We start from the raw sequence: 57,671 nt of genomic DNA on the forward strand, positions 1-57,671 counted from the left end.
GGCTACGGCTATGCCGGGGCCACGTTTCATGCACCGCTGATCCGGGCGGTGCCGGGCCTCGATCCGACCCATTTCGCGAGCCGCCAGCCCGATGCGATCCGCGCGCATTTTCCCGATGCGGCGATCCATGACGATCCGGCCGCGGTGCTCGGCGATCCTTCGGTCGATCTCGTTGTTGTCGCCACGCCGAACGCCACGCATTTCCCGCTGGCGCAGGCAGCGCTTCGGGCCGGCAAGAGCGTGGTCGTCGACAAGCCCTTCACGCTGGACCTTGCCGAAGCCCGGGCGCTGATCGCGCTGGCGGAGGAAACCGGCGGGCAGCTCACGGTCTTTCACAATCGCCGCTGGGACAGCGATTTTCGCACTGTACGCAAGGCCGTAGATGCAGGGCTGGTCGGCATGCCGGCGCATCTTGAAATCCACTTCGACCGCTTCCGCCCGCAAGTCCGGGACCGCTGGCGGGAATCCGGCGGTCCGGGAGGCGGCGTGTGGTTCGACCTCGGGCCTCACCTTGCCGATCAGGCCCTGCTGCTGATGGGGCTGCCGCTGCAGGTGACCGCCTCTCTCGCCCTCCAGCGCGAGGGTGCGCGCAGTGACGACTGGGCCCATGTCGTGCTTGGCTTCGAGGGAGACCGGCGCGCCATTCTCCATGCCTCGATGCTGGTGGCGGGCGGGGTTCCGCGCTTCATCGTCCACGGCACTGCGGGCAGCGCGGTGAAGCAGGGGATGGACGTGCAGGAAGGCCAGCTCCTTGCCGGCATGGCGCCCGGAGCGCCCGGCTGGGGCATCGATCCCGATCCGCTGGTGATCTACAATGCCGAAGGACAGGCCAGCCGGGTTCCGGCCGAGCCGGGCGACCAGCGCGAATTCTACCGCCTCGTCGCCGAGGCCATGCGGGGCAGGGCGCCCAACCCGGTCCCGCCGATCCAGTCCCTGGCGGTCATGGCGGTGATCGAGGCGGCGCAGCAATCCGCTGCCGAAGGGCGCACCGTTGACCTGCCGCTGACCGAGGCGGAACGACAGGCCTGGGCCGCCAGCTTCCGGGACTGACGCGCGCCGGGGCTCCAGCCGAATTATCGACAGGCGACCAGACGGACGGACCGGCGTTTGGCGGACCGTTCGCTTCGCGGATGCTGGCGGCAGGGTCGCCGCGTCAGGGGGAGTGTCGATGATCGGGAACGTTCGAAGGCGGGTTGCACTGGGAATGATCGGCAGCGGCTCCATTGTCGGCACGCTGGGGCCGTTTTCGCACTCGGCCGGGGCTGCATCGCCCGCCGCCGTCACGCCGGGAGCCCCGCCACGGGAAAAGGCCGGCCCCGCCGCGATGAAGCAGTCCGCGGCGATGCGGCGCGCCTATGCCGACGGTCCATATGGCCAGATCCATTATCTCGATGCCGGAACCGGGCGGCCGCTGGTCATGCTCCATCAGGCGGTGATGACGGCCAACCAGTTCGATTATGTCTTCGCGCCGCTGATTGCGCGCGGACTGCGGCCGATCGCCATCGACATGCCGGGGTTCGGTCTTTCGGATCGCACGCCGTTCGAACCGGCAGTGAGCGATTATGCGCCCGTCGTTCCGGCGGTGCTCGATGCCCTGGGCATAAGCCGCGCTGCGTGGTGGGCCATCATACCGGGGCGCTTGTGACCAACGAAGTGGCGATTCGCTATCCCGAGCGGGTGAGCGCCAACATCCTTTGCGGCCCGCTTTTCATCAGCGACGAACAACGCGCCGCGCTGATCGCCGATATCGGCGGGCGGGAGCGGGCCTTTCGTGCCCTGCCTCACGCCGCGCACATGAACCAGCTTGCCGAAGCGCGGGAGCGCTATGCCAATGGCTCGATCAGCGCGGAGCGGATCAGCGACTATGTCGTCCAGGCCATGCTGGCGGTGCAGCGCGGCGCTTACTGGTACGGCCACAATGCGGGGCTGAACTACCGGCAGGAAGAGGCGCTGATGAAGATCACCCAGCCGACCCTGCTGCTCACCAATACCGGGGACATGCTCTATGCGTCCGCGCTGCAGGCGAGGAAAATGCGGCCGGATTTCGCATTCACCGAACTGGAGGGCGGCGGGATCGACATCGTGGACCAGCAGCCCGGGCCATGGTCCGCCGCGATCGCCGATTTCCTCGCCGCCGCCGCTATCGACTGACCGGCGCGGGCGGGCCTAACCCTCTACCAGCTCGGCCAGTTCCAGCCAGCGCTCTTCAGCCGCTTCCTTTTCCCTGTTCGCCTTTTCGATGGCGGTGGTGAGGGCCGCGAATTTCGCCGGGTCGCGGGTGTAGAGCGCGGGGTCGGCCATGGCGTTCTCGTCGCGGGCGATGGCCGCTTCCAGTTCCTCGATCCGCTTGGGCAGCAGTTCGTAGTCGCGCTGGTCCTTGTAGGAGAGCTTGCCCTTCTTCGGCGGCATCGGCGGCGGGGGGGCGGCATTCTCGCCCTTCGTCTTGGCTTTCCCTGCGCTCGTGCGTTCGCGGCGCTTGGCCTCCCAGTCGGCATAGCCGCCCGCGATCACGTCGATATGCCCCGAACCGTCGAGGCCGAGAGTGACGTTGACGGTGCGGTCGAGGAAGTCACGGTCATGGCTGACGATCAGCACGGTGCCGTCGTAATCGGCGATCACTTCCTGGAGCAGGTCCAGCGTTTCGAGGTCGAGGTCGTTGGTCGGTTCGTCGAGCACCAGCAGGTTGGAGGTGCGGGCGAATTCGCGGGCGAACAGCAGGCGCGAGCGTTCGCCGCCCGACAGCGTGCCGACTTTCGCCTCGACCAGGCCCGGATCGAACAGGAAGTCCTTGAGGTAGCCCTGGATGTGCTTGCGCACGCCGACCACGTCGATCCAGTCACCCCCTTCGGCCAGCACGTCGCGGATGCGCATTTCGGGGCTCATCCGGCTGCGCTGCTGGTCGATCACGGTGGCATCGAGCGTGGCTGCGCGCGTCACCTTGCCATCGTCGGGCTGAAGTTCGCCCATCAGGATCTTGAGCAGCGTGGTCTTGCCCGAACCGTTCGCGCCGACCACGCCGATGCGGTCGCCGCGCTGGATGCGCAAGTTGAAGTCCTTGATGACCGTGCGCTGGCTATCGCCTTCGCCGAACCGCTTGGTGACGTGTTCGGCGACGATGACCGACTTGGTCTTGCTGTCGTCCGCCACCACGGCGAGCTTGGCCGCGCCTTGCGGGCCCATCATCGAGGCCCGCTGGGCGCGCATTTCCCAAAGCTTGGCAAGGCGGCCCTGGTTGCGCTTGCGCCGCGCGGTGACGCCGCGCTCCAGCCAGTGGGCCTCGATCTTGAGCTTGGCGTCGAGCTTCTGGGCGGCGCGCGCTTCCTCGGCGTAGACTTCGTCTTCCCAGGCCTCGTAGCCGCCGAAGCCGATCTCGCGGCGGCGCAGGCCGCCCCGGTCCAGCCAGAGCGTGGCGTTAGTCAGGCGGGTCAGGAAAGTACGGTCGTGGCTGATGACCACGAACGCGCCGTTGTAGCGCTGGAGCCAGGATTCCAGCCAGTCGATCGCGGCAAGGTCGAGGTGGTTGGTCGGCTCGTCCAGCAGCAGCAGGTCGGGTTCGGAGGCGAGGGCGCGGCACAGCGCGGCGCGGCGGCGCTCACCGCCCGATGCGCTCTTCGCTTCGCGTGAAAGGTCGATGCCGAGCTGGTCGGCAATGGCTTCCACTTCGTGCTGCTGGGGCGCATCGTCGCCGTGGATGGCGAAATCGAGCAGGGTGTCGAAGCCGGTGAAGAACGGGTCCTGCTCCAGCGTCACCACGCGCGTGCCCGGCTGGACGGAGCGCGTGCCCTTGTCCGCATCCACCGTGCCGGCGATCAGCTTGAGCAGCGTGGTCTTGCCCGCGCCGTTGCGGCCGATCAGGGCCAGCCGGTCGCGCGGGGCGATGTTGATGTCGAGATCCTGGAAGAGCCAGCCGGAGCCCTGGATGAGGCCGAGGTTTTCCCAGCTGAGAATTGGTGCAAGTGCCATGGCTGCGCGCCCTACAGGGCAGAGCGGGGGGCTGGCAAGCTGGCGCGCAGGAAAGCGTGGATGTGGGATTTGGGCAACAGGCGCTTGCTCCTGCCGCCTTCCGGCCACATTCAGGACTTGTTCAAGGCGATGGGGTTAGGCAGCAAGTCGATATGAACAAGTCCCTTTCCCTTCTCTTGGTCCCGGTCACGCTGGCACTCGGCGCGTTCGGCATGGTTGCGCCTTCGCTGACCGCGCATGCCGCCGATCCCGGCGGCGAGCAGGGCGAGGTGCGCCGCGAACGCAAGGCCGGCAACGTCCGCCCCTTGCGCGAAATCGAACGTGAAGTGCTGCCGCGCATGTCCGGAATGCAGTACCTCGGCCCGGAATACGATCCCGCCGCCATGGCTTACCGCCTGAAGTTCATCCAGAACGGCAAGGTCTATTTCGTCGATGTCGATGCCCGCACCGGGCGGGTGATCGGGCAATCGCGATAGAGGTGCAGCGCTGAAATGTGGATGAACCGATCTTGTTCATCTTTACGTTCAGGTTGAAGCGCCTACAGATGAATTTGCAAGCGACGCCGGGGAACCTTGGAGTTTTCCGTCGCTTGACGCTTCCGGGCATCCGCCCCATCTCAAGCTCGCTCATCTTAGGGAGAGACCGAATTGCGCATCCTGATCGTCGAGGATGAACCCACGCTCGGCAACCAGCTCAAGACCACGCTCGAACAGACCGGCTATGCCGTGGATCTGTCCGTTGATGGCGAGGATGGCCATTTCCTGGGGTCGACCGAAGACTATGACGCCGTGATCCTCATCTCGGCCTGCCCGAGATCGATGGACTGACGGTGCTCGGCATGTGGCGCCGGGAAGGGCGGAACTTCCCCGTCCTCGTGCTGACCGCGCGCGATTCCTGGTCGGACAAGGTGGCGGGCCTCGATGCGGGGGCCGACGATTACCTCGCCAAGCCCTTCCAGACCGAGGAACTGATCGCCCGCCTGCGCGCGCTGATCCGCCGCGCCTCGGGCAATACCTCCAGCGAACTGACGGCCGGCGACGTGCGGCTGGATACGCGCTCGGGCCGCGTCACGCTGGCCGGCGAACCGGTGAAGCTCACCGCGCAGGAATACAAGCTGCTGTCCTACCTCATGCACCACAAGGGCAAGGTGGTCAGCCGTACCGAACTGATCGAACATATCTACGATCAGGATTTCGACCGCGATTCGAACACCATCGAAGTCTTCGTGACCCGCATCCGCAAGAAGCTGGGCGCCGATGTCATCACCACGATCCGCGGCCTCGGCTACAGCCTCGACGATCCTGCGGAACCCGGCCGCGCTGAATCGTCCGCCACGGCGACCGAGCATATGCAAGACGGGCAGAATCAGACAGGAGAAGCCCAGGCCGGGCCGCACGTGAAGGCGGCCAACACGGGCTCTCTCGCGCGGCGCATGATGCTGATCGCGGCTGGATGGATCTTCATCCTGCTGCTGGTCGGCGGGCTCGCGCTCGACCGCACGCTGACCGGTCTCATCACCCGCAACTTCGACGAACAGCTCGGCTACATGCTCACCGGCATGATCGGCTCGGCGGAAATCGGGCCGGACGGGGAGGTCTTCTTCATCCGCCCGCTCGGGGACCAGCGTTTCCTGGAGCCGGGGTCGGGCCTTTACTGGCAGATTCGCGCCAAGGGGCATGAGGATTTCCCCTCGCGCTCGCTGTGGGACCGCAGCCTCAACGTGCCCGAGGACCATTTCGACGCCCAGCCGCACGTCTATGACAGCACCCAGTTCGCAGGCGAACCGCTGCGCGTGATGGAACGCTCGATCATCCTGCCCGGCAGCGATACGAAGTGGATGTTCACGGTGGCGGCGAGCCGCGTGGACCTCAATGACCAGATCAAGATGGTGCGCGGCATTCTCGTCTACAGCTTCGTGGCGCTCGGCTTCGGGTTGCTGCTGATGGCGGGGATGCAGACATGGTACGGCCTGTTCCCGCTGCGCCACGTCCGCCGCGCCATCCAGAAACTGCGCACCACCGGCGCCAGCCGCGTCACCCAGCCGCTGCCACAGGAAGTGGAGCCGCTGGTGGAGGAACTCAACGCGCTGCTCGCCCATACCGAGCGGCAGGCAGAGGAAGCGCGCATGCATGCGGCAATCTCGCCCATGCGCTCAAGACCCCGCTGACGGTGGTGATGAACGCGGCGACGGCCAAGGCGCCGGACCTGTCGGACACGGTGATTCGCGAGGCCGCGGTGATGCGCCGGCAGGTCGATCATCACCTCGCGCGGGCAAGGGCCGTGGGCCGCCGCGCCGTGGGGCAGTCCCGCGCCGAAGTCTGGCCCAGCCTTGAGGCGGTGCTGCGCGCGGTGGAGCGGCTCTACGACCAGGCCCGCCTCGATCTCGACGGCAATCACGAGGCCGTGGTGGCCCTGGAAAAGCAGGATCTCGAGGAAATTCTGGGCAATCTCATAGAGAACGCCGCGAAATACGGCGGCGGCAGCGTCTTCGTGACCGTCGATCCCGATCGCGCCGCCCCGCTTTGCGAGGTCTGGATCGAGGATGACGGAATGGGCATTCCCGAAGCGGAACGCATCCGCATCTTCGATCGCGGCGCCCGCCTCGACACCGGAAAGCCCGGCACCGGCCTTGGCCTTGCCATCGTGCGCGATGTCGTGGAAATCTATGGCGGCACGGTCGAACTGGACGAGAGTGAGGATCTGGGCGGCTTGCTGGTCAAGCTCAAGCTGCCTCGCGTTCTCGCCTAGTTTTCAAGACCGATCGGCTTCCGGCGGGATTTTTGGGGGAACCGGCGCAGAGGCGGTTGCGGCTCCCGTCATTCGTCCCCATTGGCGCGGTTTACCAGATCAAGGACACCCTCATGACCGATTCCATCAATCTTTCGCTGTCGTCGGACGAGATCGAAATCATCGTCGATGCCCTGGAAGTCGATCTCGAAGGCTATGTGGAAGCCGCCAAGGAAGCGCGCGGCAACAACAACCGCGAAGACGTGACGACCTTCACCGAAGCTGCCACGCGCATCCAGACGCTGATGTCGAAGCTTCAGGATCTGGTCGAGGAATAAGGTTCAGGCAGCCTCGTCCCGGGATCGGCCCGGGACGGCTGCTTCAGGCGCTGCGGGACGCAGCGCGGCCCTTTCCCGGCCGGAGCCGGGAAAGCGGCAACTTTGCGGCTTCGATTTTACGAAACGCCGGTTCCGGCCTCGAATCAGGCTTCGTTCTTGGCGCGTTCGTGGTGGCGGATCACTTCGTCGATGATGAAGCGGATGAATTTCTCGCCGAAATCGGGGTCGAGATTGGCCTCTTCCGCCAGGTTGCGCAGGCGCGCGATCTGGCGCTCCTCGCGGCCGAGGTCGGAGGCGGGCAGGTCGTTCTGCGCCTTGTAGGCGCCAACGGCCTGCGTGATCCGAAATCGTTCGGCCAGCATGTGGATCAGGGCGGCATCGATATTGTCGATACTCGACCGGAAGCTGGCGAGAACGGGGTCGGCTGCGGGAGTGTCCTGAGTCATCGGCAGGTCCGCTAGCACGGCTTGGCGGCCTCTTCCAGTCGGCCCGTTCCACCATTCCATGGCATTCGCTCTTGCGTTACGGACGCCGAACGCGCAATGCGCGGGTCGATGAGTGCCGATGTCATTCCCCTGCGCGCACGCGGGTCGCAGCCCACCCTCGCTCCCATGCTGGCGCTTACCGCCCCCGGCATGAACAGCGTCAACGCCGTCATTCTTGACCGGATGCAGAGCGAAATTCCGCTCATCCCGGCGCTAGCCGGGCATCTGATCTCGGGTGGTGGCAAGCGAATGCGCCCGATGCTGATGGTCGCCGCCGCGGAACTGTGCGGCTACCAGGGCGCGCGCCATCACAAGCTGGCCGCCGCCGTGGAATTCCTCCACACCGCCACGCTGCTGCATGACGACGTCGTTGACGGTTCCGACATGCGCCGGGGCAAGGCCGCCGCCAATATCGTGTTCGGCAACCCGGCGACGGTGCTGGTGGGTGACTTCCTGTTCACCCGCGCCTTCGAGCTGATGGTCGAGGACGGCAGCCTCAAGGTCCTCAAGATCTTCTCCAAGGCCAGCTCGATCATCGCCGAGGGTGAGGTCGACCAGTTGACCGCCCAGCGCCGGATCGAGACGAGCGAGGAACACTACCTCCAGATCATCGGCTCCAAGACCGCAGCCCTGTTCGCTGCCGCCACGCGCATTCCGGCTATCGTGGCCGAAAAGAGCGAGGCGGAGGAGCAGGCACTCGATTCCTACGGCCGCAATCTCGGGATCGCCTTCCAACTGGTCGACGATGCGATCGACTACGATTCGGAAAGCACCGAATCCGGCAAGGACAAGGGCGACGATTTCCGCGAGGGCAAGATGACGCTTCCGGTCATCCTGGCCTATGCGCGCGGCAGTGCCGAGGAGCGCAAGTTCTGGGAGGATGCCATCGCCGGCTTCCGCACTGAGGACGAAGACCTGGCTTACGCCGTCGAACTCATCAACCGCCATGCCTGCGTCGAAGCCACGCGCGAGCGGGCACGCCTCTATGCGCAGCGCGCGATCGATGCACTGTCGATCTTCCCCGCCGGCGCGGCTCGCGATGCGATGTGCGAAGCGGTCGAGTTCGCAGTGGCGCGTCGCTACTAGGTCGCTATCGCCAGAGCTATCGGGAAAGCGCCGGGCAGGTTCTGTCCGGCGTTTTTCGTTTGCGCCGACAAGGTTTCCGATCCGATAACGATAGTGCAGCATCGATATCCGGCCGCCTTATGGTCATGTACGTCATGAAAATCTCCCGGATATGGCGATTTTCGTTCCGCTCTATTTGGTTGATACTACCAACATCTACCTATAGCCTGATGCATTACGAATTCCTGCTCCAGGGGGTCGTGAATGGTTCGGCTGTGTCGATCATTATCGCGCGTGATGGAGGTGCAGGTCATTGCGATCGGCAGCCTTTTGATCGTGCCTGCGGCCGGAGGGCAGGTAAGGGAATTCGCCTTCGATGTCGGGAGCTTGCCGAAGGGCGCGCCGGATCAGGAGCGACTTCCGGACGATCAGGAACCGGGAGAGCCGATTTCTGCGCATCCGCTGCCGGCCGATCCGGGGCGAGTCGATCCGGGCGTTCCGCCCGCTGGTAGTCCGGGGGCGGGCTGGACCCTGATCGTCAGTCCTTACGCATGGGGCGCCTCGCTCGGCGGCGATCTTGGCCTCGCCGGGCTCCAGCATAATCTGCATCTTCCGTTCAGGGATATCTTCAAGCACGTCGATCTGGCGGCCATGGGCACGATCGAGGCAGTGAACGACCGGTGGGGAGGCTATCTCGACGCGCAGCGCGTGAAGACCTCGCAAGCCGAGGCGGTGCGATCGTTGCCGGTCGATCTCGACATTCGCACCAGACGACTGGCGGGCGGCTTCTACTACAAGGCGTGGCAGATACCGCTTCCCGGCAAGAGCGCCTTCGGTGCCGGGCGCGATATCTCGATAGAGCCGACCGCGGGCCTGCGCTGGACCCACTTGCGGGCGAGGGCGGGCATCGCGCCGCTGGCCGTGCAGACAACCGGAAGCGCGGGATGGGTCGATCCTTTCGCGGGACTGCGTGTGAACGCGGACCTGTCCCGTCACTGGAACCTGTTCACGCAGGCCGATCTGGGCGGCTTCGGCGCCGGTTCCGATCTCAGCGTCAATGCGGTTGCCATGCTGGGCTATCGCACCCGGCTCATGGGCCGGCGAACGATCCTGCGCGGCGGCTATCGCTTCCTCTACGAGAAATACGACCAGTCCGACTTCACCAATCGCGGCCGGTTCATCTGGGACATGCAGCAGCGCGGGCCCCTGCTGGGCATGTCCGTGCTGTTCTGATCCGGGCCCTTTCCAGCAAGTGGAGAAGACCATGCGGGTAATGACCAGAATCGGCGGTGCGCTGGCTACGCTGGCGCTGACGGCCGCGCTCGGCGCAGGTGTTCCGGCAGAAGCCTGCACGCGGGCCGTCTATCTGGGGCCCGAAAGGAATATCATCACCGCGCGCTCGATGGACTGGAAGAGCGATATCGTCAGCAATCTCTGGATATTGCCGCGCGGAATTGCACGCAGCGGCGAAGCGGGGCCGAATTCCATCAAGTGGACCTCGAAGTACGGCAGCGTGATCGTCAGCGGCTATGACGTGTCCAGCACCGACGGGGTGAACGAGAAGGGGCTCAACGCCAACATGCTCTGGCTGGTCGAATCGGAATATCCGCACTTCGACGGCAAAGGAAAGCCGGGGCTGACGATCGCGGCATGGGCGCAATATGCGCTCGACAATTTCGCGACGGTTGCGGAGGCGGTGGCCGCGCTGGAAAAGGAGCCGTTCATCGTCGTGACGGACAATGTGCCGGGAGAGAACCGGCTTACCGCCGTTCACCTTTCCCTGTCCGATGCCGGCGGGGACAGCGCCATCTTCGAATATATCGGCGGCAAGCTGGTGATCCACCACGGCCGCGAATACCAGGTGATGACCAACTCGCCGACGTTCGACGAGCAACTGGCGCTCAACAGCTACTGGAAGGGGATCGGCGGCACGACCATGCTGCCGGGCACCAACCGGGCTGCCGACCGCTTCGCGCGGGCTTCCTTCTACATCAACGCGATCCCGAAGGAGCCTGACCCGAACAAGGCACTGGCCGCCGTATTCAGCGTGATCCGCAATGCCTCGGTTCCCTATGGGATCAACACGCCGGATCAGCCGAACATCTCTTCCACCCGCTGGCGCACGGTGTTCGATCACAAGCGCGGGCTCTATTTCTTCGAATCCGCGCTGACGCCGAACACGTTCTGGATCGACGTGCGCAAGATCGATTTTTCCAGGGAGACCGGCAAAGTGAAAATGTTGGATTTGGGACCGAACCAGGATCACACGTTTTCCGGCGAGGCGAACGGCCAATTCGTGGACCATGCGCCGTTCCGGTTCCTGGGGCTGGACGGCTGAGGGAGCGGGCACTGGGCTTTTCCGGCAACACTTTCACCTGCAATGAAATCGCAACAAGGCTGCAATTGCGGTGACGTGGGAAGCGCCCTATTCAAGCCGCGCCATGTCCTCCGAATCCGAGCTGGCGCCCGCAGGCTATCAGCCCGGGTCGCCGCGCCAACGCTTCGTCTCCTCGGTCCTCTCAGCGGGGCTGATTCTGGCTGCGTTGCTGCTGGCGATCTACCAGACCGGGCTGGTCCCCGCGCTGGAGAAGAAGAGCGCGGCGCTCACCACGTTCGATGTCATCGATCACGATCGCGACAAGGGCGGCGACCAGCCGGAAAAGCCCAAGCAGCGTGAGGAAAAGAAGGTCGAGCAGAAGCAGCACGCCGCCGTGGTGCAGGAAACCGTGCCGACGCCGCCGGTCGAAAAGCCGGTCGAGAAAAAGCCCGCCTTCACGTTTCTCAAGCTTTCCACCCAGGATTTCGCCGCTGCCGATATCGGGAAGATGAAGGGGCCTTCGTCGGCCTCCGGCGCGCCGGCGGCGGGCGGGGCCGGCGGGACGTATGGCCCCGGCGAAGGGCCGGGCGGCGCGGTGCTCTACAATGCGGACTGGTTCCGTCCACCCACCGATGCGCAGCTTGGCGGTTATCTTCCGGCAACCCGGCCGGACAGCGGCTGGGGCATGATCGCCTGCCAGATCATGGAGCACTACAAGGTCGACAATTGCCAGATCCTGGGCGAATCGCCGCGCGGTTCGGGCTTTGGGCGGGCGGTGCTCAATGCGGCCTGGCAGTTCCAGGTCCTGCCGCCGCGGATCAATGGCAAGTCGCAGCTCGGCACCTGGGTGCGTATCCGGATCGATTACGGAACGAAGCGCGAAAGCTGAGGCAGGATCAGCCTGCTGCCGATGCTTCGGCTGCCGGGCACGAGATCAGGTCCAGCACGTCCGGCAGCGACATGGGCCTGGCGATGTGGAAGCCCTGCGCCAGCGCGAAGCCGGCGACGCGCGCGCTGAGCAGCTGGTCTTCAGTCTCGATACCCTCGATCACGCATTCCAGCGAGAGCGAACGCGCGAGATTGCGGATCGCCGCGATCAGGCGGCGACCGACCGCTTCGTCCAGACGGGGCGCGAAGCTGCGGTCGATCTTGACCATGTCGAGCGGCAACTGGTGCAGCGACGAGAGGCTGGAGTAGCCCGTGCCGAAATCGTCGAGCGCGATCCGCGCACCGGTGGAGCGCAGACGTTGCAGTGCGCCGCGCGCGGTCTCGATCTCGGCGATGAGCGTGGTTTCGGTGATTTCGAAGAGCAGGCGCCGCGGATCGCAGCCGCTGTCGTCGATGCGTTCGAGCAGGGCGGCAATGGTGTCCGCATCGGCAAGATCGTGCCCGGAAAGATTGAAGGACACCGTAAGTGGATGCGGCAGTTGCGTGAGCGCGCTCAGCACATGGCCGAACAGCGTGGCGGTCACGTCGCGGGCGCGCCCGATCCGTTCGGCCGAGGCGATCATCATTTCGGGGGCGACGGCGCCAAGGCTTGGCGAAGTCCAGCGCGCGAGACATTCGAAGCCGACCGCCACTTCGCTTTCCGTGGCGACGATGGGCTGGAAGGCGACTGACAGTTCGGCGGAAAGATCGGCCGTCTGGAGTGCGGCGTCGAGCGCCTGCTCGGAACGGATCAGCACTTCGAGTTCGCTGGAGAAGCGCACGCAGGAACCGCGCTTGTGGTTTTTCGCGTGGTAGAGGGCAAAATCCGCGCGGTCGTAAAGCGAATGGGCGTCGCGGGCGCTTTCAGGATAGACGGCGATCCCGGCCGAGCCGCCTACCGCTACGGTGACTTCGCCGATGCGTGCCGGCATGCGGATCGCGGAGCAGAATCTCTGGGCGATCTCTTCCGCTTCCTCGGCGCCGCCCAGCACGATGAACCCGAACTCGTCGCCGCCGAGCCGGGCGACCACGACGTTGGAGGGGCTCTGCGCGATCATGCGGCTGCCGATGACTTGCAGGAGGCGGTCCCCCTGCGCGTGGCCATAAGTGTCGTTCACCGGCTTGAAACGGTCGAGATCGATCAGGCCGACGCAGAACACCTGATCGTCCTGCTCCTTTTTGAGCATCGCCTCAAGCGTGGCGAAGAAGTAGCGGCGGTTGGGCAGGCCGGTCAACGCGTCGGTCTGCGCGAGGCGGGCGTTCTCGTCGCCCAGGACCTGCGCCTGCCGTCGTTCGATGCGCAGTTCGCGCTGGGCGACTTCCAGTTCCACGAAAGAATCGTAGGTATCGCGCAGAATCTTGAGGATCACCGCTGCGACGAGGGCGATGTTGATCGCCACCGCCGTCAGCACGTCGGAGCCGACGGCGACGCAATAGGCCAGGAAAGTACCCAGCGCCGTCACGCAGATCAGCATGGCTGCGGTGGGCAGGAAGGTCAGGCAGAACACGCAGCCAAGCACCGTGATCGCCACGAAAATGGCGACATGGCCATGCTCGTAGGCGTCGCCATAGCGATCGAGGCACAGCGCCCAGATCGAAAAGGCGATCGTGAAGATCACCGAGAGCCACGTCGTGCGGTCCATCCGTTCCTGCGCGAGAGTGGTGTCGAGGTCGGCGCTGCCGATCGGGCGCAGCCAGACGAACATGCGCACGAGACAGGCGGCAATGAGTATCGCAGGCACTGTCAGCGTGAGCACGCCGGGCGCCACGAAGCGGTGTGTATAGGCCAGGATGCCCGCATTGACCGACAACAGCCCGTATAGCGGCGGGATGCGTTCGCGCAGGCGCAAGTATTGCGCCACCGGCAATGGATATTGCCCGGCACGATGCATTTTGTTCTGTATCGTATTGGCGTCAGGCAAAAGGTCGTCTCCTGGCGAGTTGCTTACGTATAAATCCTTGATGAAGCGTAGACGAAACCCCGATCTCATCCGATTTGGGCTTCACCCATTTCCGAGGCGGGCGGGTGGAATCCGCTCTAACCCCGGTCGGCCCCTTTTCCCGCCATGGCGGGGGCTCTAAGGAAGCGGCGTGAGCGAACTTCCCATAAACTACGTATTACCCGAAATTCTGTCCGCGTTGCGTGACGGCCCTCACGCCGTGCTGATCGCGCCGCCGGGGGCAGGCAAGACCACCGCGCTGGCGCCCGCGCTGCTGTCGGAGCCCTGGTGCACGGGCACGGCGATCCTGCTGTCGCCCCGGCGTGTAGCGGCGCGGGCCGCGGCCGAGCGCATGGCCGAGCAGCTTGGCGAAAAGGCCGGCGAGACGATTGGCTATGTCACTCGGTTAGACGTCAAGCGGTCCGCGCGGACCCGGGTTCTGGTGATGACCGAGGCGATCTTCGTGGCGACAATCGTATCCGATCCCGAACTGTCCGGCGTTTCCGCCGTTCTGTTCGACGAGGCCCATGAACGGCATCTCGATAGCGACCTTGGCCTGGCGCTCGCCCTCGAATCCAGCGCGGTGCTGCGGGAGGATCTGCGCATCGTCGTCATGTCGGCAACGATCGACGGCGCGCGTTTCTCGCGCCTGCTGGGGGCCGAGGTTCCCGTAATTGCAAGCGAGGGCAGGGCCTGGCCGCTTGCGCTGCGCTGGCTTGGCGCGTCTCCCGCCTTGCGGATAGAGGATGCCATGGCCTCCGCCGTGCTGACAGCCTGGCGCGAGCAGGAGGGGGACATCCTCGCCTTCCTGCCCGGTGTGCGCGAGATCGAGCGGGTGTCGGAGCGTTTGGCGGAGAAGCTTCCGCAGGCGCTGGTGCTGCCGCTGCACGGGCAGTGCGAACCGCAGCGCAGCGCGCGGCCATTCGCCGCGATTCGCAGGGGCGCCGCCGGATCGTGCTCTCCACCGCGATCGCCGAGACTTCGCTGACGCTCGACGGGGTTTCGGTGGTGGTCGATAGCGGCCTGTCGCGCAGGGCCGAGTTCGACAAGGCGGCGGGCGTCACCCGGCTGGTGACGCACCGCGCCAGCCGCGCCTCGGCGGCGCAGCGCGCGGGGCGCGCCGCACGGCAGGGCCCGGGCACCGCCTATCGCCTCTGGGAGGAAGCCGCGCATCCCGGGCGTCCTGAATTCGATCCGCCGGAGATGCTGACCAGCGATCTTGCGCCGTTGACGCTCTCGCTGGCGCAGTGGGGAGCGGGCGATCCCATGGCGATGGCCTGGCTCGATTCCCCACCGCCCCGGCGCTGGAGGCGGCGCATCGGCAGCTTGAGGCACTGGGCGCGCTGGATGCGGGTGGGCGGATCACCGATTTCGGTCGCAAGGTCGCCAGCCTGCCGATGGACCCGGCGCAGGCCGCCATGATCCTTCATGCGAGCGAACGGGGCGAAGCGGAAACGGCGGCCAAACTGGCCCTGCTTCTCCAGGAGCGAGGGCTGGGCGGGCGCAGTGAGGATCTTTCGCAGCGGCTTTCCCGCTGGAATGCGGACCGTGCGCCGCGTGCGGAGGCTTCGCGCAAGCTGGCGGCGGGCTGGGCCCGGAGGGCACGATCCCTCGTGCCCGCGGCCGGGCCGGGCGGCGATAGCCCGGTCGGCGTGCTGCTGGCGCTGGGGCGACCGGACATGGTGGCGCGCAGGCGCGATGCCGGCGGGGAGAACTGGCTTTCCGCGGGCGGCCGGGGCTATGTGCTCGATCCCGCCTCACCGCTCGCGAGCAGGGAATGGCTGGTGATCGGCGATGCGCAGGGGCAGGCGCGGGGCGCCCGCATTCTATCGGGCGCTTCGCTGGAAACCCCGGAAGTGGAGCAGGGGCTGTCCTCCCGCATCGAGCGGCGGTCGGTCCTGCGCTGGAACGAGGCCGAAGGCCGGGTCGAGGCCCGGCTGGAGCGCCGTTTGGGGGCGATCACACTGGCGACCGGGCCGGACCCGTCGCCCGATCCGAAGGCGATCTCGGCATTCCTGCTGGAGCGTGTACGCGAACGGGGGCTGGAGCTCGTGCCCTTCGGCAAGGGCAGCCTTTCGATGCTGAAGCGCGCGCGCCATGCCGGGATCGCGGCATTGTCCGACGAAGCGTTGCTGGGCGATCTCGATGACTGGCTCGGCCCGCTGCTGGGGCGCCGAATCGATGCGGTAGACAAGGGCGCTCTGGCCGAGGCCTTGCGAAATCGCCTGACGTGGGACGATCAGCAGGCGCTCGAAAAACTTGCTCCGCCCGAGTTCCGCAGCCCTGCCGGAAGCACGCATGCGATCGATTACGAGGATGAGGGCGGCCCCAGCGTGGAGGTACGTGTGCAGGCCCTGTTCGGGCTCGATCGCCATCCGACCTTCGGCCAGCCGCCGCAGCCATTGCTGCTCAAGCTGACGTCGCCCGCCGGGCGGCCGATCCAGACGACGCGCGATTTGCCGGGCTTCTGGCGCGGCTCGTGGCGCGATGTCCAGCGCGACATGAAGGGGCGCTATCCGCGCCATCGCTGGCCGGACCAGCCCTGGACGGAAGACCCCAGCCTGAAGACGCGCAACGCTTTCGAGGCATCGCGCAAGTGAGCCCTTCGCGGCTCATGCGCGCGATACACAGCTATCGACGCGATTCGCGCTTGATTTCCGCCGCGATTCGGAGGCAAAGCGCTTGCCCATGAGTGCACGCATCTATCAGCGCCCGAAGAACGCCATGCAGTCCGGCAAGGCACTGCTGGACCAGTGGGTCCTCGAATTCGCCCCCTCCGAGGCGAAGAAGCCCGATCCGCTGATGGGGTGGGCCGGTTCTGGCGACACGCAGCAGCAGGTCACGCTGAAGTTTCCCGACGTGGAAGAAGCAAAGGCCTATGCCGCTCGCTACGGCATCGAAGCCGAAGTGCATTCCACGCCGCCGCGCCGCCTCAAGATTCAGGCATACGCCGACAATTTCCGTTGACCCGCTGCGCTGAGGCGCAGGTATAAAGCAATCGGCCCGCGTTTTTCCGAAAGGGGAACGCGGGCCGATTGCGTTATGGCGCTCAGGCTTCGCGGCGGCTGTTCGAAAGGTTCCGCAATCCGGGCTGGACAAACCCGGCGCGCCTCGCCATATGCCCGCCCGGGAGTCGGGTGGACGTTTGCGTTCGCCAACCTGGTCAGGTCCGGAAGGAAGCAGCCACAACGGATAGCGGCGGGTCGCCCGGCTCCTTCAGCCCACATGATGACAATGTCCCGAAAGGGTCAATTGATCGCCGGACCCGCCGGAAAGTCGCGGTTTCGGCTCTGGGCTGTGGAGCAATTTGCTTTTCCCCTGACATTCCGGCCTCGGCCCCCTAGTTTGGCAGGCGATGGACGATTCACGCGACATGTTCGGCGATACCCCCCCCTGGGACGACAAGGAGGAGGAAGAGGCCGCACCGACCAAGGCCCAGCTTGAAGAAGCCGGGCAGGCGTCGATGTTCGGCGATTCCGAACCGGCCCTGCCTGAACCTGTAGCGCCCGAACCTGTCGTTGCCGCTGAACCCGTTGCTCCTGAACCCGTTGCTGCCGAACCCGTTGTTGCTGAACCTGCAGCCGCGCCCACGCTCGAGGCGAAGCCTACGCCCGCCAAGGCCGCGCCTGCGGCGGTCGGCGTGCCGGCCCAGCCCTATCGCGTGCTTGCCCGCAAGTATCGCCCGCAGACTTTCGCCGAGCTGATCGGGCAGGAGGCGATGGTGCAGACGCTGGCCAATGCCATCAGCGCGACCGACTGGCCCACGCCTTCCTGATGACCGGCGTGCGCGGGGTCGGCAAGACCTCGACCGCGCGTCTGATCGCCAAGGCCTTGAACTGTATCGGGCCTGACGGGCAGGGCGGCCGACGATCGATCCCTGCGGACAGTGCGAGCCCTGCCAGGCCATCGCCGAAGGCGCCATATCGACGTGATCGAGATGGACGCCGCCTCGCACACCGGTGTCGACGACGTGCGCGAGATCATCGAGGCCGTGCGCTATGCTGCCGTCTCGGCCCGCTACAAGATCTACATCATCGACGAAGTTCACATGCTGTCTCGCAATGCTTTCAATGCCTTGCTGAAGACGCTTGAGGAACCGCCCGCGCATGTGAAGTTCCTTTTCGCGACCACCGAGGTCGACAAGCTGCCGGTCACGGTGCTGTCCCGCTGCCAGCGATTCGACTTGCGGCGCATTCCGGCGCCGATGCTGGCCGCTCATTTCGCGAAAGTCTGCGGCCTTGAGGGCGTCGATGCCGAGAGCGAGGCGCTGGCCATGGTCGCCGCCGCCGCAGAAGGCTCGGTGCGCGACGGTCTGTCGATCCTCGACCAGGCCATCGCCCATGCCGACCTCGACGGGGAGGGGCAGGTTCGCGCCGAGAAGGTGCGCGACATGCTGGGTCTTTCCGACAAGAGCGTGCAACGGGCACTCATCACCGCCATTCTCGATGGCCGGGGCGGCGAACTGCTGAACCTGATCGCGCACCAGTTCGCGCTCGGCGTAGAGCCGATCGCGATGATGCGCGGGTTGATGACGCTCGTTCACCGCATCGCCGTGGCCCAGGTCGGCGGCGGCGCCCATGACGCCCATTCCGCCGAGGAGCGCGAGGCGATCGAGGGTTGGGCCAAGGCCCTGAAGGCCGGGCAGGTCCATCGCATCTGGCAGCTTCTCATCAAGGGGCATGAGGAAGTGAAGTCTGCGCCCGATCCGCTGGTGGCGGCGCAGATGGCGCTGCTGCGGATCATGCATGCCTCGGACATGCCCGACCCCGGCACGCTCGTGAAGAAGCTTGAAGACCTGGCTGCCCGCGTGCCTGCAGGCGTGCCCGGCGGTGTTGACGGGGCACCGGCCGGTCCTGCGGCGGTCGCCGCCGTGACGCCCGAGATGGTGGCCCGGCGCTGGGAAGAGCTGGTCGACGATGTCGAGCACATGGGCGAACTGTCCACCGCCAATACCATGCGCATGCAGGTGCGGGTGGTCGAGCTGGCATCCGGCATGCTGCGCTATTCGCAGCCGCCCGGTTTCAGCGAGGATATCACCGGGCTCTGCGTGCCTGCCTTGCCAAGGCGACCGGGGATCGCTGGGAAGTCCACCGCGTTTCGGAGCAGGGCACGCCGACCCTGGTCGAGCAGGCCGAAGCAAGGAAGAATGCGGAAAGCGATGCCGTGAACCAGCACCCGCTCGTGCTGGCGACCAAGGCGGCGTTTCCGCAGGCCGCAATTATCGAGGATGATCGCCCGCTCGCCGTTGGCGGCGGAGCGCGTAACTGGAGACGTTGAGATGAAGTCGATGGAAGAGATGCTCAAGGCGGCGCAGCAGGCTGCCGAGACCATCCAGAAGCAGATGAACGAGGCCCAGGGCAAGCTGGACGCGATGGAAGTCGAAGGACTTTCCGGCGGCGGTCTCGTCAAGATCCGCTGCTCGGCCAAGGGCCGCGTGATCGGCGTGTCGATCGACGACAGCCTGATCCAGCCCAGCGAAAAGCAGATTCTCGAAGACCTGATCGCGGCGGCCTACAACGATGCCCGCGTGAAGGCGGATTCGGTGGCCGGCGAGGAACTGGCCAAGCGCAGCAGGGCATGGGCCTGCCGCCGGGCTTCAAGATGCCGTTCTGAAGTTTCGCAGGATTTCCGCGCTCCGGTTCGATAACGCCGGGGCGTGGGAAATGCGATTTCAGTCAGGGATGACGAAATTCCCGGCGGAATGCGCTATATGGGATCAACGCTTCGGTATTTTCCGGTGCGTCCGACCTAGGGGAACGGAGAAGGGGTGCGGTTAGCGCTTCCACAGTCTTTCAGAGCCAATCCATTGCGTGCGGCCCGAGAGACCCCATATCGTCCCGCGAAGGCCGGGAGGCTCTTGCAGCGCTCCCGCGTGTGTTGAAATGGATATGACCTTGAACCTGCTTCCGCTGCTTCCCTTGCGCGACATCGTCGTGTTTCCCGGCATGGTCGTGCCGCTTTTCGTCGGACGCGAGAAATCCGTGGCCGCGCTCGAAGCGGCGATGGCGGGTGAAAAGGACATCTTCCTCCTCGCCCAGCTCGATCCCGGCTGCGACGATCCCGATCGTGACGACCTTTACGATACTGGCGTTATCGCCAGTGTCCTTCAGCTCCTGAAGCTGCCGGACGGCACCGTGCGCGTGCTGGTCGAGGGGCAGGAACGTGCCAGGCTCGAGACCCTGCGTGCCGAACAGTCCGCCGAAGGCGAGATGCTGGTCGCCCAGGTCGAGCGTGTCGAGCCCGTTGAGGCCGACGGCACGGAAGTTGCCGCGATGATGCGCACGGTGGTCGAACAGTTCGGCGAATATGCGAAGCTCAACAAGAAGCTCTCGCAGGACGCCGGAGACCAGCTCGGCGATATCGAGGATGCGGCGAAGCTGGCCGATACCGTGGCCGCGCAGCTTTCCGCCAAGGTGGGCGACAAGCAGGCCGTGCTCTCGGAGCCGGACCCGCTCAAGCGTCTCGAAATGGTCTATTCCTTCATGGAAGGCGAACTCGGGGTTCTTCAGGTCGAGCGCAAGATCCGTGGCCGCGTGAAGCGCCAGATGGAGAAGACCCAGCGCGAGTATTACCTGAACGAGCAGCTCAAGGCGATCCAGTCGGAACTCGGCGGCGGCGACGGCGAGGAAGCGAACGAGCTTCAGGAGCTTCAGGAGCGTATCGAAAGCACGCGCCTGTCGAAGGAAGCCCGCGAAAAGGCCACGGCCGAGCTGAAGAAGCTCAAGTCGATGCAGCCGATGAGCGCCGAGGCGACCGTCATCCGCAATTACCTCGATGTCCTGCTCGGTCTGCCCTGGGGCAAGAAGAGCAAGCTCAAGCGTGATATCTCGGCCGCGCAGGAGATTCTGGACGCGGATCACTACGCCCTCGACAAGGTCAAGGACCGGATCATCGAGTACCTGGCGGTTCAGGCCCGCACCAACAAGCTGAAGGGGCCGATCCTGTGCCTCGTCGGCCCGCCGGGCGTGGGCAAGACCTCGCTTGGAAAGTCCATCGCCAAGGCGACCGGGCGCGAGTTCATCCGCCAGTCGCTTGGCGGCGTGCGCGACGAGGCCGAGATTCGCGGTCACCGCCGCACTTATATCGGTTCGCTGCCGGGCAAGATCGTCACCAACCTCAAGAAGGCGGGCAAGTCCAACCCGCTGTTCCTGCTCGACGAGATCGACAAGCTGGGCCAGGACTTCCGCGGCGATCCGGCCTCGGCGCTGCTCGAAGTGCTCGATCCGGAACAGAACGCGAAGTTCCAGGATCACTACCTCGAACTCGACATCGACCTGTCGGACGTGATGTTCGTCTGCACGGCGAACAGCCTGAACCTGCCGCAGCCGCTGCTTGACCGCATGGAAATCATCCGCCTCGAAGGTTACACCGAGGACGAGAAGGTCGAGATCGCGGAGCGTCACCTCGTGCGCAAGCAGGTCGAGGCACATGGCCTCAAGAAGGGTGAGTTCACGCTCACGCAAGAGGGCCTGCGCGACCTGATCCGCTACTACACCCGTGAGGCCGGCGTGCGTACGCTGGAGCGCGAGATCGCCAAGCTGGCGCGCAAGTCGCTGCGCCAGATCCTCGAAGGCAAGGCTACCGAGGTCACGATCACGCCGGAGAACCTCTCCGACTTCGCGGGCGTTCGCAAGTTCCGCCACGGCGTGGGCGAGGAAGAGCATCAGGTCGGTGCCGTCACCGGCCTTGCCTGGACCGAAGTGGGCGGCGAACTGCTGACCATCGAAAGCGTGACCGTGCCCGGCAAGGGCCAGATCAAGGCGACCGGCAAGCTCGGCGACGTGATGAGCGAGTCGATCCAGGCGGCCTTCAGTTTCGTGAAGGCGCGCTCGCCCGCTTATGGCATCAAGCCTTCGACGATCCAGAAGAAGGACATCCACATCCACCTGCCCGAAGGCGCGGTGCCCAAGGATGGTCCTTCGGCGGGCATCGGCATGGTCACCTCGATCGTCTCGACGCTGAGCGGCGTGCCGGTGCGCAAGGATGTCGCCATGACCGGCGAGGTCACTCTGCGCGGCCGCGTGCTGCCGATCGGCGGTCTCAAGGAGAAGCTGCTGGCCGCACTGCGCGGCGGCATCACCACGGTGCTGATCCCGGAAGAGAACCGCAAGGACCTCGCGGAAATTCCCGAGAATGTGAAGCAGGGCATTGATATCATTCCCGTTTCGCATGTCGACGAAGTTCTGGCCAAGGCCCTGACCGAGCCGCTCGAAGCCATCGAGTGGACGGAGGCAGACGAACTGGCTGCAGCACCGCCGCAGGCTCCGGTCCCTTCGGCGACCGCTCACTGAATCTGTCGCGAGACGCCCTTTCCATTTCGGGAGAGGGTGTCTCGCGGCAATTTTCGGTCGAGCTGGACCTTCTGAAAGAAAGTCTTTTGCGCAGGGCGCTTGTCATGAGCGCACACACCCTGTAACGGCCCGCGTTCCTGCGGCGCACCTTGCCTGCAGGATTTTGCTAGAAGGATCTTGAAATGGGTTACCGGGTTGCCGTCGTCGGCGCGACCGGAAATGTCGGCCGCGAAATGCTCAACATCCTCGCCGAGCGCGAATTCCCCTGCGACGAGATCGCAGCGGTGGCTTCGTCGCGTTCGACCGGGACCGAGATTGAATTCGGCGAAACCGGCAAAATGCTCAAAGTAAAGAACATCGAGCATTTCGATTTCACCGGCTGGGACATCGCGCTCTTCGCTGCAGGCTCCGGCCCTACCGCGATCCACGCGCCGCGTGCCGCCGCGCAAGGCTGCGTCGTGATCGACAACTCGTCGCTCTACCGCATGGACCCGGACATTCCGCTGGTCGTGCCGGAAGTGAACCCTGAGGCGATCGACGGCTACAAGGCCCGCAACATCATCGCCAATCCCAACTGCTCCACCGCGCAGATGGTCGTGGCGCTGAAGCCGCTGCATGACAAGGCGAAGATCAAGCGCGTCGTCGTCTCGACCTACCAGTCGGTTTCCGGCGCGGGCAAGGCGGGCATGGACGAACTGTTCGAACAGAGCCGCGCGATCTTCGTGGGCGACCAGGTCGAGCCGCGCAAGTTCACCAAGCAGATCGCCTTCAACGTGATCCCGCATATCGACGTCTTCCTCGACGATGGTTCCACCAAGGAAGAGTGGAAGATGGTCGTGGAAACCAAGAAGATCCTCGATCCCAAGATCAAGGTGCAGGCCACCTGCGTGCGCGTGCCGGTCTTCGTGGGCCACTCGGAATCGCTCAACATCGAGTTCGAGGAAGAGATTTCGGCCACCGAAGCGCAGGACATCCTGCGTGAAGCGCCGGGCGTGATGCTCGTCGACAAGCGCGAGGACGGCGGATACGTCACCCCGGTTGAAGCCGTGGGCGACGGCGCGACCTACATCAGCCGCGTGCGCGAAGACTCGACCGTCGAAAACGGCCTGGCGCTGTGGTGCGTCTCTGACAACCTGCGCAAGGGCGCCGCGCTCAACGCGGTGCAGATTGCCGAGCTGCTCGGCCGCCGTCACCTCAAGAAGGGCTGACGCGGCGGGCTTCACGGCCCTCGCCGACATGAAAAAGGGCCTGCGGAGCACTCGCTTCGCAGGCCCTTTTCGTGCGGGTCGGGGCCTATCGTCCCTCGGCCGCGGCGAATGCCTTCATCTGCGCATATGCCGCCTCGCGCGCGTCATCCGTCAGGGACAGGAGATAGGCCGAAGCCTCCCTGTACGTCAGGAACGGCAGGTCATCGGCCACGATGGGAACGGTTCGGCTGTTGTAGATTCGTTTCAGCAGGCGTCGTTGCGGCCGGCTCAGCGCCGGGTTTTCGGCGCTCGTGTTTTCTTCTGTCGTTTCCATGGGGCGCTTTATCACGGCTTCGTTCGCAGCAGCAATGGCGCGCGCGGGGCGTTCCGGGTTACTCATTGCGCATGACCCAAACCATGACCGGCGGCTGCCAGTGCGGCCGCATTCGCTATGAGGCCAAGGTCGAGAACGACGAGGCCTATTTGTGCCATTGCCGCTATTGCCAGAAGGCGACGGGCGGCTTCGCGGCGGCGTTCGTCCAGGTGCCGAAAGCCGGCGTGACCTGGGAGCATGAGCCGGACTGGTACCAAAGTTCCGCCATCGCGCACCGGCCGTTCTGCTCGCGCTGCGGCACCCCGCTCGGGTTCGACTTCATCGAGAGCAGCGGCAACATGGACCTGACGCTCGGCAGCTTCGACGAACCGGGTTTCTTCCGTCCCGCTGCACATTCCGGCTGCGAAAGCTTGCATCCGGCGTGGCTCGATACCAAGGACCTGCCGAGGCATTACAGCGCGGAGACGGAAAGCGTCGCGTCGCGCTGGAAGGCGGCAGGACTGGAGGTTCCCTAAGTGAGCGATCTGCGCAAGGAAGTCATCGAAGGTTACGCGGGCACCGATCTGGCCGTGCACGTCATGGGCGATACCGGGGCGCGCCCGCTGCTGCTGCTTCACGGCCTGTTCTCCAGCGCCGACGTGAACTGGATCAAGTACGGCAACGCGAAGATCCTTGCCGACGCCGGGTTCGAAGTCTTCATGCCGGACCTGCGCGCTCACGGCGAGAGCGGCGCGCCGCACGATACCGCCGCCTATCCCGCCGACGTGCTGGTCGAGGATCTCAAGCTGGTGATCGCCGCGCTTGGCCTGGCCGACTATGATCTTGGCGGTTTCTCACTGGGCGCGCGGACTTCGGTGCGCGGCGTGCTGGCGGGCCTCGCGCCGCGCAAGTTGATCCTTGGCGGCATGGGTCTTACCGGGCTCTCCGGCTGGGCGCGGCGCAGCGCGCACTTCGTGGATGCCATCGATCGTTTCGGCACTATCGAACGGGGCGACAAGGCCTTCATCGCGCAGGCCTTCATGAAGTCGATGAAGATCGACCGGGTGGCGGCGCGGCTGCTGCTGGGATCGGTGGACGATACCGGTGCGGATGCCATCGCCCGGATCGTGATGCCCACGCTCTGCGTTTGCGGGGCGGAAGATCACGACAACGGCTCCGCGCCGGAACTGGCGGAGGCTTTGCCGCAGGGACATTACGTCGAGACGCCGGGCAATCACATGTCTTCGGTGACGTTCAAGGATATGGGCAGGGCCATGGCCGAGTTTCTGCTCGATTAAGTAGAAGAAGATTCCGGGACAGGCGGCACCCGGCTTCGACATTCCTGGGGGTGCAGGGGGCTATGCTCCCCTGCTTTTGCCCTTCTCTTCCGTCCTCAACAGTTGATCTCACACAGCGGGCGACTAGTCTCCCGCGCCATCAGAGAGACAAATGAGGACAACCCCATGAAATTCGCATCCACCGCGCTTGCCGCGCTCGCGGCCGGACTTTCGTTCGGCGTGGCCGCGCCGGCCTTTGCCGAGGACGCGCCCTCCTATCCGGAGACCGCACAGGGCGCCGCGCAGTTCGTGGCCGCCGCCGAGAAGGACCTGTTCGATTTCTCGGTCGACAATGCGCGCATCAACTGGGTGAACTACACCTATCTCACCGACGATACCGACGCTCTGGCGGCGCAGTCCAACGGGCTGTTGACCGAGAAGCAGGTGGCCTATGCGGTGGAAGCGGCGAAGTTCTCGAAGCTGCCGGGTCTCGATGCCGATGTCTCGCGCAAGCTTGGCATTCTTCGGCAGGGTATCGTGCTGCCCGCGCCGACCACGCCGGGTGCCGCCGCCGAACTGAGCGCGATATCCACGCGTCTCGCCTCCACTTACGGCAAGGGCCGCGGCACGCTGGACGGCAAGGAGATCAACGGCTCGGATATCGAGGCGGAGATGGGCAACCTTACCCACACGCCTGCCGAGTTCGCCGAGATGTGGACGACCTGGCACGACAATGTCGGCAAGCCGATGAAGGGCGACTACGTGAAGATGGTCGGCATCGCCAACCAGGGCGCCAAGGAGCTCGGCTATGCCGACGTCGGCGCCATGTGGCGTTCGGGCTATGACATGACGCCGGAGCAGTTCTCGGCAGAAACGCAGCGCCTTTGGGAGGAAGTGAAGCCGCTCTACCTCGCGCTGCACACGTATGTCCGCCACAAGCTGAACGAGAAGTACGGCGATGCCGTTCAGCCCAAGACCGGGCCGATCCGCGCCGACCTGCTCGGCAACATGTGGGCGCAGGAGTGGGGCACGATCTACCCGCTGGTCGCGCCCAAGGGTGCCGGCGATCTCGGCTACGACATCGGCGATCTGCTGAAGGCGCAGGGCCGCACCCCGATCGACATGGTCAAGGCGGGCGAGGGCTTCTACTCGTCGCTCGGCTTCGCACCGCTGCCGAGACGTTCTGGAAGCGCTCGATGATCGTGAAGCCCGCCGACCGCGAGGTGATCTGCCACGCCTCAGCCTGGGACGTCGACAACAAGGACGACGTGCGCATCAAGATGTGCACCAAGGTGGATTCCGGTGACTTCGTGACGATCCACCACGAACTGGGCCACAACTACTACCAGCGCGCCTATAACAAGCAGCCGTTCCTCTATCTCAACGGCGCCAACGACGGCTTCCACGAGGCGATCGGCGACTTCATCGCTCTCTCGATCACGCCGCAGTACCTCGTGCAGATCGGCCTGCTGGACAAGACCAAGGTGCCGAGCGCCGACAAGGACATCGGCCTCCTGCTGCGCCAGGCGATGGACAAGGTGGCGTTTCTGCCCTTTGGCCTGCTGATCGACCGCTATCGCTGGGGTATCTTCGACGGTTCGATCCAGCCTGCCGACTACAACAAGGCCTGGACGAAGATGCGTCTCGACTATCAGGGCATCACCCCGCCTGCCGCGCGCGGTGACGACGGCTTCGACGCGGGTGCCAAGTTCCACGTTCCGGGCAACACGCCCTACACGCGCTACTTCCTCGCCCGCATCCTCCAGTTCCAGTTCTATCAGGCGGCGTGCAAGCAGGCCGGCTGGAAGGGCCCGCTGCACCGTTGCAGCTTCTATGGTGACAAGAAGGTCGGCGAAAACCTGAACAAGATGCTGGAGATGGGCATGTCCAAGCCCTGGCCGGAGGCGCTCAAGGCCTTCACCGGCACTCCGCAGATGAGCGCCAAGCCGATGCTCGACTATTTCGCGCCGCTCAAGAAGTGGCTCGACGAGCAGAACAAGGGCGAGAAGCAGGGCTGGTAACGAGAACGGCCCCGGCGACGCATGGTCGCCGGGGTCGTTTCGAAGCAGATAGGGGGAGCCGGTTCGCCCGGCTCCCCTTTTTCATGAGCGTCAGAAGTTGACGGTCACACCGGTGAAGAAAGTCCGGCCGTAAACGTCGTAAGTCGTCGGATAGGTGTTCGATTGTTCCTGGTTGTCACCCAGGATCGGCGGCTTCTTGTTGAACATGTTGTTCATGCCGATGTTCCAGGTGAAGCGGTCCGCCACATCGATCTGCGCGGTGAGATCGAAGTAGTCATACGCCTTGATCTTCTCGACGGTGTATTCCGTCGAGTTGTCGTCATCCTTGACCGGCGAAAGGTGGCGCCACGCAAGCGACACGGTCGCGCCGTCGGTCGACCATGTTGCGCGGCTGTTGAGGCGCCACTTGGCATAGACGTTGTTGCAGAGCAGGCCGAACTTGCCGGCGCATTCGACCGACGCGCTGGACAGGTTGGCGGTGGGATTGAACGTCCAGTGCAGCAACCGGGTGCCGCTCACGCGCAGAGTCAGCTTGCTGCTGTCCTGGGCCCCGAAGGCAAGCGGGATGGCGTACTGGGCATCGAAGTCGATGCCGTCGGTCTTCACGCCGCCCGAATTGGTCAGATTGTCGATCGCGCCGGTGATCATGTAGGTATTGGAATCACGCGGCAGCAGGGCGCAGGCACTGGTATCGATCGGCGTCCAGCCGTTCTCCTTGGTACCGTAGCAAGACTTGATGATGTTCGACGTGCCAACGGCAGTGATGAAGTTGTCGATCTTGATGTGGTAATAATCGACGGTGAAGGAGAGGCCCGGAACGAACCGGGGCTGGATCATCGTACCGACCGTCCAGGTATTCGCCGTTTCTTCGCGCAGCGCGGTATTGCCGCCGTTGTAGCTCTCGATCTGCGAATCCGCAGTGTAGTTGCCGATCTTCGATGCAGGGATGCCCGAGGCAAGGCAGCTTGCGTTGAGATTGGCGTTGGTGATCGCCTCGCTCGTGCCGGTCGCCGAATCCTTGGCGCAGGGGTCGGTTGCCGATTCGTAGTTCTGGGCATTGCCGCTGAACAGGTCGTTGACCGTCGGCGCGCGGACTGCGCGGGAGAACTGGCCGCGGAAGCTGATGTCCTTGACCGGCGACCAGACGAGGCCCGCCGAGAAGGTGCTGACCTGGGACACCGCATTCGAATAGTCCGAGAAGCGGTAGGCACCGTTGAAGTCCAGGCGGTGGATGAACGGCTTGTCGGCAATCAGCGGGACGTCGATTTCGGCGAACAGCTCCTTGACGTTATAGCCGCCGGCGATCGGCTCGGACGAGTTGAAACCGATCACATCGCCTGAGGCGAGTGCTTCGTCGGGTTCGAAGCTGCCGTGCTCGCTGCGATACTCGGCACCGAACGCAAGACCGGCCGGCCTGCACCAAGATCGAACAGGTTGCTGTTGGTGATCGCGCCGCTGGCGACCTTCTCGGTGATGGTGGAGCGGTTGACCGTATCGATCGAGATGAAGTCCGCCGCTTCCTGGCTGATGTTGCCGGCCCCGAAGATGTTCAGCGGAACACAGCCGTTGCTGGTATCCGAGCAAACGAGGTTGCCGCTGGAATCGTAGGTGGTCTGCAGGGCCTGCTGGACCCGGCTTGCCGAGACGTTGCCGGACTGGCGCTCGACCTGCCTGGTGCGCGAGTAGCTGAAGTAGGCGTCGTAGTTCCAGTTGCCCGAAATCTGGCCGCGTGCGCCGATGAGGCCGCGATAGGCCTTGCTGTCCATGTTGGAGATGCGGTCGCCGACTTCGGTCAGGCGGCGGTTGATGGCAGTGGAGGTATAGCCGTCGCCGTCGGTGTCGTAGCTGGCGAGCAGGGCCTGCGAGCTGGATGACAGGAAGGACGAATCGGTGTCGATCGAGAAGGTGCCGGTCAGCGGCGTCGGCGCGAGCTGGTTCTTCACGCGGTTGTGGATGTACTGGCCCTCACCGTAGAGAGTCAGGTGATCGCTGACGTCGAAGTGCCACTGCGCCGAGAGCAATTCGCGCTTCTGGGGAACCTGAAGGTAGTTCTCCGATGCGTAGTTGTAGGCGTCGGCCGGGCTTTCGTAGAGCGAATAGCTGCCGTCCTGCGCGAACTTGTAGCCGGTTCCGTCCAGCGTGACCTTGCCGTCCGGTGTCGTTCCCGAACCGCCGGCGACCAGCCCGCTGGTGCCGTCGGTCTGCGCGACCGAGGTGTAGCTGCGGCCCGACTGGAGGATCGACTTGCGACGCATGTAGTCGCCGTAGATCGTGATGTTGCCGCGCCCGTCGGCGAAATTCTTGCCAACCAGAAGGCCGCCATTGTACTGCGCACCGTCGCCTTCGCCGGTCAGGCGGTAGTTGGCATTGGCCTGGACCCCGTCGAAGTCCTGCTTGGTCACGAAGTTGACGACACCGGTCACCGCGTCCGACCCGTAGACTGCCGACTTGCCGCCCGTCACCACGTCCACACGCTCGATCAGCGCGGTCGGGATCGTGTTGAGGTCGACGATCTGGTTGGTGTCATACGAGACGTAGCGGTGGCCGTTCACCAGGACCAGGGTGCGCGCGGCGCCCAGGCCGCGCAGGTCGGCCGTGGCGACGCCCCCGCCGGGATTGTTGGAGGCAGCGGTCGAGCCCGGCAGGATCTGCGGCAGGTCCTTGAGAATATTCTCGACGTTGACCTGCCCGGTCAGCGCGATTTCCTTTGCCGACACGGCCATGATCGGCGCGGCCTGCTCAAGGTTCGGATTGGACAGACGCGAGCCGGTCACGACGATGGCGCCGCCTTCCGGTTCGGCATCGGCCGCGTTGGCGGAGGCATTTGCCGGGGCGCTGTCCTGGGCATGTGCCATGGCAGGCAGGCCCATCAGCAGGGTGGACGCCAGCAGAAGGCGCTTCATCTCGGATGTCATTCGGTACTCCCTTTGCGGGTTTCGGCGCGTCATTCGGCGCAGGCCGGAACCAGATGAGGGGGTTTGCTCCCGAGATTAACGATCTGTCATCAGTAAATAGTATTCGATCTTTATTGAAGTTCCCACAGTTGTAGATGGGCAACTATTATTTCATCGGATGCTTTATAGAAGTAATTTAAAGGTAATTTTCTGAAATATTCATGTAACATGAAATTACTTCATCTTGTCTTGCGGATATGCCTATTTGTTGTGCAAAAATCTATCACAAACTTATAAGATTGCTATCTGGCTGCCGGCGCTGACATTTCCGTGCCGGGTTGCGGGGAATGGAAGGGTTCTGGGCGCCATCGCGCATCGGGCGCGCGCCGTGTGTTTTTGCCGGAATCGAAAAAGGGCTTCGCTCTGGTGGAGCGACGCCCTTTCCCGTCATGCCGTTAGCGCCGCCGCGCGGCGGGTTCTTACCGGAAAGGCGGTTCGTTGAACGCGCGCAGCTTGCGGGAATGCAGCTTCTCGCCCTCGGCGCGGAGCAGGTCGCAGGCGTGGAGGCCGATCTTGAGGTGGCTGGCGATGGCTTCTTCGTAGAAGCGGTTGGCCTGGCCCGGCAGCTTGAGTTCGCCGTGGATCGGCTTGTCCGAGACGCACAGCAGGGTGCCGTAGGGCACGCGGAACCGGTAGCCCTGGGCGCTGATCGTGGCGCTTTCCATGTCGATGCCGATGGCGCGGCTGAGGCTGAACCGATGCGCGGATTCGGTATAGCGCAGTTCCCAGTTCCGGTCGTCGGTGGTGACGACGGTGCCGGTGCGCATCCGCTTCTTCAGGTTGGCGCCGCCTTCGCCGCTGACCGCTTCGGCCGCCGAGGCAAGCGCCTGCTGCACTTCGGCGATGGCAGGCAGCGGGATCTCGGGCGGCAGGACCGGATCGAGCACATGATCGTCGCGCAGATAGGCATGGGCGAGAACATAGTCGCCGATGCGCTGGCCTTCGCGAAGCCCGCCGCAGTGGCCGATCATCAGCCACACTTCGGGGCGGATGACCGCGAGGTGATCGGTGATCGTCTTGGCGTTCGAGGGGCCGACGCCGATGTTGACGAGCGTGATGCCCGACTTGTCGGGCCGGATCAGGTGGTAGGCGGGCATCTGGTGACGCCGCCATGCCGTGTCGGACAGGCGTTCGCGGGCATTCTCTACAGGGCTGTCGAGATAGAGGCCGCCGGCGCCCGAAAGCGCCGTGTAGCCGTCCGTGCCGATCTGCTTGCCCGCCCAGTCCACGAACTCGTCCACGTAGCGGTGGTAGTTGGTGAAGAGGATGTAGCGCTGGCAGTGCTCAGGGCTGGTCCCGGTGTAGTGTGCCAGGCGCGCGAGGCTGAAGTCGGTGCGCAAACCGTCGAACAGGGCCAGAGGCAGCGGTTCGCCGGATTCCTGGCGGAACACGCCATCGGCGATCTCGTCCCCGATCATCGCGAGTTCGGTCGTCGGGAAGTGCGCGGCCAGTTCCTGCGGCGTGACGCTGCCCATGCCAACGCCGTCAAGGACGTAGGGGAAGGGGATTTCCTGCGTCGACGGGCCGACAGCGATCTCCACCTCGTAATCTTCATGAAGCAGCGCGAGCTGTTCCTCGAGATAGTCCGCGAAGAGGCGCGGCTTGGTGATCGTGGTCGTGTAGACGCCGGCTTCGTTCAGGCGGCCGAACGAACGGCTGTAGAACGTGCCGCGCTCCGTGCCTGCGTAAGTGATGCGCAGTTCGGGGTAGGACCATGCGCGCATTTCGCGGCGTTCGGGCGGGGGAGGCGTGCCGTTCTCTACAAAGGCGGAAATGTCGGCCCGGAGAGTGCTGACGGCGGTTTCATAAACGCGGACGAGTTCCGCGAGAGTGCTCTTGATCGTTTCCATCGCCCGTAATTACTGAATTTATGTTGCAGGGCAATAGCAGCTTAAATTTCGAACGGGGCGCGGGGAAAAAGAGAAAGGCCCCCGCTCCGCATGGAGCGAGGGCCTTGATTCCCTTAGGCAGTTGCCGGGAAAGAAGAAGCTCAGGCTTCTTCTTCGCCTTCGACAGCTTCCTCGACCGCGATTTCGCCGGGTTCGGCGTTCGGGTCGTAGGCTTCGGTGAAGCCGGAGACGTCCTGTTCGAACATCGCGGCCATCACGTCCACACCCTGCGACTGCAGGTCGGCTTCGTCGGGCGAACGAGCGACGTTCACCTTGACGTTGACCGAGACTTCGGGGTGCAGGCTGACGCGAACGTCGAACACGCCGATGGTCTTGATCGGGCGTTCGAGCACGATCATCTGCTTGGCAACGCCGGCACCCTGCTCGTTGAGGGCATCGACGATGTCACGGACGGAAACCGAACCGTAGAGCTGGCCGGAGTTCGACGAAGCGCGGATCAGGACGACCTGCTTGCCTTCGACTTCGCTCGACTGGGCTTCTGCGCCGGCGCGACGCTCGGCGTTTTCAGCCTCGATCTTCGCGCGGTTGGCCTCGAAGACCTTCTTGTTGCGTTCGTTGGCGCGCAGGGCCTTCTTGTTGGGAAGAAGGTAGTTGCGGGCGTAACCGTCCTTGACGGAAACGACATCGCCGATGGCGCCGAGCTTTTCGACGCGTTCGAGGAGGATGATGTCCATGGGCCTAGCCTCCCTTACTTGACGATGTAGGGCAGGAGGCCGATGTGCCGGGCGCGCTTGATCGCCTGGCTCAGCTCACGCTGCTTCTTTGCGGAAACCGCGGTGATGCGGCTCGGAACGATCTTGCCACGCTCGGACATGAAGCCCTGGAGCAGACGTACGTCCTTGTAGTCGATGGCCGGAGCGTTCTTGCCCGAGAACGGGCAGGACTTGCGGCGGCGGAAGAATGCACGTGCCATGGAAATCAGTTCCCTTCACGTTCACGACGGCGAGTACGCTCGCGGTCGCTCTTGCGCATCATGACCGACGGACCAGCTTCGTGTTCGTCGACGCGGATGGTCAGGTAACGGATCACGTCTTCGTTGATCTGCGTCTGACGCTCGAGCTCGGCGATGGTGTCGCCGGGAGCTTCGATGTTGAGCATCACGAAGTGCGCCTTGCGGTTGCGCTTGATCTTGTACGCGAGATTCTTGAGGCCCCAGGTCTCGGTCTTGGTGACCTTGCCCTGGTTTGCTTCGACGATCTCGGTGGCGGTGGCGGCAAGTGCATCGACTTGCGCCTGGCTGAGGTCCTGGCGTGCCAGGAACACGTGCTCATACTGAGCCACGGCAGCTTCCTTTTCTCTGTCTAACCGATCGCTGGCTTGTCCGCGGGATTGCGGGGCCCCTCCGGCTTTCTTTCCTTCCGTCCTGCATCACGGCATGAAACGGAAGCGCGCCCTTAGCCTATCCGGGGCGGAACGCAAGTAAAACCGTGTCCGCCGCGCGGATCAGCTCACGGCGAGGACCAGGTTGCGGACTTGCGGGTAGACCTGCGTTTCCCAGCGCGAGCCCGCGAACAGGCCGTAGTGACCCACTCCTGTCTGCAAGTGGTGGCGTTTAAGATGAGGGCGAAGGCTGGAGCAGAGGAAATGGGCGGCGGCCGTCTGGCCCACGGCGCAGATGTCGTCGCGCTCGCCTTCGACGGTGAGGAGCGCGGTCTTGCGGATGGCGCCGCAATCGACCTTGCGGCCGCGATGTTCCAGTTCTCCCCGGGCGAGCAGGGCGCGCTGGAAGACCTTGTCGATGGTTTCCAGATAGAAGTCGGCGGTAAGATCGAGCACGGCGAGGTACTCGTCGTAGAAAGTCTCAATCTTTTGGGCGTCCGCCGGGCGTTCGTCGGCAAGCGCCTGGTAGAGCTTGCGAAACTGGCTGAAATGGCGGCCCATGTTCATCGACATGAAGGCGGAGAGCTGGACGAAACCGGGGTAGACCTTCCGTCCGGCGCCGGGATGGCGCAGCGGCACGGTGTGGATCATGTTGTCCTCGAACCACATGAACGGGTGCTCCGTCGCGAGTTCATTGACCGATGTCGGGCTTTCACGGGTGTCGATCGGGCCGCCCATCAGGGTCATCGAACGGGGCTGCGCGGGGTCGTCGTCCTGCGCCATCAGCGCTACCGCAGCCAGAACCGGGACGCAGGGCTGGCATACTGCGAGCACGTGCGCACCGCGGCGGCCTTGCAAACCTTGGTCGGCGGGATCGGCCAGTTCCTGAAGGAAGTGGATCACATAGTCCACGAAGTCGTCGAAGCCGAAATCGCCCTCGCTCAGCGAGACATCGCGCGCGTTCTTCCAGTCGGTGATGTAGACGTCGTGATCGCTCAGGAGTGTATGCACGGTGTCGCGCAGGAGCGTGGCGTAGTGGCCCGAAAGCGGGGCCACCACCAGCATCCTGGGTTGCGGCGTTGCAACATCGTCCTTCGCGAAGTGCAGCAGGTTGCAGAACGGCAGGTCCAGCGCCACTTCCTCGCGCACCGTGACGTCGCGGTTGCCGGAGAGAACGCTGTCGATACCGTAGGCGGGGCGCTGGTGCGTTATGGTTGCCTTGTCGAACACTTCGGCCAGCGCGAAGAACCGCCTGAACCAAGGCATATCCTGCGCTCCGCCAAGATAGCGGTCGCGGAATCCGGTGGCGGCCTGCGCGGCCATTCGGGCCGGTGCCAGCATGTCGGAGCAGGTCTGGTACGCCTGGTAAAGCATTCGTACTGGTCCCCTGTGACAAATGCGTTTCGAGGGATCGAGAGGCTGATAAGCAGGTGGGCGATTCGGCGGCGGAGATGCAATCCGCACTGGATTCATGCTGCGCTGCATCATAAGCTGATGCAAGCAAAAGCACGCTGCAAGGACATGACTCATGAGCGACTCGGCACCGGCGCAGCTGACGATTTCCAGCAAGACCTATTCCGCATGGTCGCTGAGGGGCTGGCTGCTGTGCCGGCTTGCAGGTCTGGATATCGAAGAGAAGCAGGTGCTCAACGATGCGGCGAACCGTGCCGAACTGTTACTGCTGTCGCCCTCGGTGCTGGTGCCCCGGCTAAGCCATGATGGCGCGAGCGTGTGGGATACCCTGGCAATCGCCGAATATCTCAACGAGAAGTTCCCCGACGCGGGCCTCCTTCCCGAAGACGCCATTGCGCGGGCACATTGTCGGTCGATTTCCGGCGAGATCCATTCCGGCTTCACCAACCTGCGGTCGGCATTGCCCATGAATCTCAAGGTCCGGCACGAGAGTTTCCCGATCTTCTCCGGCGCCCGGCCCGATATCGAACGGATCGAGACGATCTGGGAGGATTGCCTCGATACCTATCGGGGGCCTTTCCTGTTCGGAAAGAAGCCGACGATCGCCGATGCCATGTATGCGCCGGTGACACGGCGCTTCATCACTTATGCAGTGCCGATGTCGGGCCAGCTCCGCGCCTATTGCGAGACGATCGAGAAGTGGTCGCCGATGGCGGAGTGGATCGCTGCGGCACATGCCGAACCCGAGGATATCGAGGAACTCGACGTCGAGTTCTGACGAAAGACGGCGGACCTTCCGGCCCGCCGTCTGTTTGCGACCCTGTCGGGCTATCGGATCGTCAGCGCAGCAGGCTCATGACGTTCTGCTGGGCCTGGTTGGCCTGGGCGATCATCGCGGTGGATGCCTGGCTGAGGATCTGCGCCTTGGCCATTTGCGTGGTTTCCAGCGAGTAGTCCGCATCCTCGATCCGCGAGCGGGCGTCCGACAGGTTGGTGACATTGTTGGTCAGGTTGTTGATCGCGGATTCGAGGCGGTTCTGCCCGGCGCCGAGCGAGGCGCGGGTCTGGTTCACGTCTTCCAGGGCGTCGTCGATGAAGTCGAGCGTGTCCGAGGCTGCGGTGCTGGTCGATACGTCGAGCGCTGAGGCGTCGAGGTTGCTGCCGTCGATCATGGTGGAGGTCAGCGTAACCGTCTCGCCCGAATTGGCGCCGGTCTGGATGTCGAAGGTGACGTCGCTGCCGGTAGTGGCGAAGAGGGTGTTGCCGTTGAAGGTGGTCTGCGTGAGGATATCGTCGATCTGATCGGTCAGCGCGGTGACTTCCTGCTGCATCGCGTTGCGGTCGCTGTCCTGATAGGTGCCCGAGGCGGACTGGATGGCCAGTTCGCGAACCCGCTGGAGCATGTTCGACACTTCCGAAAGCGCGCCGTCGGCGGTCTGGGCAAGCGAGATGCCGTCATTGGCGTTGCGGATGCCCTGGCTCATACCGCGGACTTGCGCCGTCATCGAGGTCGAGATGGCGAGACCGGCGGCGTCGTCCTTGGCGGAGTTGATGCGCTTGCCGGTGGAGAGGCGCTCCATGGCGGTGCCAAGGGTCTTGTTGGCGGCGATGGAGGCGTTCGAAGCGCGCAGGGCGCTGATGTTGGTATTGATGACGGACATGGTGTTTCCCCAGATTTTCAAGAGATTGTCAGGAGTTTGGAAGTGATCTTCCGGACAAGGCTGAGAACGGTTGGGGGGAGGGGAGCATTAAGGGGCCGGATGTGAAAAGGCCGGGGCATGTGTGGCTATGCTCATGATAAGCCCTTTCATGGGCACGACTTTGTCCGCTTTCGCTTGATCGCGGATAGTTTCGCCCGCATGGCTGCGGGCATCATTCAAACAGGGGATTTCCTTCCAGATGGCTTCCGGCCTCGTAGCTCTTCTAGATGACGTCGCGGTAATCGCCCGCGCCGCCGCAGCTTCGCTCGACGATGTGGGGCTGGGCGTCGCCAAGGCCGGCAGCAAGGCGGCAGGCGTTGTGATTGACGACGCAGCGGTTACGCCGGGCTATGTCACGGACTTCACGCCCGAGCGCGAACTGCCGATCATCTGGAAGATCACCAAGGGCAGCTTGCGGAACAAGCTGTTCATCCTGCTGCCGATCGCGCTGCTGCTGAGCGCATTCCTGCCCTGGCTCATCACCCCGATCCTGATGCTGGGCGGTGCGTATCTCGCGTTCGAAGGCGCCGAGAAGGTTATCGAGAAATTCGGCGGCGCGCATCACGGCGAGACGTTGGAAGAGCCGGTTGCCGACGCGGCGAGCTTCGAGCAGGCGCGCGTGTCCGGTGCGATCCGCACGGACCTGATCCTCTCGGCGGAGATCATGGCCATCGCCCTTGCGGAAGTGGCGGACAGTTCGCTGCTGGCGCGGGCCGTGGCGCTTGCGCTGGTCGGCATTCTCATCACGGCGGGTGTCTACGGCGCTGTCGCGCTGATCGTTAAAATGGACGACATCGGCCTGCACCTCGCCAAGAAGCAGGGCAAAGGCACGCAGGCTTTCGGACGCATGCTCGTTACCGGCATGCCCAAGGTGCTGACGGTCCTTGCGTCTGTCGGTACGCTGGCGATGCTGTGGGTCGGCGGCGGGATCATCCTGCACGGGCTGGAAGAACTGGGCGTTCCCGGTCCGCCCATCTTGCCCATGGTGTCGAGCATTGGCTGGCCGTGCTGGGCGGGCCGCTCGGCGGCGTCCTGGGCTGGCTCGGTTATGCCTTGGCCTCGGCCGTGGTCGGGCTGGTGCTGGGCGCGGTGATCGCGATCCTGGTACACCTGATCGCAAAGGCGCGCGGCACGGCGCACTGATTGGGTCATGCATCGCCCCGGACAGAGCCGGGGCGATGTTTCACAGTCTTGCGAGCAGGTCTTTCGCGAAGACTGTCAGAGTATCATCGCGCGCGCCCATCACGACCACACGGTCGCCCGGCTTGACGATCTCGACGATGCGGCTGGCGCAGTTCTCGCGAGAGGGCACGTATTCGGCCCCTGGTCCATTTGCTCCGCCATCGGCCTCGATCAGGCGCACGATGCGCTCGCTACCCTCATAGCGGTCAACGGTGCCGCCGAAATAGACCGGATCGCACAGGATCGTCACATCGCTGGCACCCAGTCTGGTGGCCAGCACATGCGCCAGTTCATGGCCCATCTGCTTGAGCGGGCCGTAGCCGTGCGGCTGGAAGAAGGCGATAACGCGGCCCGGATGCGCCTTGAGCGTTGCCAGCGTGGCCGAGACCTTGTCCGGGTTATGGCCGAAATCGTCGATCACTGTTACGCCCGATGGCGAAGTGCCGACGATATCGAACCGGCGGGCAAGCCCTGCGAAACTGCCCAGCGCCTCGACCGCCTCGGCCACCGAAACACCGGCGGCATTGGCCGCGGCGATGGCGGCGAGCGCGTTGTAGAGGTTGTGAGACCCGGCACCTTCAATGCCAGCGTGTGCGAAGTCCCGTCGCGGCGATCCAGCACCACGGCAGTCAGTGACGTCGGCCCTTCGACTACATCGACGGCGCCGATCTGCGCGTCCGGCGATGAAATGCCGAACGTCACCAGCGCCTTGGCGTGTGGGGCGAGGGCGGCGGTTTCCGCATCGTCGAGATTGATCGCGGATACATCCGCACGGCCAAGGAAGTCGCCGAAAAGCTGGCGCAGTTCCTCAAGGCTCTTGTGATCGAGGCTGACGTTGCCCAGCACCGCCACTTTCGGGCGATAGAGCGCGATGGAGCCGTCGCTCTCGTCGACTTCCGAGACGAAGACTTCGCCCTGACCAACCCGGGCGCTGGCGAAAGGCGCATCGGGCGAGGCGAAGTTCTTCATCACCGCGCCGTTCATGATCGTGGGATCGCGGCCCGCGTGGGTCATGATCCAGCCGGTCATGCCGGTGACGGTCGACTTGCCCGAGGTGCCGCCGATGGCGACCCCGAAGGGTGCGGCATTGAACAGGGTGGCGAGAAGCTGCGCGCGGCTCATGCGCGGGCAGCCGAACTCTTTCGCGCGGACCACTTCCGGCACCGTGTCTTCCACCGCCGCCGAGGCGACCAAGGTCTGCTCTGCGCCGGTGATGCCGCTGCCATCCTGCGGGTGCAGGTCGAAACCAAGGCTTTCCAGCCAGACGAACTTTTCAGGCGTGCGGCCCTGATCTCGGCTGCGGTCCGATCCCGCGACCTGCGCGCCGTGTCCCCGAAGGATCAGCGCGAGCGGCAACATGCCAGATCCGCCGATGCCGCAGAAGAACCAGGGGTGTGAAGTGAGATCGTGATCGGAAGTCATGACGCTTCGGTATGCGGCCTTGTTCGTCCTGACAACCTCGATAGGAAGGAGCCATGACCCGTATCGCAGTTTGTGCACCGTCCACCCCGATCACCCGCGAGGATGCGGAAGCCGTCGTCGCTCTGGCGGCTGCCGAGTTCCCCGATACGGAGCTTGTGATCCACGATCAGTGCTTCGAAGTGGATGGCCATTTTGCCGGCAGCGACGCGCGGCGGATCGAGGCTCTGGTGGAATGCGCCAACGATCCCTCGGTGGAAGCGGTGTGGTTCGCGCGCGGCGGCTATGGCGCCTGCCGCGTCGCTGAAGCCGCTCTCGCCCGGTTCTCGCACGGGGCGCAGGACAAGACGTTCCTCGGTTATTCCGACGCGGGCTATCTGCTGGGCGGGCTCTATCGCGCGCGGATCGGTAAGCCGGTCCATGGGCCGATGCTGGCCGATATCCGGCGCGCGGGCGGTGCGGATGCGGTTCGGCGCGCGCTGGCCTTTCTTTCGGGCGATGCCTCGGGCGTGGAGCCGAGCGGGGATGGCCACCCGCGAGTCGCCTTCAACCTCATGACTCTCGCGATGCTGTGCGGCACGCGGCTGATGCCGGGGCTGGCCAAGCATGTCGTGCTGGTGGAGGAGGTCTCGGAGTATCTCTATGCGGTTGACCGGCTGTTCTTCCACCTGACCGCGCATCTCGGCGGTATTGCCGGCCTGCGGCTCGGCCGGGTCAGCGACGTGCCCGAAAATGATCGGCCTTTCGGCATCGAGGCTGAGGAAATTGCCCGCCATTGGTGCGAGCATCATTCGATCCCCTTCCTCGGCAGCGCGGACATCGGGCATGACGCGGCCAACAGGATCGTGCCGTTCGGACTTGCGGGGAACGCGGAAGGGCAATAACCCGCCGCGCCACATTCGATTCGTAAAAACGGCACACGGCCTCAGCGCCTGCCAGACAAAGGAAGCCGCCAGATGCGTGCATTCGTTTTCCCCGGACAGGGCAGCCAGAAGGTCGGCATGGGCGCCGAACTCGCCGAAGCCAGCGCCGTCGCGCGCGAAGTTTTCCAGGAAGTGGACGAGGCGCTTGGCCAGAACCTCTTCCGCGTGATGACGCAGGGCCCCGAAGAGGAACTGACCCTTACCGAGAACGCCCAGCCGGCGATCATGGCCAATGCCATCGCCGTCCTGCGCGTGCTGGAAAAGGAGGGCGGCATCACGCTCGCCGACAAGGCGGACTTCGTGGCCGGCCACTCGCTGGGCGAATATACCGCACTCTGCGCTGCCGGTGCTTTCAGCCTTGCCGACACCGCGCGCCTGCTGAAGCTGCGCGGTCAGTCGATGCAGGCTGCCGTTCCAGTCGGCCTTGGCGCCATGGCCGCGCTGCTCGGCGCCGATATCGAGAAGGCCACGGAACTCGCCGCTGCCGCTGCCGAGGGCCAGGTCTGCACGGTGGCCAATGACAACGATCCCACGCAAGTCGTGATTTCGGGGCACCGCGAAGCCATTGAGCGCGCCGTTGCGCTGGTGAAGGACTTCGGGATCAAGCGCGGCGTGCTGCTGCCGGTCTCGGCGCCGTTCCACTGCCCGCTGATGCAGCCCGCTGCCGACGCCATGGCGGAGGCACTGGCCAAGACCCCTCCGGTCAGCCTGCACGTGCCGCTGTTCGCCAATGTCACCGCCTCGGTCGTCACCGATCCCGCAGAAATCCAGCGCCTGCTGGTTGAGCAGGTCATCGGCCGTGTCCGCTGGCGCGAAAGCGCGATCGCCATGCGCGAAGCGGGCGTCGAGACGTTCGTCGAACTCGGCGGCAAGGTGCTCGGCCCGATGATCAAGCGTTCGGCTGGCGAGGTGGAGGTGATCTCCGCCGTGACCATGGCCGAGATCGAGGAACTGGCGAAAGGCCTCTGATCGGCGCGCCGGGCTTGACCCCGGCGCCTTGAAGGTTTGAAGAAAGGCCCCGTTCAGCGGGCCGTCGCTGCCGATCAGGCAGGCGATTCACGGAGATTTGAAAGATGTTCAACCTCAACGGAATGACCGCCCTCGTCACCGGCGCCTCGGGCGGCATCGGTTCCGCCGTCGCCCGCGCGCTGGCCGCGCAGGGTGCGCGCCTTGCCATCTCGGGCTCGAACGCCGACAAGCTGCGCGCCTTCCGCGACGAGCTGGACGAGCATACCCCGCAGCACCTGCAGGATGTCGATCATGTCGCCATCGCCTGCAATCTCGGCGATGCCGAGCAGGTGGAGAAGCTGGTTCCTGCCGCGCTCGAATCGCTGGGCAAGATCGATATCCTGATCAACAACGCCGGCATCACCCGTGACAACCTCGCCATGCGGATGAAGGACGAGGAGTGGGATCAGGTCATCCGCATCAACCTCGAATCGACCTTCCGCCTGATGCGCGCCGTGACCAAGCCGATGATGAAGGCGCGCTTCGGCCGTATCATCAACGTTACCTCGGTCGTCGGCACCACCGGCAATCCCGGCCAGATGAACTACTGCGCGGCCAAGGGCGGAATCACCGCCATGTCGAAGAGCCTCGCGCAGGAACTCGCCAGCCGTAACGTCACCGTGAACTGCATCGCGCCGGGCTTCATCCGCACCGCGATGACCGAAGTGCTGCCCGATGCCCAGAAGGACGCGCTCAACGGCCGGATCCCGATGGGCCGCATGGGCGAGGGCGACGATATCGCCTCGGCGCCGTATTCCTGGCCTCGAACGAAGCAGGCTACGTCACCGGACAGACGATCCACGTCAACGGCGGCATGGTAATGGTCTGACATGACCCCCGGGATTGCGCGGACCGTGCGGGTGGAACCCTGCGATCCGCACGATCCCCGAAGCCGTCGCGGTGATGGAGCGCCTTTCGGAGGCGCTCGCCGCGATCACGGGGGACGGCGGCACGTCCTCGTTCGATCCGGCGGACGTCCTCGTTCCCCGCGCGCTGTTTGTGGTCGCGCGGAACGGGGAGGGCGCCGTGATCGGATGCGGTGCCTATCGGCCACTTGAAGAGGAAGTGGCGGAGATCAAGCGCATGTATGCCGATCAAGGCTGCGGTGCGGCGGTTCTGGCCGCCCTGGAGGCGGGCGCTTCGGCTGACGGCTACCGCGAGGTTCGCCTCTCCACACGCAAGGTCAATACCCGCGCTACGGCGTTCTATCGTCGGCATGGCTACGCGCCGGTTGCGGCTTATGGGCGTTATGTGGGCCGGGAAGAATCGGTTTGCATGGGGAGGGTGCTGGATGAAGCAATTCGAGCGCCCAATGCGGGGAAAGCGTTCGAATCGATCCGCGAACGCCTGAAATCCCCTAATTTATCCCCAGAAACACCGGAGAGCGGGCAATAGTCGCTTGCCGCAAGCCTTCCGTTCGCTAGAGATATTCGTCCTGAAATTCGGGATGTTTTGCATCCCTTGCCCGATCAAGGGGGACTAAAGGCTGTCATGAAGGCCACCATCGAACGTTCCACGCTCCTGCGCTGTCTTTCGCACGTGCAGTCCGTCGTCGAGCGGCGCAATACCATTCCCATTCTCTCGAACGTGCTGATCGAGGCCTCGGGCACCGGGTCCTTGCGCATCATGCGACCGACCTCGACTTGCAGGTCGTCGAGACGCTCGGCGTCGTCTCGGTCGAGCAGGCTGGCGCAATCACGGTTTCCGCCCACCTCCTGTTCGACATCGCCCGCAAGCTGCCTGACGGCAGCCAGGTGAGCCTCGATGCCGCGGACAACCGCATGGTGGTGAAGGCCGGACGCAGCCGCTTCCAGCTGCCGACGCTCCCGCGTGACGATTTCCCCATGATTGCCGAGGGCGAACTGCCGACCAGCTTCGAGATTCCGGCGGCAACGCTGGGCCAGTTGATCGACCGCACGCGCTTCGCCATCTCGACCGAGGAAACCCGGTACTATCTCAACGGCATCTTCCTCCACGTCTCCGACGAGGAACTGAAGGCAGCCGCCACCGATGGCCACCGACTGGCACGCTTCACTCTTGCCCGTCCCGACGGCGCGGAGGGCATGCCCGACGTGATCGTGCCCCGCAAATGCGTCGGCGAGCTGCGCAAGCTGCTCGAAGAAGCGCTCGACACCAATGTGCTGGTCGATCTCTCGGCGAGCAAGATCCGCTTCACGCTGGGCGGTGAGCATGGCGTGGTGCTGACCAGCAAGCTGATCGACGGAACCTTCCCGGACTACACGCGCGTCATCCCCACCGGGAACGACAAGCTGCTGAAGATCGATCCCAAGAGCTTCTTCGAAGGCGTGGACCGCGTTGCGACGATCGCCACGGAAAAGACCCGCGCGGTGAAGATGGCGCTGGAACAGGACCGTGTGACGCTTTCGGTCACGTCGCCCGATAACGGCACGGCTGCCGAAGAGGTTCCGGCGGACTATTCGGCCGAAGGCTTCGAGATCGGCTTCAATGCCAATTATCTCAAGGACATCCTCGGCCAGATCGACGGCGATACGGTGGAACTGCATCTGGCAGACGCTGGTGCGCCGACGCTGATCCGCCAGGATGAGAAAAGCCCGGCGCTCTACGTGTTGATGCCGATGCGCGTCTGACCTGAGCGTTCAGGGACCAGTGAAATGAAAAGGCCGGGGCATTCCCCGGCCTTTTTGTTACTTTGGATCGATCAGGTTCCGGCGGAGGGATGTGCTTCGGCGATCATCTGGTCCACAGCGACGAACTTCTCGCGCGGGGCGCCTTGCCGGGCGTTGGCGGCTTCGGCTTCCTCGATCTTCTGCCACTCGGTGAACTTGACGTAGTCGATGCCGCGCTGTGCGGCGAGGGCGTCGAATCCCGGCCTCCCAGCCTTTCCGCTGCCTTCGCCGATATCGGCGTCGATCTTTTCGACAATCGCAAAGCCGTCCGGCCGGTTGGTGCCTATGGTTCCGGTCGGTCCGCGCCTTGCCCAGCCCACGCAATAGAGGCCGGGTGCGATTCTTCCCTCGGCATTGGCGAAGCGCCCCCCCTGTTCGTCATAGGGAACATCCGGAATCCGGGAGGTCTGGTAGCCAATGCAGGCGACCACGATGCCTGCGGGAATGCGATAGGTCTCCCCGGTGCCGACGGCCTTGCCATCGACGAGCCGGGTGCGTTCCACCTCGATGCCCTCGACCTGGTCGGTGCCGAGGATGGCCCGCGGGGCAGCGAAAAAGTCGAACTCGATCCGCACGTCGCGGCCGGGACATGCCGGGCCTTCGTTGTCGTTGGCAGTGCCGCCGCCGATCGCGAAGCCGCGCAAGTGCCCCATGGTCTTTCGCATGCCCGGATCGAGCGCTGCATCCTCCGTCAGAGGCGGAAGGTCGGCAGGATCGACGCTCGGGCAGGCGCGAGAGAGCTTGGCCAGTTCCCCCAACTCCTTCGGCGTCATCGTGACCTGGTGCGGCCCGCGTCGCCCGAGAATGACGATCCGCCTTACGCGGGATGCCTCCAGCGCTTCTAGCGCATGGCTCACGATGTCGCTGCCTTCGAATTCGGCGCCGGACTTGGCGAGAATGCGGGCGACATCGAGTGCGACGTTGCCGTTTCCGACGATCACGGCGGTTTCATGGGCGAAATCGGGGCCGATGCCGGCGAAATCGGGGTGGCCGTTGTACCAGCCGACGAAGGCGGCGCTGCCGAAGACATTGGCCAGGTTCTCGCCGGGAAGGCCCAGCTTTCGGTCGTTGGGCGCGCCGGTGGCAAGAACGACGGCGTCGTAAAGATCCTGAAGTTCCGCGATGGTGATATCCCGGCCGACCATCACATTGCCGACGAAGCGCACGTTCGGATTGAGCGCGGTCGTCTCGTATCGGTGCGAGACGCTCTTGATCGACTGGTGATCGGGCGCGACTCCGGTGCGGATCAGTCCGAAGGGCACTGGTGACAAATCGAATATATCGACTTTGACACCGTCTCCCCACTGCTTGAGCGCCGCTTCGGCCGTGTAGTAGCCGGCCGGTCCGGAACCAACGATTGCCAGGTGCCGCATCGTGTTGTCTCCCAAGGGCTTATCTCTCAGGCGGGCGGTGTCTCACTGAAGCGCCCGCCATTCATGGAAGCAAACATGACTGGGCGGCGGCGGCAAGCGAAATCCGGTGGATCGGGCGACTTGTGCCATACCCGACCGCGAACGGATTTGGTTGCCGGGACTTAACACTTTGGAAATGGGCTCGGGGCAATAGCCGATCTGATGGCGCGCAAGGGACTTCAGGAGCAGCAGCAGGCATCGCGTGGTGGCGCGGCGCACAGGGCTGCGCTTTCCGCCCAGTCGGAAGCCGCGCGCACCGGCATACCCAACTTCGCGTTTCTGCGCCCTCGCGGCCCGAGCAGCGATCCGCTTCACTTCTTCATCGCCCGGCGTTGGGAACTCATGGCACCGGCCATGGTCTGCGTGCTGGTGGCGATGGGCGTGGCCTCGCGCAGCGCGCCCGGTTCGTTTCCGCTTTGCCTGTCCTTCGGCGCGATGCTGCTGTGCCTCGCCGCACCGCTACTGGCCACGCTCGAGGGCCAGTTCCATCACCGCAGCTGGAAGCGTTATCCGCTCATGCTGCTGGCCGTGGCCTTGCCGATGTGCCTGTTCGGTGTGGCTGCGGCGCAGTGGACTTACGAGACGCCGGCGCTCGACTGGCGGCTCACGATCAAGGGCTACGGCATCCTGGTGTTGCTGGCGACGGTCCTGCTGGACCGCCGCCTGACCTCGATCGTGGCGGCGACGGTGGGGGTATGGGCCGGGGCGTCGATTCATTCCGCATCGCCGCAGACCATGGGCCTCCTGGCGGCGGGGATCGGCATCGGGCTGAGCGCGGCCATGCGCCAGTCGCGCATCGCCGCCCGGGAATCAGCGCGTCGTGCGGAGCAGGAGCGCGAGCAGCACCGCGCCGAGGAGCTTCTGCGCGAATACGAGGAGACCGGGCAGGGCTGGTTCTGGGAGACCGACCGGCGAGCTTTCATCACCTATGTCTCGCCTCGCATCGCCGAACTGGTCGGCGTGCCGCAGGAGGAGCTTTACGGACGGCCCTTCCTCGGGCTGTTCCGGCTGCGCGCGCAGGATCACGAGAGCGAGCGCACGCTGGCGTTCCACCTTTCGACCCGCTCCTCCTTCCAGGACATCGGCGTGCGCGCCGCGACCGATGAGAAGGATGAACGCTGGTGGTCCATCAGCGGCCGTCCGGTGCTGGATCAGTTTCACAATTTCCTGGGATTCCGGGGCTCGGGGATCGATCTGACCGAGACCCGCAAGTCGCAGCAGCACGCCACCCAGCTTGCTCGCTTCGATTCGCTGACAAAGCTCGCCAACCGCTTCCAGATGTCGGAATGGCTGGAGAAGGTCATCAATTCGCCGCGGATCGAAAACCGTGCCTGCGCGGTGTTCCTGCTCGATCTCGATCGCTTCAAGCAGGTCAACGATACCATGGGCCATCCGGCCGGCGATGCGCTGCTCAAGCAAGTGGCCGAGCGCCTGCGCGCCACTGTCGCGAACATGGGGCGGGTTGGCCGCCTTGGCGGCGACGAGTTCCAGGTGATCCTGCCGGGCTATCACCAGCACGAAGGTCTCGGCCATCTTGCCCGCCGGATCATTGAGAACCTGTCGCAGCCCTACTCGATAGACGGCGCGCGCGTGGTGATCGGCGCATCGCTGGGCATCGCGATGTGTCCTGACGACGGCACGACGACGGAAGCCCTGATCCGCAATGCCGACCTTGCGCTCTATGCGGCGAAAGGCGGCGGGCGCGGCCGTCATCATTTCTATGATGACGATCTCCATTCCGACGCGCGCGAGCGGCAGCAGTTGGAGCAGGACCTGCGCGATGCCATCGCCGGAGACGCGCTTGAACTGCACTATCAGCCGCAAATTCATACCACGACCGAGAAAATCACCGGTTTCGAGGCGCTTCTTCGCTGGAAGCACCCCCGGCACGGCTATCTTTCGCCCGCGAAGTTCGTGCCGGTGGCGGAAGAGACCGGTCTTGTCTCCCAGATCGGCGAATGGGCACTGCGCACTGCGTGCCGCGACCTGGCAGCTTGGCCGCATGACGTGCGCGTTGCGGTGAACGTCTCGCCGCTGCAATTCGCCAATCCCGACCTTCCCGGGATCGTTGCCGGTGCCGTGGCGGAAGCCGGAATCAATCCCGCCCGGCTCGAACTCGAAATCACCGAGAGCGTGTTCCTTGGGGAGGGCAAGGCAACGGAGGATATGTTCGGCGCGCTCAAGGGGATCGGCGTGCGGCTGGCGCTCGACGATTTCGGCACCGGCTATTCCTCGCTTGGCTACCTGAAGAAGGCGCCGTTCGACAAGATCAAGATCGACCAGAGCTTCGTGCGCGGCGCCACCATCGACGGCAGCCGTAACGGCGCGATCATCTCCTCGATCGTCAGCCTCGCCGAAGCGCTGGGCATGGAGACGACGGCCGAAGGGGTCGAGACGTTCGACGAGCTCGATCTCGTGCGGCTGCTGGGCTGCAGTCATGTGCAGGGCTATATCTACGAGAAGTCGCTGACCTCCGCCGAAGCGGCGGCCCGGCTCGAACAGGGGCTTTCGGCAGTGGCTACGGGGCCGCGTTCGGCTCGCGCGCCGCGCCAGACCATGCTGCGCAAGGTCGTGCTGGAGCACGGCGGACATATCTATCATGCCACGATCCGCAACATCTCCAGCACCGGTGCGATGGTAGAGGGCCTGTGGAACGTGCCGGCCGATACGCAATTCGGGATTCAGCTTGCGGACGACAACGTTGTTCTCGCCACCGCGCGCTGGTGCCGGGAGGATCGCATGGGCGTGGAATTCGTCCGTCCGCTGCAGCTCGACGGCTCGGGAGCGGTGCTGTTCAGCCCCTCGCGGGTCGATCCGGAAGCCGGTCCGAAGGAAAGTGATTCAGGATTGATGCGCAAGGCAGGCTGACAGGTGCGAAAACCGCTGCTAACGGCGCATTCATGACAGACCTCGCCCAGATCCGAAATTTCTCGATCATTGCCCATATCGACCATGGCAAGTCGACGCTTGCCGACCGCCTGATCCAGTCGACCGGCGGCCTCTCCGAGCGTGAGATGAGCGCCCAGGTGCTCGATAACATGGATATCGAGAAGGAGCGGGGCATCACCATCAAGGCGCAGACCGTGCGCCTGAGCTACACCGCCAAGGACGGGCTCACTTACGAGCTGAACCTGATGGACACGCCGGGCCACGTCGACTTCGCCTACGAAGTATCGCGCAGTCTGGCGGCGTGCGAGGGCGCGCTGCTGGTCGTGGACGCGGCGCAGGGCGTGGAAGCGCAGACGCTGGCCAACGTCTATCAGTCGATCGAGCACGACCACGAGATCGTGCCCGTCATCAACAAGATCGACCTGCCGGCCGCCGAACCTGAAAAGGTCCGCACCGAGATCGAGGACATCATCGGCATCGACGCGTCGGAAGCGGTGCTCGCTTCCGCCAAGTCGGGGATCGGCATCGCCGAGATCCTCGAAGCCGTGGTTGCCAAGATTCCGCCGCCGAAGGGTGAGCGCGACAAGCCGCTGAAGGCGATGCTGGTCGATTCGTGGTACGATCCGTATCTCGGTGTCGTCATTCTGGTGCGCGTCATCGACGGCGTCATCAAGAAAGGCCTCAACGTCAAGTTCATGCAGGGCGGCACCGATCACCTGGTGGACCGCGTAGGCTGCTTCACGCCCAAGCGTATCGACCTTCCTGAATTGGGCCCCGGCGAAATCGGCTTCATCACGGCGCAGATCAAGGAAGTCGAGCAGGCTAAGGTCGGTGACACCGTCACCACCGTCAAGGCTGGCGCAACGCAGGCGCTGCCGGGCTACAAGGAAGTGCAGCCGGTGGTGTTCTGCGGGCTCTTCCCGGTTGACGCCAACGACTTCGAGAAACTGCGCGAATCGATCGGCAAGCTTCGTCTCAACGACGCGAGCTTCAGTTTCGAGATGGAATCGAGCGCGGCACTGGGCTTCGGCTTCCGCTGCGGCTTCCTTGGCCTGCTGCACCTGGAGATCATTCAGGAGCGGCTTAGCCGCGAATACGACCTCGACCTGATCACCACTGCGCCTTCCGTGGTCTACCGTCTGACGATGACGGACGGCACCGTGAAGGAACTGCACAACCCGTCCGACATGCCCGATCCCGTCAAGATCGATTTCATGGAAGAACCGTGGATCAAGGCCGTGATCTACACGCCGGATGAATATCTCGGCTCGATCCTGAAGCTCTGTCAGGACCGTCGCGGTATCCAGAAGGACCTCACTTACGTCGGCGGCCGTGCGCAGGTGACTTACGAACTGCCGCTCAACGAAGTGGTGTTCGACTTCTACGACCGCCTGAAGTCGATCAGCCGCGGCTACGCCAGCTTCGACTATGAGCAGATCGGCCTTCAGGAGGGTGATCTCGTGATGATGAACATCCTCGTGAACAACGAGCCGGTCGATGCTCTGTCGATGGTGGTGCACCGCAGCCAGGCAGAACCGCGCGGCCGCGCGCTGGTGGAACGCCTCAAGGAACTGATCCCCCGGCACATGTTCAAGATCCCGATCCAGGCGGCGATCGGTGCCAAGGTCATCGCACGCGAAACGATCAGCGCCATGCGCAAGGACGTTACCGCCAAGTGCTACGGCGGCGACATCACCCGCAAGAAGAAGCTTCTGGAAAAGCAGAAGGAAGGCAAGAAGCGCATGCGCGAATACGGCAACGTGCAGATTCCGCAGGAAGCCTTCATCGCCGCGCTGCGCATGGGCGAGGAATAAAGCCCCTTCCACGAACCGTCACATTGACGCCCTCGTGCGGACGCGACCCGTCCGCACGAGGGCGTTGTCGTATGTGAGTATCAGTTCCCGCTTTACCTCGCTTGCTTTGGGCGGGGCGGGAAATGCCGGTCGCCGTGACCCATTAATCCATTTTGTGTCATTCGTTGGTTGAATTCTGTTCGAGCGTAGAGCTGGCCGAACCGGCGTGACGCAAGTGACGCGAATCTCGCAGATAGTGAGCAGAACTGGTTAAGGGGTGGCCGGTATTGTCCGGGCGCGAACTCGGCGATTCGGCTTTGAATTCATCCGGATGCTGGAAGCCGGATGTTTGGCGGGCCGCCGGCATGGCGTCGTGGATGGGCGATAAGTCGGATTTGGTTAAGTCGTAGCCTGTAACGGGTTGATAGTGCGTTTGCAGACGACCTATAATTGCTTTGTACGAACTGCGTGGGCGGGGGCTCGGCGGAACGAGGGTGGTTCGATAGTGTTATGGAAGTTGGGCAGATGGAGCGGAGCGGCGACTTGACGCACGTCCAGAAGATCATGGCGATCTTTCCCGTGCTGACTTCGAAGCAGCACGAGGTGCTGGCGTTCGTCGCGGAAAACCGCACCAGCAAGGAGATTGCCTGGGAACTCGGCATTTCCGAAAGCGCCGTAAACCAGCGTATCGAGGGTGTGCGTAACCGAACGGGGGCGCCGCCGCGCGCGGAACTGGCGCGTGCCTACAGGCAGTATCAGTTGGACCTGGCAGCGGCCTGTAATCCGATACCAGCCAAGAATCCTCAGGTTCCGGCTGTTGCGATGTTCGACAAGGATCGGGCTCAGGACGAACTGACCGACAGGCTGACGCTTGCCGATGGTGCCACCTTCAAGGTTACGGCGCCCTGGCAGGAAGAACCTTACGCCAGGATCGTTCCGGAGGTGCTCGATGGTTCCAACGCGGGCCTCAGCCGCACGGCAGCCATGATTGCCATCGCCGGGGGACTTCTCCTCGTCGCGGTGTTCGGTCTGGATTTCGCCACTCGGTTGAGCAGTCTGCTTTGATCCAGCCTCCCGGCACAAGAACAGGCGCATCGAACGGGCCGATGACGCTGGATGAGGGTCTCCATGTCCATCACCATTTCCTCTGCCACTGCCCGGATCGCCCGTCAGCTTCCCGAGGCCGAAGTTTCTCTCGACTCTGCGCTGCTCGCCTCGGCGCGGCTTATGGAATCCATGCTGCTTGCGCGTCAGGCGGATGGCATCGCCACGTTCACGGGGCAGACGGCACTTATGCGCCTTGCCAAGACCCAGCGCTCCCTGCTGGAAACCCAGAACGACATGATCCGTGTTCACCACGAGCTTCTCGGCATCGGCCGCGATATCAAGGCCATTGCCGACGAGCCGGAAGCCTGCCCCAAGACCGCAGAACTGGTGGAAGAAGCGCCGATGTTGCGATCGGCTTAAGCGACCCAGGCCCGATCGCGGGCTCCGCGCGTTTCAGGCGGCATGGCCATGGGGGGCTTGCATGCTGATCTGGAGCGCGCGGGCCTACGTGCAGTACGGCGCGTATCTCGCCCTTTTCCTCGTGGCCATGCGCCGCGGTGCGGCGCCCGAACGTATCCTGGCCAGCATCATCCTTGGCATGATCGTGGTAGACCGGATCTATCATCTTGTGCGGGGGCCTGACCTCCTGCTCTATCAGGGGGTCGATCTCGTCCATCTGGCGATCGACACGTTCAGCCTTCTGGCTATCGGCGCTGTCGCGCTCAAGGCAAACAGGTTCTACCCGTTATGGATAGGTGGGGCACAGATTATCGCTTTTTCGAGCCATTTCTATCGGCTGGGGATCGTCGAAATCCACACGACGGCCTATCAGGTCATGGCGATCATGCCGTCCTACGTCCAGCTTCTGGCGATGGCGCTGGGGCTGGGTTTTCATATGCGGCGGCAGAAGAAACTGGGCAACTATCCGTCCTGGCGCAAATCCTACGTCCCTTCATCGGCCAGCGCAGCGAAGAGGTTGCGCGCCGCCTGATCCAGCGCTTCGGCTCGCTTTACACGGTCTATACCGCGTCGGCACAGGCGCTCGCCGAGGAACTCGATGCGGGTGAGATCGCCCGGGAGGCGATCGCTGCCGCCATTGTCGCCGCCCGCAACCTGGCGGACGTCGCCGCACGCGAAACCTTGCTGGGCGAGGTAACCGATATCGGCAGCAGCCCTTTCAGGCAGTACCTTGCGCGGCGGCTGCTCGGCCGCCGGGAGGAATGCGTGATGATGCTGTTTTTCACCGCGCAGGGCCTGTTCATCGCCGAGGAGTTCCAGATCGGCACCCGTCAGTCGAGCTGCGAACTGCCGCTGCGGCGCACGGTGCGTCGCGCCTTCGACCTTGATGCACGGCGGCTGGTGCTGGCGCATAACCACCCCTCCGGCGATCCGACGCCCAGTGTCGATGATATCCAGTCCACCCGAACGTTCCGGCAGGTCATGGCCGCGCTGGAGTTCAGTCTCGACGACCATTTCGTCGTCGCGCGGGGCGGTATTTTCAGCATGAGCGACAATGGTTTGATCTAGATACGATCGGCATTTGACTTTGCCGGCCATGCAACCAGAGTGTCGTCTAAGCTATCTATACCGACGACCGCGCCTGCGCCTGCAGGTCCTGCATGGAGATTGGGGTTTTGACCGATATCGTCACCGTACCGACCACGCCTTTCGAAGGACAGGCGCCGGGAACGTCCGGCCTGCGCAAGAAGGTTCGCGTGTTCCAGCAGCCGAACTATTCCGAGAACTTCATCCAGTCCGTGTTCGATGTGGTGAAGCCGCAGCCCGGCGCCGCGCTGGTGATCGGCGGTGACGGGCGTTTTCATAACCGCACGGTGATCCAGCAGGCGATCCGGATGGCCGCGGCAAACGGCTATGGCCGGGTCCTGGTGGGCCAGGGGGGCATACTCTCGACGCCTGCGGCAAGTCACGTCATCCGCAAATACGGTGCGAGTGGAGGCCTGATCCTTTCCGCCAGCCACAATCCCGGCGGCCCTGAGGAAGACTTCGGCATCAAGTACAATATCGCCAATGGCGGCCCGGCGCCTGAGGGCGTCACAAACGCGATCCTGGCGCGCACGCGTGAAATCGAGCTCTGGCTCACGGTGGAGGCTGCCGATGTCGATCTCGACACGCTCGGCGAAACCACGATCGGCGGCATGACGGTCGAGGTCATCGATCCGGTTTCCGACTATGCCGATCTCATGGAGGAGCTGTTCGACTTCGATGCGATCCGCAAGGCGGTCGGCAGCGGTTTCACCATGCGCTTCGACGCGATGAGCGCCGTGACCGGGCCCTATGCGATGGAGATACTGGAAAATCGCCTGGGCTTCGCGCCCGGCACCGTGATCAACGGCACGCCGCTGGAGGATTTCGGCGGGCACCACCCCGATCCGAACCTGATCCATGCCAAGGACCTCTACGATGTGATGATGGGGCCGGACGCGCCGGATCTCGGAGCCGCGTCGGACGGTGATGGCGACCGCAATCTCATCATCGGCAGGGGGCGGTTCATCACGCCGTCGGATTCGCTGGCGATGCTGGCGGCCAATATCGAGATCTCTCCGGCCTATCGCGGGCGGTTGACCGGAATTGCCCGTTCCATGCCGACCAGCGCCGCGGCCGACCGGGTGGCGGAAGCGCTGGGGGTCCCCTGTTTCGAAACCCCGACCGGGTGGAAGTTCTTCGGCAACCTCCTCGATGCGGGAATGGCGACGATCTGCGGCGAGGAAAGCGCCGGTACGGGGTCCGATCATGTGCGCGAGAAGGACGGCCTGTGGGCGGTGCTGCTCTGGCTCAACATCCTTGCCGTGCGTGATATCGGCGTGGATCAGCTTGCGCGCACGCATTGGGCGCGCTTTGGCCGTAACTACTACGCACGTCATGACTATGAGGCGATCGAAAGCGACCGCGCAGCCGGATTGATGACGGAGCTGAAGCAGGGCCTGACCGGCCTGGCAGGCCAGCAGTTCGGGCCGCTCATCGTCGCCGGGGCCGACAATTTTTCCTACTCGGATCCGGTCGATCAATCGGTGAGCGAAAACCAGGGCATCCGCGTCCTGTTCGAGGATGGCAGCCGCGTGGTGTTCCGTCTTTCCGCACCGGCACGCAGGGCGCCACCTTGCGGGTCTATCTCGAACGCTATGAACCGGCGACCGGTCATATCGATCAGGAAACCGGTGCGATGCTGGAACACCAGATTGCTGCCGCGCAGGAGATCGCCGGGATCACGCGGCACACGGGACGGATCGCGCCCGACGTCATAACCTGAAACGCCGCGCTGCCGCGGTTGCAAAGGCCTTGCGAGCGCCGTCTCGCAGGGCTTTTGCGTTTTTGCGGAGGGCGCTGACTTATCCCGATCGTTCCCCTGGTTCTGCCCGGCTTGTCAGCATGTTTATCCACAGCCTTGCCCACTGCGGGAAGGCAAGGCAGAGCAGGCGTTATGGACCTCGAAAACTACTTCGCCCGCATCGGCCTTCCGGCTGCCCCAACGCTCGATCCGGACGGGCTCGCGCAGCTTCAGCTGGCGCATCGGCGTGCAATCGGCTTCGAGAATCTCGCGATCCCGCTCGGCGAGGGTGCCCGGATCGACAGCGCCAGCGTGTTCGAGAAGCTTGTGGTGCAGGGGCGCGGGGGATATTGCTTCGAGCAGAACAGGCTGTTTTCGGACGTTCTTTCCGCACTGGGGCTGGCGAACCGGCCACTTCTGGCGCGGGTGCTGCTGGGGCTGCCGGAAGGCGTCGTTCCGCCGCGAACCCATACGCTTTTGCTGGTCAACCTCGGCGGCGATGCGTGGATTGCCGATGCCGGGTTCGGCGGCAGCTATGTTCCGCCCCTTCCGCTGGAAGACGGGGCGCAGGTCCAGACCCCGGACGGGGCCTGGCACCGCCTGCTGCGCAGCGGGGAGCGGGGATCACTCGGCGGTGAGTGGCGGCTCGAAAGAGCCGGTCCGGCCGGTGCGACCGATGGGCGCAGCACCGCACGGCGATTGGCAGCCGCAATATGTCTTCGATCTTGCGCAAGTGGCCGGAGACGATCTCGAAATGGCCAATCACTGGACTTCGACGCGGCCCGGCACGCGGTTCACCACGCTTTGCGTCGCAAGCGTGGTGCTGGATGGCGGTTTCGCGGCTCTCAGCGACCGGCAGCTCACGATCCATTCCCAGGGGGTGAGCGAAACCCGCGCCATCGAGGACGCGCGCGATTATGCGCAGAACCTGCGTGACCTGTTTCGTATTGCGCTGTCCGATGAGGATGCGGAGAGACTGCCGCCGTTTTCCTGAGGGAGACCAACTCCCTCGGGGCCGTAGCCAAAATCCGTGGCTACGCCGAATTCGTCCGCATGGCCCGGATTCTCAGACTTCCCTGAGCCTTGGCATCAATTCCACGAAGTTGCAGGGCCGGTTCCGGCTGTCCAGCTGTTCGGCGAGGATGCCGTCCCAGCCGTCTTTCACCGCGCCGTTGGAGCCGGGCAGGGCGAAGATGTAAGTCCCTCGCGAAACGGCAGCGGCGGCGCGGGACTGGACGGTGGAGGTGCCGATCGTCTGGTAGGAGAGCCAGCGGAAGAGTTCGCCGAAGCCGGGAATGTCGCGTTCCTTCACGCGGTCGATGGCCTCCGGGGTAACGTCGCGACCGGTGAGGCCGGTGCCGCCGGTGGAAACGATGGCGTCAACGTTCGGATCGTCGATCCAGGCATTGAACTGTGCGGCGATCAGGTCCGCGTCGTCCTTCTCGATGGCGCGCGCTGCCAGGGTGTGGCCCGCATCACGGATGCGCTGGGCGAGAATGTCGCCCGAGGTGTCGTTCTCGGGGACGCGCGTATCGGAGACTGTCAGAAGGGCGATGTTGATCGGCTTGAAGGTACGCTCAGGATCAATTGCCACGCAGGATAGCTCCATTCGGTGCCATGCGGACCGCCTGGGAGCCGGAAAGCCCCGGGAAGGTCGGCCACATGTCCTGTGCGAGCGCCATGCGGCTTTCGGACTGGCCGCCAGCCTGGCGCTCGTACATCCAGTAGTTGCGCAGCACTATGTTCACATAGCCGCGCGTTTCCCAGTAGGGCAGCGATTCAATCCACAGCAGCGGGTCGCCCTGGTCCTTCACTTCGGTGTTCCAGCGGCTGATCGGGAGAATGCCGGCGTTATAGGCGGCCATGACCTTGGGCAGCAGGCCCTGGGTTCCGGGTGCGTCGCGCAGCATCTGGAGGTGGCGCTGGCCGAAAGCGAGGTTCACTTCGGGCTTGTTGAGGTCGCTGGCATTGCCGGTTACGCCGAGTGAGGCCGCATGATCGCGGGCGGCGGCGGGCATGATCTGCATGAGGCCGCGCGCACCGGCCGGGCTGACGACGCTGGCCTGGAAGATCGATTCCTGAAGGGCATGGGCGTAAACCAGCGCCGGGTCGACCTTCCAGCCGCCCACCGGGGTCACTTGGGCGTGGGGAAGCGGCTGGCCGGTTCCGGTTTGCCGCCGTAAGGCGCATTGTAGGCCATCCAGAGCTGGGTGGAGGGCAGGCCGAGATCGCGGGCGAGGCGGCTGATCGAGGCGTACTGGTCCGCCGAGCCGATGCGGGCCTGATGGCGCAGCACTTCGTCGGCCAGGCTGTCCTTGCCGATTTCCGCCAGCTCCACCGCGGTGCGGATGTTGGAATTGGTGCGCAGCGCCTGCCAGTCGGTCGGCGTGAAATCGGCGGCGGCATGCTGTTCCGGCATCTTCAGGCCGAGCTGTTCGGCGGCGAGCATGCCATAAAGCGTTTCGTCGCGCGCGGCGGCAAGGCGCAGCGACGCGGCGGCCTGCTCCGGCTTGCGGCACCGCACGAGCGATCGGCTGTTCCAGTAATGTGCGGCGCTGGTCAGTTCCGCGTTCTCGGATGAGCGGGCCGCGCGGGAGAAGGCGTCGGCAGCGCCGTCGCAATCACCCAGGCGCCAGGCCGCGAGCCCGGCCGTCCACCATGCCTCGCCCACCCAGGGGCCAGTGCCCATCGCAGCAAGCTGGGCAAGCTGGTAGGCCTGCGCATCCTGGTTTTCGATATAGAAGCTCCAGGCCACCTTTTCGCGCCATTCGGCCTGAGCCGAGGGGCTGAGGCCGGCGTCGATGCCGTCAAGCAGGACGCGCGCGCCGGTGGGATCGTCGGCCTTGATACGGTCGTTGATGCCCGAGGCGATCATCGCCGGCATCGTGCCGTCATCGATGGAGGCGGGGCGCACGCGCTTGGCCATGGTGGGCAGGCGGGCGAACTGCTGCTCTGCAGGAAGCGAGGGAACGCTGAGGGCGCCGCGCTTCAGCGCAAGGCGGCTGATCTGGTCGGCGCCGGGAAGCTCGGTGCCCTGCGCCAGCCAGGATTGCAGCGCCGGAAGCTCGATCTTCGGGGAGCCGGAGGCGAGGTAGTATTCGGCGCGGGCCTGCTGGTGCAGCGGGCCGTCGGGACGGTCCGTCAGCATTCGCTGCACGGTGGTCCAGTCCTTCGCGTCGATCGCGTCGAAGACCTGCTTGTAATAGGTCCGATCGTCCTGGCTGAGCAGCGAGGGAACGGCTGTATTGTCCGCCCGCGTGCGGAAATACTCGACAGCGGCGCTATTGGCGAAGGCCGGCGCCGCGGCTGCGGTCATCCCGGCCACGGCAATCAGGGCTGCGCCTGCGCGCCAAGCCCCGCTGCCCAAACCTCCAGCGCCAAATCGTTTCAAATCAATTCCCCGCATCGTGCGACCCATCCGGCGTTCTTTGGCCTGATCATCCGCAGGGAACCGTCCTTTCAGGACTGTGAACCCTCCGGCCCGGCATCTTTCATCTGTGCAATTTCAGACTTCGTCCACTCAAGCCAGGCGTTCCAGAAGCTCGCTTTTGCGCGCGGCTGTTGCAGCAGCGCGGCGAGGCCCCACCCGCCCAGGAGAGGTGTCGTAAGTCCTTCATGATGAAATTGTCTTAAAACGGCAGCGCGTTGCGGTGATTCGTGGCCAAGAAGCGACAGGACGTTTCCGCCAAGCACAATGAGTCGCTGCGGTGCGACAAGGTTAACGTGCCGGGCGAGTGCTTCGCCCACGCCGCGCGATTCCGCCGCGCGCCAGTCCGGCAGCGCATCGTGGCGGGGCAGCGCGCTGGCGAGATAGATATCCGCGCGCCGGGTGCCGAAGGCCGCGAGCATGGCGTCGAGCAACTTGCCCTGCTGGCCGGTGAGCAGTTCGTCGCGGTCCTGCTGTTCGGGCGTTTCC

The 57,671-nt window shown here is 64.4% G+C and carries 39 protein-coding genes, 1 other RNA gene and 14 pseudogenes (2 of these 54 only partly in view); 37 read left to right on the forward strand and 17 right to left on the reverse strand.

The genetic code is table 11. The annotated features are described in order from the left end of the window. The 3 genes from ADT71_RS23335 to ADT71_RS34390 all read left to right on the forward strand — a co-directional run. Window positions 1-1,050: the 3' portion of an oxidoreductase gene (locus tag ADT71_RS23335; protein ID WP_054440770.1), read on the forward strand. It extends 39 nt beyond the left edge of the window; only the last 1,050 of its 1,089 coding nucleotides appear in the window; its start codon lies off the left edge, out of view; it ends in the stop codon at window positions 1,048-1,050. A 118-nt stretch (window positions 1,051-1,168) separates the two neighbouring features. Further along, on the forward strand, window positions 1,169-1,645 hold the full coding sequence (locus ADT71_RS34385) for an alpha/beta fold hydrolase (RefSeq protein WP_231636141.1): 477 nt from the start codon (window positions 1,169-1,171) through the stop codon (window positions 1,643-1,645). Beyond that, window positions 1,615-2,151 (forward strand): alpha/beta fold hydrolase, encoded by a 537-nt coding sequence (locus ADT71_RS34390; protein ID WP_231636142.1) that lies wholly within the window; start codon window positions 1,615-1,617, stop codon window positions 2,149-2,151. Before ADT71_RS34385 ends, ADT71_RS34390 begins: the two co-directional genes overlap by 31 nt. Window positions 2,152-2,166: 15 nt before the next feature. Here the strand turns inward: ADT71_RS34390 and ADT71_RS23345 are convergent, their stop codons facing one another. Continuing rightward, window positions 2,167-3,963 (reverse strand): ABC-F family ATP-binding cassette domain-containing protein, encoded by a 1,797-nt coding sequence (locus tag ADT71_RS23345; protein WP_054440772.1) that lies wholly within the window; start codon window positions 3,961-3,963, stop codon window positions 2,167-2,169. A 212-nt stretch (window positions 3,964-4,175) separates the two neighbouring features. On the opposite strand from ADT71_RS23345, the gene ADT71_RS23350 reads away from it, so the two are divergent. The 4 genes and pseudogenes from ADT71_RS23350 (at window position 4,176) to ADT71_RS23365 (ending at window position 7,028) form a co-directional block, all read left to right on the forward strand. After that, window positions 4,176-4,439 (forward strand): PepSY domain-containing protein, encoded by a 264-nt coding sequence (locus ADT71_RS23350; protein WP_185998745.1) that lies wholly within the window; start codon window positions 4,176-4,178, stop codon window positions 4,437-4,439. Between the two features lie 171 nt (window positions 4,440-4,610). After that, a pseudogene (locus tag ADT71_RS23355) lies at window positions 4,611-5,281 on the forward strand (winged helix-turn-helix domain-containing protein); the annotation flags it as partial. A 114-nt stretch (window positions 5,282-5,395) separates the two neighbouring features. After that, window positions 5,396-6,711: pseudogene (locus tag ADT71_RS23360) on the forward strand (sensor histidine kinase). Window positions 6,712-6,824: 113 nt separating this feature from the next. Next, on the forward strand, window positions 6,825-7,028 hold the full coding sequence (locus ADT71_RS23365) for a hypothetical protein (RefSeq protein WP_054440894.1): 204 nt from the start codon (window positions 6,825-6,827) through the stop codon (window positions 7,026-7,028). A 143-nt stretch (window positions 7,029-7,171) separates the two neighbouring features. Here ADT71_RS23365 and ADT71_RS23370 read toward each other — a convergent pair whose 3' ends face one another. Then, window positions 7,172-7,474: a chorismate mutase gene (locus ADT71_RS23370; RefSeq protein WP_054440896.1), complete on the reverse strand. Its 303-nt coding sequence runs from the start codon at window positions 7,472-7,474 to the stop codon at window positions 7,172-7,174. Window positions 7,475-7,582: 108 nt separating this feature from the next. Between ADT71_RS23370 and ADT71_RS23375 the strand changes: the two genes are divergently transcribed. From ADT71_RS23375 to ADT71_RS23390, 4 genes are all read left to right on the forward strand, one after another. Continuing rightward, a complete protein-coding gene (locus ADT71_RS23375) occupies window positions 7,583-8,599 on the forward strand; it encodes a polyprenyl synthetase family protein (protein WP_054440898.1) in 1,017 nt (338 codons plus the stop codon). A 243-nt stretch (window positions 8,600-8,842) separates the two neighbouring features. After that, a complete protein-coding gene (locus tag ADT71_RS23380; RefSeq protein WP_132468953.1) occupies window positions 8,843-9,811 on the forward strand; it encodes a hypothetical protein in 969 nt (322 codons plus the stop codon). A gap of 40 nt (window positions 9,812-9,851) precedes the next feature. Beyond that, a complete protein-coding gene (locus ADT71_RS23385; protein ID WP_082370518.1) occupies window positions 9,852-10,916 on the forward strand; it encodes a linear amide C-N hydrolase in 1,065 nt (354 codons plus the stop codon). Window positions 10,917-10,986: 70 nt separating this feature from the next. Then, window positions 10,987-11,784, forward strand: coding sequence for a hypothetical protein (locus tag ADT71_RS23390; RefSeq protein ID WP_231636143.1), 798 nt, complete (start codon window positions 10,987-10,989; stop codon window positions 11,782-11,784). 7 nt (window positions 11,785-11,791) lie between these two features. Here the strand turns inward: ADT71_RS23390 and ADT71_RS23395 are convergent, their stop codons facing one another. Continuing rightward, window positions 11,792-13,744: a bifunctional diguanylate cyclase/phosphodiesterase gene (locus ADT71_RS23395; RefSeq protein ID WP_231636144.1), complete on the reverse strand. Its 1,953-nt coding sequence runs from the start codon at window positions 13,742-13,744 to the stop codon at window positions 11,792-11,794. A 169-nt stretch (window positions 13,745-13,913) separates the two neighbouring features. Between ADT71_RS23395 and hrpB the strand changes: the two are divergent. The 7 genes and pseudogenes from hrpB to ADT71_RS23425 all read left to right on the forward strand — a co-directional run bounded on the left by hrpB (window position 13,914) and on the right by ADT71_RS23425 (window position 23,261). Then, a pseudogene (gene hrpB / locus ADT71_RS23400) lies at window positions 13,914-16,362 on the forward strand (ATP-dependent helicase HrpB). Between the two features lie 88 nt (window positions 16,363-16,450). Further along, window positions 16,451-16,729, forward strand: coding sequence for an ETC complex I subunit (locus ADT71_RS23405; RefSeq protein WP_054440780.1), 279 nt, complete (start codon window positions 16,451-16,453; stop codon window positions 16,727-16,729). 159 nt (window positions 16,730-16,888) lie between these two features. Continuing rightward, window positions 16,889-16,983, forward strand: an RNA gene (gene ffs, locus ADT71_RS30685) — signal recognition particle sRNA small type. Window positions 16,984-17,117: 134 nt separating this feature from the next. Then, window positions 17,118-19,039 (forward strand): annotated as a pseudogene (locus ADT71_RS23410) (DNA polymerase III subunit gamma/tau). 1 nt (window position 19,040) lies between these two features. Then, window positions 19,041-19,375 (forward strand): annotated as a pseudogene (locus tag ADT71_RS23415) (YbaB/EbfC family nucleoid-associated protein). Window positions 19,376-19,650: 275 nt separating this feature from the next. Then, window positions 19,651-22,053: an endopeptidase La gene (lon, locus tag ADT71_RS23420; protein ID WP_054440781.1), complete on the forward strand. Its 2,403-nt coding sequence runs from the start codon at window positions 19,651-19,653 to the stop codon at window positions 22,051-22,053. Between the two features lie 182 nt (window positions 22,054-22,235). After that, complete coding sequence (locus tag ADT71_RS23425; protein ID WP_054440783.1) at window positions 22,236-23,261, forward strand: aspartate-semialdehyde dehydrogenase; 1,026 nt, start codon at window positions 22,236-22,238, stop codon at window positions 23,259-23,261. A gap of 85 nt (window positions 23,262-23,346) precedes the next feature. Here the strand turns inward: ADT71_RS23425 and ADT71_RS23430 are convergent, their stop codons facing one another. Next, entirely contained in the window at window positions 23,347-23,640 is a 294-nt protein-coding gene (locus tag ADT71_RS23430) for a hypothetical protein (RefSeq protein ID WP_231636145.1), read from the reverse strand. A 5-nt stretch (window positions 23,641-23,645) separates the two neighbouring features. Between ADT71_RS23430 and ADT71_RS23435 the strand changes: the two genes are divergently transcribed. The 3 genes and pseudogenes from ADT71_RS23435 to ADT71_RS23445 all read left to right on the forward strand — a co-directional run bounded on the left by ADT71_RS23435 (window position 23,646) and on the right by ADT71_RS23445 (window position 26,851). After that, window positions 23,646-24,089 (forward strand): GFA family protein, encoded by a 444-nt coding sequence (locus ADT71_RS23435; RefSeq protein ID WP_054440788.1) that lies wholly within the window; start codon window positions 23,646-23,648, stop codon window positions 24,087-24,089. After that, window positions 24,090-24,851, forward strand: coding sequence for an alpha/beta fold hydrolase (locus ADT71_RS23440; RefSeq protein WP_054440790.1), 762 nt, complete (start codon window positions 24,090-24,092; stop codon window positions 24,849-24,851). It abuts the gene before it with no gap. A 165-nt stretch (window positions 24,852-25,016) separates the two neighbouring features. Beyond that, a pseudogene (locus ADT71_RS23445) lies at window positions 25,017-26,851 on the forward strand (M2 family metallopeptidase). Between the two features lie 90 nt (window positions 26,852-26,941). On the opposite strand, the gene ADT71_RS34395 reads toward ADT71_RS23445, so the two are convergent. From ADT71_RS34395 to ADT71_RS23475, 7 genes and pseudogenes are all read right to left on the reverse strand, one after another. After that, the gene (locus ADT71_RS34395; RefSeq protein ID WP_231636146.1) at window positions 26,942-28,435 is read right to left on the reverse strand and encodes a TonB-dependent receptor domain-containing protein; all 1,494 of its coding nucleotides are present in this window, start codon (window positions 28,433-28,435) and stop codon (window positions 26,942-26,944) included. 887 nt (window positions 28,436-29,322) lie between these two features. Beyond that, window positions 29,323-29,799 (reverse strand): annotated as a pseudogene (locus ADT71_RS35980) (TonB-dependent receptor plug domain-containing protein); the annotation flags it as partial. A 425-nt stretch (window positions 29,800-30,224) separates the two neighbouring features. After that, window positions 30,225-31,655, reverse strand: a complete 1,431-nt coding sequence (locus ADT71_RS23455) for an AMP nucleosidase (RefSeq protein ID WP_054440792.1) — start codon at window positions 31,653-31,655, stop codon at window positions 30,225-30,227. Between the two features lie 140 nt (window positions 31,656-31,795). Beyond that, entirely contained in the window at window positions 31,796-32,389 is a 594-nt protein-coding gene (gene rplI / locus ADT71_RS23460) for a 50S ribosomal protein L9 (RefSeq protein WP_054440794.1), read from the reverse strand. 14 nt (window positions 32,390-32,403) lie between these two features. After that, the gene (gene rpsR / locus ADT71_RS23465) at window positions 32,404-32,628 is read right to left on the reverse strand and encodes a 30S ribosomal protein S18 (protein WP_021232952.1); all 225 of its coding nucleotides are present in this window, start codon (window positions 32,626-32,628) and stop codon (window positions 32,404-32,406) included. A 5-nt stretch (window positions 32,629-32,633) separates the two neighbouring features. Beyond that, a complete protein-coding gene (rpsF, locus tag ADT71_RS23470; RefSeq protein ID WP_054440796.1) occupies window positions 32,634-32,996 on the reverse strand; it encodes a 30S ribosomal protein S6 in 363 nt (120 codons plus the stop codon). 162 nt (window positions 32,997-33,158) lie between these two features. Continuing rightward, complete coding sequence (locus tag ADT71_RS23475) at window positions 33,159-34,409, reverse strand: polyhydroxyalkanoate depolymerase (RefSeq protein ID WP_054440798.1); 1,251 nt, start codon at window positions 34,407-34,409, stop codon at window positions 33,159-33,161. 154 nt (window positions 34,410-34,563) lie between these two features. Here ADT71_RS23475 and ADT71_RS23480 point away from each other — a divergent pair, with 154 nt between their 5' ends. Continuing rightward, window positions 34,564-35,226, forward strand: a complete 663-nt coding sequence (locus ADT71_RS23480) for a glutathione S-transferase (protein WP_054440799.1) — start codon at window positions 34,564-34,566, stop codon at window positions 35,224-35,226. A 61-nt stretch (window positions 35,227-35,287) separates the two neighbouring features. On the opposite strand, the gene ADT71_RS23485 is transcribed toward ADT71_RS23480, so the two are convergent. Beyond that, a complete protein-coding gene (locus ADT71_RS23485) occupies window positions 35,288-36,109 on the reverse strand; it encodes a flagellin (protein WP_054440801.1) in 822 nt (273 codons plus the stop codon). Between the two features lie 238 nt (window positions 36,110-36,347). Here ADT71_RS23485 and ADT71_RS23490 point away from each other — a divergent pair. After that, window positions 36,348-37,291, forward strand: a pseudogene (locus tag ADT71_RS23490) (DUF808 domain-containing protein). A gap of 40 nt (window positions 37,292-37,331) precedes the next feature. Here ADT71_RS23490 and ADT71_RS23495 read toward each other — a convergent pair. Then, window positions 37,332-38,752, reverse strand: a pseudogene (locus ADT71_RS23495) (Mur ligase family protein). Between the two features lie 53 nt (window positions 38,753-38,805). Between ADT71_RS23495 and ADT71_RS23500 the strand changes: the two are divergent. From ADT71_RS23500 to dnaN, 5 genes and pseudogenes are all read left to right on the forward strand, one after another. After that, window positions 38,806-39,633, forward strand: a complete 828-nt coding sequence (locus ADT71_RS23500) for an LD-carboxypeptidase (RefSeq protein WP_054440803.1) — start codon at window positions 38,806-38,808, stop codon at window positions 39,631-39,633. 72 nt (window positions 39,634-39,705) lie between these two features. Continuing rightward, window positions 39,706-40,641: an ACP S-malonyltransferase gene (fabD, locus tag ADT71_RS23505; RefSeq protein ID WP_054440805.1), complete on the forward strand. Its 936-nt coding sequence runs from the start codon at window positions 39,706-39,708 to the stop codon at window positions 40,639-40,641. A gap of 104 nt (window positions 40,642-40,745) precedes the next feature. Then, window positions 40,746-41,509: pseudogene (gene fabG, locus ADT71_RS23510) on the forward strand (3-oxoacyl-[acyl-carrier-protein] reductase). A 74-nt stretch (window positions 41,510-41,583) separates the two neighbouring features. Further along, entirely contained in the window at window positions 41,584-42,075 is a 492-nt protein-coding gene (locus ADT71_RS23515) for a GNAT family N-acetyltransferase (protein ID WP_082370519.1), read from the forward strand. Between the two features lie 96 nt (window positions 42,076-42,171). After that, window positions 42,172-43,289, forward strand: a pseudogene (dnaN, locus tag ADT71_RS23520) (DNA polymerase III subunit beta). A gap of 71 nt (window positions 43,290-43,360) precedes the next feature. Here dnaN and ADT71_RS23525 read toward each other — a convergent pair. Beyond that, window positions 43,361-44,701, reverse strand: coding sequence for an FAD-dependent oxidoreductase (locus ADT71_RS23525; RefSeq protein ID WP_054440807.1), 1,341 nt, complete (start codon window positions 44,699-44,701; stop codon window positions 43,361-43,363). A 201-nt stretch (window positions 44,702-44,902) separates the two neighbouring features. Between ADT71_RS23525 and ADT71_RS23530 the strand changes: the two genes are divergently transcribed. The 9 genes and pseudogenes from ADT71_RS23530 (at window position 44,903) to ADT71_RS35165 (ending at window position 54,749) form a co-directional block, all read left to right on the forward strand. Further along, window positions 44,903-47,608, forward strand: a complete 2,706-nt coding sequence (locus ADT71_RS23530) for an EAL domain-containing protein (RefSeq protein WP_054440809.1) — start codon at window positions 44,903-44,905, stop codon at window positions 47,606-47,608. Between the two features lie 32 nt (window positions 47,609-47,640). Next, window positions 47,641-49,443, forward strand: coding sequence for a translation elongation factor 4 (lepA, locus tag ADT71_RS23535; RefSeq protein ID WP_054440811.1), 1,803 nt, complete (start codon window positions 47,641-47,643; stop codon window positions 49,441-49,443). A gap of 522 nt (window positions 49,444-49,965) precedes the next feature. Next, window positions 49,966-50,487 carry a helix-turn-helix transcriptional regulator gene (locus ADT71_RS23540; RefSeq protein ID WP_231636147.1) on the forward strand — a complete coding sequence of 174 codons (522 nt, stop codon included), beginning with the start codon at window positions 49,966-49,968 and terminating at the stop codon, window positions 50,485-50,487. Window positions 50,488-50,550: 63 nt separating this feature from the next. Beyond that, window positions 50,551-50,889, forward strand: a complete 339-nt coding sequence (locus ADT71_RS23545; protein WP_054440813.1) for a hypothetical protein — start codon at window positions 50,551-50,553, stop codon at window positions 50,887-50,889. Window positions 50,890-50,950: 61 nt separating this feature from the next. Then, window positions 50,951-51,460 (forward strand): hypothetical protein, encoded by a 510-nt coding sequence (locus ADT71_RS34405; RefSeq protein ID WP_231636148.1) that lies wholly within the window; start codon window positions 50,951-50,953, stop codon window positions 51,458-51,460. Window positions 51,461-51,699: 239 nt separating this feature from the next. Beyond that, window positions 51,700-51,996, forward strand: a complete 297-nt coding sequence (locus ADT71_RS34410) for a JAB domain-containing protein (protein ID WP_231636153.1) — start codon at window positions 51,700-51,702, stop codon at window positions 51,994-51,996. A gap of 92 nt (window positions 51,997-52,088) precedes the next feature. Continuing rightward, a pseudogene (locus ADT71_RS23555) lies at window positions 52,089-53,737 on the forward strand (alpha-D-glucose phosphate-specific phosphoglucomutase). A gap of 171 nt (window positions 53,738-53,908) precedes the next feature. Continuing rightward, a pseudogene (locus ADT71_RS35160) lies at window positions 53,909-54,316 on the forward strand (arylamine N-acetyltransferase); the annotation flags it as partial. A gap of 115 nt (window positions 54,317-54,431) precedes the next feature. Next, on the forward strand, window positions 54,432-54,749 hold the full coding sequence (locus ADT71_RS35165; RefSeq protein ID WP_255351688.1) for an arylamine N-acetyltransferase: 318 nt from the start codon (window positions 54,432-54,434) through the stop codon (window positions 54,747-54,749). A 72-nt stretch (window positions 54,750-54,821) separates the two neighbouring features. On the opposite strand, the gene moaB is transcribed toward ADT71_RS35165, so the two are convergent. The 3 genes and pseudogenes from moaB to ADT71_RS23575 form a co-directional block, all read right to left on the reverse strand. After that, window positions 54,822-55,349, reverse strand: coding sequence for a molybdenum cofactor biosynthesis protein B (gene moaB, locus ADT71_RS23565; RefSeq protein WP_054440815.1), 528 nt, complete (start codon window positions 55,347-55,349; stop codon window positions 54,822-54,824). Then, window positions 55,339-57,071, reverse strand: a pseudogene (locus tag ADT71_RS23570) (lytic transglycosylase domain-containing protein). The gene moaB and the pseudogene ADT71_RS23570 overlap by 11 nt, the downstream one beginning before the upstream one ends. A gap of 143 nt (window positions 57,072-57,214) precedes the next feature. Next, window positions 57,215-57,671, reverse strand: the 3' portion of a protein-coding gene (locus ADT71_RS23575) for a uracil-DNA glycosylase family protein (protein WP_054440817.1). 344 nt of this gene lie beyond the right edge of the window; the window shows 457 of its 801 coding nt (coding positions 345-801); its start codon lies beyond the right edge, outside the window — the gene reads right to left on this strand; the stop codon is at window positions 57,215-57,217.

This window comes from Novosphingobium sp. ST904 (assembly GCF_001298105.1).
Classification (GTDB): Bacteria; Pseudomonadota; Alphaproteobacteria; order Sphingomonadales; family Sphingomonadaceae; genus Novosphingobium.

Excerpts from the sequence above, each read along its gene's own strand:
- ADT71_RS34385 (WP_231636141.1), top strand. The coding sequence starts at position 1,169 with ATGATCGGGAACGTTCGAAGGCGGGTTGCACTGGGAATGATCGGCAGC.
- ADT71_RS23345 (WP_054440772.1), bottom strand. The coding sequence starts at position 3,963 with ATGGCACTTGCACCAATTCTCAGCTGGGAAAACCTCGGCCTCATCCAG.
- ADT71_RS23350 (WP_185998745.1), top strand. The coding sequence starts at position 4,176 with ATGGTTGCGCCTTCGCTGACCGCGCATGCCGCCGATCCCGGCGGCGAG.
- ADT71_RS23365 (WP_054440894.1), top strand. The coding sequence starts at position 6,825 with ATGACCGATTCCATCAATCTTTCGCTGTCGTCGGACGAGATCGAAATC.
- ADT71_RS23370 (WP_054440896.1), bottom strand. The coding sequence starts at position 7,474 with ATGACTCAGGACACTCCCGCAGCCGACCCCGTTCTCGCCAGCTTCCGG.
- ADT71_RS23375 (WP_054440898.1), top strand. The coding sequence starts at position 7,583 with ATGAGTGCCGATGTCATTCCCCTGCGCGCACGCGGGTCGCAGCCCACC.
- ADT71_RS23380 (WP_132468953.1), top strand. The coding sequence starts at position 8,843 with ATGGTTCGGCTGTGTCGATCATTATCGCGCGTGATGGAGGTGCAGGTC.
- ADT71_RS23385 (WP_082370518.1), top strand. The coding sequence starts at position 9,852 with ATGACCAGAATCGGCGGTGCGCTGGCTACGCTGGCGCTGACGGCCGCG.
- ADT71_RS23405 (WP_054440780.1), top strand. The coding sequence starts at position 16,451 with ATGAGTGCACGCATCTATCAGCGCCCGAAGAACGCCATGCAGTCCGGC.
- lon (WP_054440781.1), top strand. The coding sequence starts at position 19,651 with ATGACCTTGAACCTGCTTCCGCTGCTTCCCTTGCGCGACATCGTCGTG.
- ADT71_RS23425 (WP_054440783.1), top strand. The coding sequence starts at position 22,236 with ATGGGTTACCGGGTTGCCGTCGTCGGCGCGACCGGAAATGTCGGCCGC.
- ADT71_RS23430 (WP_231636145.1), bottom strand. The coding sequence starts at position 23,640 with ATGAGTAACCCGGAACGCCCCGCGCGCGCCATTGCTGCTGCGAACGAA.
- ADT71_RS23435 (WP_054440788.1), top strand. The coding sequence starts at position 23,646 with ATGACCCAAACCATGACCGGCGGCTGCCAGTGCGGCCGCATTCGCTAT.
- ADT71_RS23455 (WP_054440792.1), bottom strand. The coding sequence starts at position 31,655 with ATGGAAACGATCAAGAGCACTCTCGCGGAACTCGTCCGCGTTTATGAA.
- rplI (WP_054440794.1), bottom strand. The coding sequence starts at position 32,389 with ATGGACATCATCCTCCTCGAACGCGTCGAAAAGCTCGGCGCCATCGGC.
- rpsR (WP_021232952.1), bottom strand. The coding sequence starts at position 32,628 with ATGGCACGTGCATTCTTCCGCCGCCGCAAGTCCTGCCCGTTCTCGGGC.
- ADT71_RS23475 (WP_054440798.1), bottom strand. The coding sequence starts at position 34,409 with ATGCTTTACCAGGCGTACCAGACCTGCTCCGACATGCTGGCACCGGCC.
- ADT71_RS23480 (WP_054440799.1), top strand. The coding sequence starts at position 34,564 with ATGAGCGACTCGGCACCGGCGCAGCTGACGATTTCCAGCAAGACCTAT.
- ADT71_RS23485 (WP_054440801.1), bottom strand. The coding sequence starts at position 36,109 with ATGTCCGTCATCAATACCAACATCAGCGCCCTGCGCGCTTCGAACGCC.
- ADT71_RS23500 (WP_054440803.1), top strand. The coding sequence starts at position 38,806 with ATGACCCGTATCGCAGTTTGTGCACCGTCCACCCCGATCACCCGCGAG.
- fabD (WP_054440805.1), top strand. The coding sequence starts at position 39,706 with ATGCGTGCATTCGTTTTCCCCGGACAGGGCAGCCAGAAGGTCGGCATG.
- ADT71_RS23515 (WP_082370519.1), top strand. The coding sequence starts at position 41,584 with ATGGAGCGCCTTTCGGAGGCGCTCGCCGCGATCACGGGGGACGGCGGC.
- ADT71_RS23525 (WP_054440807.1), bottom strand. The coding sequence starts at position 44,701 with ATGCGGCACCTGGCAATCGTTGGTTCCGGACCGGCCGGCTACTACACG.
- ADT71_RS23530 (WP_054440809.1), top strand. The coding sequence starts at position 44,903 with ATGGCGCGCAAGGGACTTCAGGAGCAGCAGCAGGCATCGCGTGGTGGC.
- lepA (WP_054440811.1), top strand. The coding sequence starts at position 47,641 with ATGACAGACCTCGCCCAGATCCGAAATTTCTCGATCATTGCCCATATC.
- ADT71_RS23545 (WP_054440813.1), top strand. The coding sequence starts at position 50,551 with ATGTCCATCACCATTTCCTCTGCCACTGCCCGGATCGCCCGTCAGCTT.
- ADT71_RS34405 (WP_231636148.1), top strand. The coding sequence starts at position 50,951 with ATGCTGATCTGGAGCGCGCGGGCCTACGTGCAGTACGGCGCGTATCTC.
- ADT71_RS34410 (WP_231636153.1), top strand. The coding sequence starts at position 51,700 with ATGCTGTTTTTCACCGCGCAGGGCCTGTTCATCGCCGAGGAGTTCCAG.
- ADT71_RS35165 (WP_255351688.1), top strand. The coding sequence starts at position 54,432 with ATGGGCGCAGCACCGCACGGCGATTGGCAGCCGCAATATGTCTTCGAT.